The organism is Methylobacterium sp. Leaf104 (assembly GCF_001422885.1).
GTDB lineage: Bacteria > Pseudomonadota > Alphaproteobacteria > Rhizobiales > Beijerinckiaceae > Methylobacterium.
Genome location: NZ_LMMZ01000009.1, coordinates 1 through 51,972, shown reverse-complemented (window position 1 = coordinate 51,972; position 51,972 = coordinate 1). Strand labels below are relative to the sequence as shown.

Sequence of the window (51,972 nt, the reverse complement as noted above, 5' to 3'; positions counted from 1 at the left end):
CAACCAGCTTTGGCAGACGGACTTCACCTACCTGAAGGTCGTTGGCTGGGGCTGGTACTACCTGTCGACGGTCCTGGACGACTTCTCACGCTACATCGTTGCCCGGAAGCTGTGCGCGACGATGCAGGCCAGCGACGTCACCGCCACGCTCGACCTGGCGCTGGGTGCGGCTGGGCTCGATCAGGCGCGGGTGATGCCGTGGCCACGCCTGCTCTCGGACAATGGGCCGAGCTACGTCGCCAGCGACCTGGCCGACTGGCTCGGCAGCCGGGGCATGACCCACATCCGCGGTGCGCCATGCCATCCATAAACGCAGGGCAAGATCGAGCGTTGGCATCAGACGCTCAAGAATCGCATCCTGCTCGAACACGCCTACTTGCCCGGCGAGTTGGAGACGCAGGTTGCCGACTTCGTCGAATACTACAACCATGCCCGAGCCCATGAGAGCCTGAGCAACCTCACGCCCGCCGACGTCTACTTCGGACGCGGCGAAGGGATCCTGGTCGAGCGGGAACGCATCAAGCGCCAGACCCTGATGGATCGCCGCTTGCGACACCACGCGCAGGCCGCCTAACCTCTCACCCCAGATGGACCAGAGCCTGCGCTCCTGAACACCGCTGACTGTCCCAAATCATCTGACGACGGACACTCTCAATCAGCCCGGTCCAAAGCCGGCCGGTCGGGCCAGTGACGGCCGGTAGAGATCTCAAACAGGCTCGAAGGCGAGGATCGGCCGCCAGGTCTTGCCCCAGGCGGCCAAGGACGTGGCGTCGCCACGGAACGTCAGATCTAGGAAGGCCATCGCTCCTTCCGCAGTCGCCTGCTTCACCTGCGGATTGAGTGTCACGCCGCCCGTCAATGGGCGGTCGGTGAAGATACTGTGTGATCCACCTCTGAAGACCGCGAGCGCTTTCTTCGAAGTTCCGATGGCCTCGTAGACGTCGAGGCGGTCCTGCACCGGTGAGCGTCGCCCGGGCAATTCGATGACATCTTCGGTCGCGGTCACGTGGAAGGTCGGCATGCTGACCGATGCGAGCACGGCATGCAGGTCGCGCTCGCCGTAGAAGGGCGGCGCCGAGATGACGATCCCGGCCTTGAAGCGGGCATCCCTCCGGTCGAGCGGCCTGCCGTTGCGGATGACCCGCGCCCCGCCGACGATCAAGGTCGTGTTCGCCCCGTAGGAATGTCCGGCGGCGGCGATACGCTTCCGGTCGATGAAGGTGGCGAAGGCGCTCGTGGACCCATCGAGTATGCGGTCCAACGCGAAGCTCAGGTCGGCTGCTCGAGCGATGGCTTCCCGCTCGGCGGCGGCATCGTTGACCCGATCGAGAATCTCGAACGGATTCCCAGCCCACACGGAGTTATCGCTCCCAATGTGCTGAACGTGGAGGCTTGCATACCCGTTGGCGGCCCAGTGACGCCCAAGATAGCTGTAGCCCGTCCGCGACTGACCGAGACCGTGCGAAAACACGATCAGCGGAACGGGCCGCGTCGGCATTCCCGCGGAAGGCCAGTACAGGCGCGTCGGGACGCGCCGGTTACGCACGGAATCGCTCCAGTCGAAATCGGCGACCCGAACATCCTCGGCCGCTGCCCTTGCCGGGATGATAGCCTGCGGCGATGCGCTCGCCGCTAGAGTGCCCACGACCATCGCGCCGAAGCGTCTCCGGCTGATGCCGGCAGGTGGTGTTGCTTCATCCTTCACGAGGTCATCCCCTTTCGAAATGGTGGTCACGTCGACGTCTCGCGGGGCTTCCCGCGAAGGCTCGAGGCCGGGGCGTTTCGGCGGTCGAAAGGTGACGGGCCGTGCAAGGTCCGCACGGCCCGCCGGCCGGGAGCTCGCCGAGGAGCGCAGGACGTGGTCCTGGCGTTCGCAAAGCTCACGCGAAGAGATCCGCGACGTAACGGCCGGTCTCGCGCTCGACCTCCTCGGCCCAGGCCTCGGCCGCCTCCTGCGTCACGCCCTTGGCCTCCCGGTAGATGCGCACGCAGGTCTCCCGCACGGCAGGGGCCATGCGCTCGCCGTCACCGCAGACGAACACCGTCGCGCCCCTGCGGAACAGGTCGGCGACGTCGGCCCGGTCCTGCCAGACCCGGTGCTGGACGTACGTCACCTCGCCCTCGGGGGCCTTCGAGAAAGTCGGGCGGACCGAGACGACGCCCTCCTTCTCCCAGGCGGCCAGTTCGTCCCGATAGAGGTAGTCCACCTCCGGGTGGGTGACGCCGAGGAAGAGCAGTGCCGGCCCGACCTCGCGACCGTTGGTCTTCTGGAGTGCCCGCTCCTGCAGGAAGCCGTGGAACGGGGCGATGCCGCTGCCGGCGCAGATCATGACGATCGGTACGGATGGGTCCTGCGGCGGGTGGAAGGCGGCTTGCGAGGGCCGCACCGCTACCGAGAGGCGTGCCCCCTCCTGCAACCCCGCAAGGTACGTCGACGCGACCCCAAGGTGCCGGCGGCCGCCGGCCAGCGCCGGCGCATCGAGGACCGACACCGTGAGCGAGCATTGTCCCGGGTCGCGCAGGGGCGAGGACGAGATCGAGTATTGCCGCGCCCGCATCGGCGGCAGCGTCGCGAGGAACGCCCCGAGCGTGAAGTCGCAGGCCGGGAAGCGCTCCAGCAGGTCGAGCACGCTGACGCGCCTGGCCAGCACCTCGGCGGCATAGGTTTCCGGCTGCGCGAGGGCCTCGAGGGCCGTCCGGTCCGGCGGGCAGCGCGTGGCCCCGGCGAGTTGCCCGACCTGCGCCCGTGTGGCCGGCTGGCCGAGTTCGACGTAATCCTCCAGCACCTCGGCGATGGAGACCGGATGGTTGTCCGGCAGGGCCGAGGACGCTTCGGCCCCCTTGTGGATGACGACCTGCGTGTCCCCGGCGAGGCCGAAGCGGCGCAGGGCGCGCTCGACGTCCGGGCGCGGGTTGCGCGGCAGGACGGTGAGGTAGTCCCCGGTTCGGTAGTTCATGCCCTCGGGCAGCGCGATCTCGATGTGGCGCTTCGAGCGACCGAGCGGCGAACTCATGTCGACGAGTTCGCGGTTCTCCAGGACGCGGCCCTGGTCGAGATCGGTCAGGCGCAGCGCGGTCTCGCGGCCCGAGCGGACGATCTCGACGTCGAGGCTCGCCGCGGACGGGTCGCCCGCCTCCTTGCCGAGCGCTCGGCCGAGATCCTGCCAGAGCCCGGCGTACCACTCGTCGAAACCGCCGAAGAAGTCGCCGTCGGCGTCGGTCTCGCCGCGGTCCCGGAAGCGGGTCGCGCCGGCCTTCTCCAGCGCCGCGTCGGTGCGCTTGGGGATGGCCTGGTAAGTCCGCGCCCATTGCCGGTTGCCGCAGCCGAACACGGCGAACCGCACGCCCTCGAGAGCGCCAGGACCAAGGTCCTCGATCCAGGCCAGGAAGCGCCGGGCGTTGTCGGGCGGGTGGCCCTCGTAGGAGGCGGTGACGACGACGATCGCGCCGTCGGTCGGCAGGCGCTCGACGTAGTCGTCCAGCGGCGCGGCGCTCGCGGCGTAGCCGTGGCCGCTCGCCTCATCGGCGATGCGCCCGGCGAAGGCCTCGCAGGAGCCGGTGTTGCTGCCGTAGAGCACGAGGAGCGGTGTCGTCGCCTCCGGTGCGGGACCGTTTCCGACCTTGGGGGCGAGGCTGCGCTGCGGAGCCGAGGGTACGGCGCTGCGCGGGCGGGCGGCGACCTCGCCGCGCCGACGGGCGAGAACGCGGAACCCGTGCGGCTTCAGCGTCAGGGTCTCGGCGATCTCCAGCTTGTAGCCCGGGTCGGCCATGGTCAGGTCGAAGCGCTGCAGGATCATGGAGAGCACGAGCTGCGCCTCCTGGAGTGCGAAGCCGCGGCCGATGCAGGAGCGCATGCCGTTTCCGAACGGCTTCCAGGCGTTCGGCGGCAAATTCTCGGCGACCTCGGGGGCGAACCGCTCGGGCCGGAACGCCTCCGGATCGTCCCAGACCTTCGGATCGCGGTGCAGGGTCGGGATCAGGACCAGCAGGGTGTCTTCGGTCCCGACCGGATAGCGGCCGCCGATCACCGTCGGCTCCTTGGGCGCGACCGCGAAGGCCGGGGCGGTCGGCCACAGGCGCAGCGTCTCCTGAAGGACCTGCTCGACGTAGCGCAGCTTGGTCAGGTCCTCGACTTGAGGGCGCTCGTCCCCGAGCACCTCGTCGACGAGATCGCGGGCCCGGGCAAGCACGGTCGGGTTCCTGAGCAGAAAATAGAGGGCGAACGAGAGCAGGCCGCTCGTGGTCTCGTGCCCCGCGATCAGGAAGGTCACCATCTGGTAGCGGATGTTTTCGTCCGAGAGCCCCTCGCCGGTCTCCGGGTCGCGTCCCTCCAGCATCAGGTTCAGGAGGTCGTGGCGCGAGGCGGCGTCCGGGTCGCGCCTGCGCTCGGCGATCAAGGTGTCGGCGACCCGGCTCATCAGCGCGACGTCGGCCTCGTAGCGGCGCTTGGTGCGCAGCAGCAGGTTCGTCGCCACATCGGGCCGGCGAGCCCGCGAGCCGGCTTCGTCCAACGCCCCCACCATGGCGGCGACGAAGGGGTGCATCTCGTTCTGGTAGAAGCTGTTGAAGCGGTAGTCGAAGGCGCAGAGCGCGATGGTGTCGAGGGTGAGCCGCGTCATGTTGTCGGCGACATCGATGGCGGCTTCGGGACCGAACCGCTCCCAGCGCAGCAGCATCTGATCGGCGATGTCCTCCATCTTGTCGAACATCGAGCGGATGCCGAGCGGTCCGAAGGCCGGCATCAGCAGGCGGTGCGCCTTGGCCCAGTTCGGCTCGTCGCTGCGGGCGGTGAACAGGCCGTCGCCGGCGAAGTCGCGGACCATCTCCAGGGCACGGCTGAGTTTCTTCCCGAAGCGAGCCTCGTCGCAGACCTCGTTCACCAGGTCGTGCGAACTGACGAGGGTGAGGGTCCGCCCGCCGAGCGACAACCGATAGATCGGCCCGTGCGCCCGAGCGAGGCGCATCAAGCTCTGGACGGGCGCCTTCGCGTCGATGTCCGGCAGGTTGCCGATGACGGGCAGGGGGCGGGGCTGCGGGATGGTCGCGGTGCTGGTCATGAGGACGCTCCTTGCGGCTTCGTGCAAAGCGTGAGGTGAGCGGGGGGAGGCGACCCGACGGGCGCGTCAGTCCAGCCAGGCAGGATCGGTCAGCGTGAGGGTGGCGTGTTCGCCTGCCGCGCCTCGTAGTCGCCGATGCTCGCCGAGCAGCCGTCGGACAGGTTGGCGCGGTTGCGCTGGAAGCAGGCGCGCACCTCGGGACCGCCGGGGCTCATGCCGGCGCAGAACCGCAGGTAGTCCATCCGGCAATTGGCCCGGATCGCGGCCATCTCGTCGGCATTCTGGGCCGAGGCCTTGCCGCTGAGGGCGACGACGAGGGCACTGGTCGCGGCAACGCCGAGCGTGAGAAGGGGCGTGGAGAACATCGCAGTCCTGTTCGTTCCGAAGGAGAGGAAGAGCTGATCGCTCGGCGGTGGCGGATGCGCCCGGCTCGGGCTTCGACGGGCGTGAACAGGACTTGCTTCACACGCGCGGCAAACGAGGGGTCGTTTCGCTGCGTGTCCGAGGCGAGGCGCGGACACAGGGTCAGTGCATAGGCGCGGCCGGTTCCGCGCCTCGTCGAGGGCGCTGAGGCTTTCGAGCGCCTTCGCCTCCATGCCGCTGAACGCGCACGGGGCGAACGGGTAGGCATTCACCGCGGAACATCGAAGAATGACGCGTGATGAACCCTGGCGCGCCATGCCGAGGGACACTTTTACAATGCGTTGCCCGGGATGGGGGCCCCTTGGTCCGTCCAGTCCGGCGGGAGCCCGATCCTACGGCCGGCCAGACCCTTCAATCCCGGCGGTGATCCGTAAGCCCGGCACGCCTCGACGCCCGGGCCAATGCCAAGCGCATGCGCCATTTCCTTGAATGGCAGCCGAGGCTCTCCGTTGAAAGGACTCTCACCTGTTACGAGTAGGCTCGCGAAGTCCGCGCCAAAGATGCCAGCGAGGTCGTAGGCATCACCGTCGGTTGAGACGCGTGGCGAGCTCGTGATGATGTCCGCAGTGCGCTCCCACATCATAGCGGCTGCCCGTCGCCCGCGCCGGTCCCGTGCGTCCGCCTGAACGGACAGGCTGCCCAAGCCAATCGGCAGCCGTGGCACATACACGGGTGTGCCCGGGAGCAGGAGCGGAACGGCCAGGGAGGCCGCTTGAGAAAGACCGGCCGCAGCCGTGTTTGTCGGCGTCGCGCGGGTCACGGTCGCGCGCACGGTGATGTCGGCACCGTCGCCCGCGACAATCTGCAGGCGTTCACCAAGAGCCATACACAGAGCCCGATCGACGGCGTTTGCCACGAGGGCGTGCTGGCCGGTCCCCATGCCGGTGTCCCCGATGGTCGACGAGAACTGGGTTGGCACGATGCGAACCGTGCGTGCGGAGAGGACGGTCTCCCTGCTCACGTTGAGCAGAGATTTCGTCAGCAGGCCGTCCGAGCGCACCAAACCGTCGGTTCTCACGGAGTTTGTTTCTTCCGTGGCCGCCGTTACGCAGCCAGCACTCAGGAACAGCGGCGCCACGATACCGAGAATGTGTGCGAGCCTCGCCGAACCGAGGCGGTTCGCACATACCCGACGCGCAGAAGATGGAAGGTTGCAAGAGTTCATTCTGTTGCCTCGATCTGAGCCGTTCCGCACGACGGAGCTGGGTAAGCGCAGCCGATTACGGATGGCCACGCATTGGATCAATTATCGGCAAGCAATAATCTTCTTATTTTTAGTCAGAAATACATCGGGAATAATTTCAATACTGCCCTAGCTGACAGCCCTCCAAATCGCGTCAAATCCCGCCGCGCAATGTCTGTCGGCGTTGGCTGGGTCTTGGATCATGAAATCAACTGTCGCATTGGCGACAGCAATAATAACGCTCGTGACGAAAGACATTGACGTAGCGCGCATCGGACCTTGCCGATGAGTCCGCTCCAACATTTGGGTGATACCGGCCATCGCCAATTGCCCGATCTCTCGGCTTTCTGGCGTAACTTCATTGGATACGATGAGATACGCGAGCACTCTGTGTTTTTCAGGAGACGAGAAAGCCCAGTGCAGTCGCTGTGACCAGAGCTGCCGCATTTGCTCCATGGGCTCGCCGTCAGCGCATAGACCTTTATAGGAAGCTGCCGCCATTTCCTCTTTCAGCTCTATATAGACCTGATTGAGTAAAGCGGCCTTCGTGTCGAAATATGTGAACAAAGAGCCGTTAGAGATTCCGGCCTCCCTCGCGATCGCTGCCGTCGAGGCCTCAAGTCCATGCGCAGCGACCACACGGATCGCTGCAGAGAGAATTGCACTTCGACGATCATCGCTTCTCGGCCGAGCCATCGCCTCCTCCGTCCTTCATATCAGTTTTTAAGAGAGCGACCAGTCGCTCATTCGTCGTTGGTCCGAATGGTGTGCGCTCAAGCACATTGGGTCAAAAAGATTTTCGCTGAATGTCTGCACGTCGATCACCGGCAGACGATGGGGATGCCGCTGACCGCAGCGCCCATCTCGGCCATCGCGGCCATCGCGGCCATCGCGGCCATCAAGGATGACGGGTTGGTTGCGGTAAGCGGCAAACGCATTCTGGACCACCTCGCGTGGCTCGCGGAAGGTGATTCTGACCCAGAAAACTGCTCCACCACGATCCTGGTCACCGTTCGAGGGTGGGCGTCGCGCCCTCCACGGTGCCGGCGAGGCCACCGTCGAGGGCCGTGCCGAGGCAGAGGTCGATAGGCCGGAGGGTCGGATCCCGGTTCGGCGGGCAGGAGGGGAAAAAGCAGGAAGGCCGGGGCGAGGCCAAGGGCTGGAAGCAGCCCGAAAAGCGGGACGTGCCGCACGTCGGACGCGGCGGCGAACCGGATCGCCCGCCTCGGGACGCCGCACGATCTCCCGCATCGGCGGCCCGGTTGATGGCTTCAGGGGCGCCGGATCGCGTCGGTGGCACCATTTCAGGGCTCGCCCGTCCGCTTCGGCGGCATCGCAGCGCCGGCGCTCCGCCGCCATGGCCCGGCCGCGCGCCGAGTCCGTGGCCTCTTCCCCGCCCAATGGTTGCAGTCCCGCAGCCGCCTCACGTAGGCTTGGACGTCGTCGGGCAGCGTTGGCTCGGCCCGGACGGCCGGCGGGACGACGAGTGGGGTGGCAAGCCGCGTGGCGAGAACGGTCCGCATGGCACTCCGCCCTTCCGGCCGGCGTCGTCCCCCATAGCGGACGATCGGACGGCGGTGGAGCCGCCGATCCCGTGAGCCCCTCCCGTCATCGAACCGTCACGCCAAGCCCGCATCCGGGGCAGCCGCATTCGAGGAACCACCGCATGATCTCACGCCGCCACGCCCTCGCCACCGTCCTGATGGTGCTGTCCGTCCCCGCGCGGGCCGAGCCGACCATCGGCCTCGCCGAGCGCCGGGCGATCGCGGCCTACCGCCAGGACCGCTACCCCGCCCTCGAGAAGGCGATCCAGGAGGCGGCGGGCTTTCCCGTGCCGGTGGAGGTGGCGTGGGACCAACTCACGATTCCAGGTGACGCGAAGTATTATTCGGACCCGGGCTTCTTCGAGAAGACCATCTTCGAGCCCATCGCCGCCGGTCTGAAGGAGGTGGCCAAGGACACCATGGGCCGCGAGGCCCTGGCCCAGAAGCTCAAGACCATCCGCGTCCGCTTCGACGAGAAGACCGCTCCCGCCTCGAACTACCCCAATGGCCTCACGTTCACCGGCGGGGTCCTCGACGTGAACTGGCGGCCGTTCGCCAACGTCGCCGACTTCAAGGACCGGGTCGAGGCCGTGGTGAAGGTGCTGGAGAAGGGCCTCTGACGGTTCGGGGGACGGCCCTCGGCATCGCCGTCCTGCTGGCCGCGGGCGGAGCGGCGGCCGAACCGGTGGCGCGGTCCGGCAGCTACGACAGTCTGGCCCTAGCGGTCTCCGGGGATGCGGTGGCGGGGGTCTTCGCCGAGCAGCGGGGGGCGGCCGATGCCGGCGCGCCGCAATTCAGCTGCCTCTTCCTCCTGCGCGGGACCGTCGCGGGTGGCCGCGCCAAGGTCGAGACGTGGTTTCCGGGCGAGCCGGAGCGCATCCCGGGCGACCTCGTCTTCACCCCTGACGGCGCCAGCCTGACCCTCGCGGAGGATCACGGGGGGTGCGCGATGACCACGGGCACCATGGTGGGCACGCCCTACACCCTGTCGCGGAGCACGGGGGGTCCCTCGGCCGACTGGATCGGCGTCGGCCTGGTGACGGCCAGGCGCACGGCCTTCCGGCCGGAACCCGGCCCGGCTCCGGCGCGGGCGCCCTACCTCGTCCGATTCGATCCCGTCGCGGTGCTGGAGACGCGGGACGCCTGGGTCCGCGTGCGCTACCGGGGTGAGAAGGCCCCAGTCATCGGCTGGCTGCCGGCGGCCGACCTCGCCGTGGTGACGCCCTGACCCCAGGATCACTCGAACGGACCGGAGGCCAGGCCCCGATCAGGAGGATACCCGATGCGCCGATCCCTCGTTCTCAACGCCGTCCTATCCGTTCTGGTCCTCGCGGCCGGGCCCACCTTCGCCCAAGCGCCCGCCGCGCCGCCGCGCCCGGCCACGACCTGGGTGCCGGTGGAGGAGCCGATGAGCGCGCTCCTCAACGGCGGCCACCGCATCGTCTCCGCCTCCGGTCCGAGCTTCACCCTGGAGCGGGGCGGCAAATACGTGGTCTGCGAGGTGAGAACGGCGGGCGGGATGCGCGGCACGGCCGAGACCACTTCGACCTGCCACCGCCTGAACTGAGGCCGGCGGAATGGAAGCCGGGGACGCGTCCCTCCACGCGCGGTTCGACGCCTTGTGGACACGCGCCATCGCCGCGCCAGGCGCGGCGGCGTGGCGTGCCCTCGACACGGGATACGGCGCGGCGGACCGGCACTATCACGGCTGGCCCCACGTCGCGGCACTGCTCGCGGGGCACGATTCCGTCCGGGCGCATCCCGATTTCGCGGGTCTCGACGGCGACGCCATCGACCTCGCCATCGTCTTCCACGACGCCATCTACGACACCGCCCGCGCCGACAACGAGGCCCGCAGTGCCGATCTGCTCCTTGCGGAGGCGGGACCGGCCTCCGGGGATGCGTGCGTCCGATCGGCGGCCGCGATGATCCGGGCGACGGCGGCGCACGGCCCGAGCGCGGACCCGGCGACCCGGCTTCTCCTCGACCTCGATCTCGCCGTGCTCGGTGCGCCACCCGCCGCCTACGCGGCCTATGCGGCGGCGATCCGCCGGGAATACGCCGCCGTTCCCGAAACGGGGTGGCGGCTCGGGCGCGCCCAGGTCCTCGACCGCTTCCTTGCCCGGCCGCGGCTCTACCAGACCGATCTCTTCCACGATCTTTTGGAGGCGGCCGCCCGCGCCAACCTCGCGACGGAAGCGGCCGGGCTCCGCGCAGGACCCACGGACTAGGGACGTCCCGCATGCGTCCCTCGCGTCTCGCCGCCCTCCTCGGCCTGTCACCGGTGCGCGCGGCCTTCGCGGCGGCGGCCGGTTCGGCACCACGCGGTACCGCCTCGCTGGGACCGACGACGTCGTGCCCCACGCCCACGAATTTTCCCGAAACGTCCACCTGCCCGGGCTCGATGCGCTGCCGGGGCCCGATCGCGTGCCGGCCTACGTCCTGGCGCGGCTCGCCGCCTGGAAGCGGTCGGCGCCGGCCCGGGAGGAAGCGCCCTGATCCGCCGCGACCCGGTCGACTGGGGCGCCTGCACGAGGGTCGACCCCCGAACATGGCGGCCGGGCCCGCCCTCGTGGCCGGCGCCGGGGCGGGTGACATCTCCGCGCCGGACGCCCATGTTCACCCGACGATGCAAGGAATCCGAAACGTGCTGGCGATCCTGGGGCGCTCGGACTCCCGATCCGCTGCGCCGGCGCCCGCGACGGGCCGGCTCACGCCCGAGCACGCGGCGGCGATCGCCGCGCGCGCCGCGGCGGGAACGGGCGCCGCCACCACCGGCGTGGCCGTGCCGACCCGGACGGACACCGGCCCCGTCTGGGACGTCTGCGAGGTCGCCTATGGCGGCTGGCGCGTGTGGGTGGACGACGCCACCGGCGAGCCCGGCCCGGCCGGGCGCTGGGGCCTCCGGTGAGCTGGGGGACACGGGGACGTGCCCTCGGTGTGCTCGTCCTCCTCGGTCTGGCGGCCGGCCTCGTGCCGCAGGCCGTGCGGGCGGGCGACGCGGGCGCCTACCCGCTCGCCTGCCGCAACGTCCACGCGGATTTCGCCCGGTTGGAGCACTGCGCCCGGCGCGCGGGGGAATTCGTCCGCATCGACCCCGCCCGCCTCGCGCGCATGCCGTTCCGGGGCGGGGTGACGGAGATCGTCGTCGACGGGATCGGTGCGCTCTGGGCGCGCCGCGATGGGCTGGCGCTGCCGGTGTTCCCCCTCGACAACGGGCCGGACCCCTTCGCGCAGGGATTGGTGCGAAGCTGGCACGCCGGCAAAGTCGCTTTCCACGACCGGCGCCTGCGCCGGGTCCTCGCCACGGATTTCGACTGGTCGTTTCCGTTCAACGCCCGCGGCGAGGCCCTGGTCTGCCGTGGCTGCCGCTCGGATGGGCGCCAGCCGGCCTCCATGGTCGGCGGCCGATGGGGGCTGATCGACCGGCGCGGGCGGCTGGCGAGGCCTTTGGAGGATGGCCAGGACGCCGCCCGGCGCTACTTCGCCTGGGACCGATGAGCGGCAGACGCCGAACCTCCCGGCCGACACGGCACGACCTGTGCTGGCAGGCAGGGTCGCCGGGTATCGTCGGCACCAGGAGGCCGAGTTTCTTAGGGGCTCGCTGGCCGGATCGCCTTCCGGACGAGAGCGGATGACACGGCGCCTCGATCGGGCTCGACATCGGTCCGCGCTCCTCCCGCTGGCTTACGCAACCACCAGGTTCAGCGCGCGGTCGGCCGGCCCGAGTTCGACCCGGCGGCCCCATTCGAAGGCGATGAAGTCCTGCTCGATCCCATCGGCGAAGACCACGCCGCCCTCGTTCATGCGTGAGGTGACCGCGAGGACCGTCCCGGCGAGCTTGCCTGCCCGAAGGGTCGTGCCGGTGGCGACGCTCGGGAACGGCTCTCGCACCCAGTAGCCGACGGCGGGCTCCTCGGTCCCGATGCCGAGGGTGAGATGCGTCGCCTCCGCGATCGAGCGGGCCCAGCCGGTGAGGCCGGTCCCCGTCGCGACGATGAGGCCGCTTGACGAGTGGTCCTCCGCGTCACCGTCCGCCTCGATCCGGTAGCGCGCGGATTGATGGCTGCGATGGCCGACGAAGATCTCGTTGAGCGCCAGCAGCTGCTCGCCGGTGTCGAGAACGGCCTTTACCATGGTGCGCCGTTCTACTTCGGCTGCTCTGGCGAGGCTGGCCGGGAACAGAGCGCCCAAGCGCTCCACCGCGATCCGGGCCAGCGCGCCGTCGTAGAGGTCGGGGGCTGGATTGACGCCGATCACGGGCTGATCGCGCAAGTACTTCGCCACGTTGGCGACGAGGCCGTCCTGGCCCACCGTCACGACGATGTCCTCGGGGGCGAACAGGAAGCGGTCGAGGTCGGCGCGCCGCGCCAGAGCCTGCCGCCAGTCCGCCGGCACTGCGGCCCGTGCCTGCCCGAGCACGGCCTGGAAGCGGGCGTGACGGTCCTCGACGTCGGCGAGACTCTGGCCTCGAGTTTCCAGGAAGAAACGGGCCTGGCCGCGGGTGGCGTGCCGGGCGAGCAGGACCTCGTAATCGGTCTCGCGAACGACGAACACAGCGCGCGGGGTGATGACCGACACGGGGGGGTGTCCTCAACGCGGCATGGAGGGTGGCGCAACCGGCGAGGGAGCCACCCCGCGGAAAGCGCCGAGGGCACTCGCCAGCAGATCCGGCGTGACGTTGACGTGCTCGATGGTCTCGAGCTTGCCCGCGAGTTCGCGGGCGGCCAGCCCGAGGAGGACGGCCGGCGGCAGGTCGCGGTAGATGGCGGCGCGCCGCTGCTCGGCCTCGGCCCGGGCGCCCTCGACGAGGCGGATGCGCTCCGCTTCCGCCGCCGCCTCCAAACCCTGCGCCTCGGCGAGCCCCGCCGCACGGTCGCGGGCGTTCTCCGCTTCCCGCGCGATGAGCACCGCTTCACGCCGGGCGAGTTCCGTGCGCGTCTCCAGCTCGTTCTCCGCGATGGCCCGCTCCTTCTCCACGGCCAGGGCACGTCGCGCGAAGGTCGCGGCATCGGCCTTCTGCTGCAGGGCCTCGAAGGTCGGCGTCTGGAGCGCGCGTTCCAACTCGCTCGACGGCGCGAGGTTGGTGAGCCGGACCGAGACCACCGCGATTCCGATCTCCGCCAGCGCCGGGGCCGCGCCCAGAACGGTCTCGAGGGCCACGCGCAGGGGCTCGGGCCCTGCATCGAGGAGCGCGCCCACCGGATCGTCGCCGATCGCCTGCAGGACCGCCTGACCGGCGATGCCGCCGAGACGCGCTTCGATCCGCTCGATCGGCTGGCCCTGTGGCTTGCCGGTGCGAAGCCCGAGGGAGAAGTCGACCCGGCTCGCCAGCAGTTCCGGATCGACGACGCGCCAGCCGATCGTCCCCTGCACCACCACGGCTTGGAAATCCCGGCTGCGGCCGCGCACGAACAGCGTCATCTCGCGATCGTCCATGGGCAGCTCGCTGATGCTCGCGGTTTCCGGCCGGAACCAGAAGACGAGGCCGCGCCCGCTCTGCCGGATCCGCCCGTTGCGGTAGCGGATGACGTGGCTGCTCGCCTCGCTCCTGAGCTGAGCGACCGGACCGATGGTGCGGATCGTAGCCATGGAATCCTCCTTCTGGGGTACGCCGGAATCAGGGCATTTCCTGGAAACGGTAGAGCTCGGCGGGACGGAACGAGGTGCCGCCCTCCCGCGAGCCCGTCGGTGCGAGCCAGCCCCGGTCGAGCATCCGGCGGCGGAAGGCGGGCTTGTTCAGGGACGTACCCAGGATCGCCTGGTGCACGTCCTGCAGCTGCCGGAGGGTGAAGACCTCCGGCAGAAGGGCGAAGGCGACGTCGGAATAGTCGAGCTTTCCCCGCAGGCGCAGGATCGCCACGGCGAGAATCTCGGCATGGTCGAAGGCGAAGCTCAGCGGTGTCGCGCGGTCGCGGTCGCCGAGCGAGAAGGCCTCGACGATGCCGCCCGTCGTGCCGTCCCAGGGCACGACGAGGATCGCCGCCGAGAGCCGCGCGTCGCTCTCCAGCGCCTTCATGAAGGCGGCCTCCGGCATGAGCGCGAGATAGGCGACGGTGACGATGCGCATGCGCGGGTCCCGGTCCACTGCACCGAAGGTGTAGAGCTGCTCCAGGCGCGTGCGGGCCGCTTCGACCGGGGAGAAGCCGGCCTTCTCTCTCAGGACGCGACCGGCCGCACCGTCCAGCGTCTCGTCGAGGCCCACGAAGCTGCCGGGCAGCGCCCAGCGACCGGCATGCGGGTGCTCCTTGCGCTCGATCAGGAGTACCGCCGGACGGCCCTCGCGCAACCCCATCAGGACGAGATCGACGGTCAGTGCCGGTCGCGCGAATGCGGCGGGATCATAGGCTTCGAGAAAGGCCTCTTCGGTCACGGCAGCACCATATATCTGTTCTGCATATAACTAAGATGCCGAAAAGATATAAGTCAAGTGGTCTCACGCTCGGTCATGACGTCGCGATCCCCGAGTGCCCGTTCCGAAGAGGCGCGACGAGAAATTTGCAGGTGTCCGATCGATGGACCGCGAAAACGGCTCTGGCCCACCCATGAGAGCCGTGAGGGCGGCCGACGCCGCTCGATGATGGAGACGTCAGATGCGCATGATCGCGATCCTCACCCTTGCCGGCCTGCTGGGCGGCGTCGGCTCCGTGGAGGCGCAGGAGCCGGGCCGGGCCACGGGGGGCAACCCCGAATTCCTCGGCGTCGATCTCGACAACGGCGGGGTCTACTACGACGGCCGCAACTCCGGACGGTACTGCCTCTATCGCACAGTCGACGTGTTCAACCGGTACACCGGCTACGTCGAGGCGCGCCGGGTGCGCCGCTGCGGCCGCGGCCTCTACCTGCCGTAGGGCCGGCGCGATGCTGACGGTCCTCTCGCCGATCCACCTCGCCGTGCTCAGCCTCGTCGTCGGGCTGCTTGTCGGGTGAGTGCCCGGCACGCCATGGTCCGGCCGGATTCCTTCGCAAGGTCCGGCCGGGTAGAGCCCCAGCCTACGCCCCCATTATGGCGCAGGGAGACGAGCGCATGAGGCCAGAAGCCCCCGTACCGGCGAGACAGCGGCGCTTCCGCCGCCTTCTCATCGCCATCCTGGCGCAGGTCGCTCCCTGGCTCGTCGCTCCCGGCCCGGTCCGGGCCGCGCCCGACCCGGCCGTCTTCTCCGACAACGCGGATTCCGTCGCGGTCGTGATCGGCAACCGCAGCTACAAGCAGACGGTACCGGTGGATTACGCCCACAACGATGCCGAGGCCATGCGCGCCTACCTCGTCCAGCGGCTCGGCTATCGCGAGAGCAACGTCTTCGTCCTGAAGGACGCCACCCTCAACGAGTTCAATCAGGTCTTCGGGACCGAGCGGAACCCGCAATCGGGCCGCCTCTGGCGTAGCGTCCGCGAGGGTCGCTCGAACGTCTTCGTCTATTATTCGGGACACGGGGTGCCGGATTTGGCCACCCGCCAGCCGTTCCTGCTTCCGGAGGACGGCAACCCCAACCAGGGCGAGAGCGGCTACAGCCTGGAGACCCTCTACCGCAACCTCGACCTCGTGAAGCGCAAGATCGGATCCGAGCGACAGCTCGTCGTGATGGTGGATGCCTGCTTCACCGGCGAGACCGGCCGCAAGGGCGAGAGCCTGCTGGCGGTTTCCGCGCCCGGCTTCGCGCCCGCCCGTCCCAAGTCCGAGAGCGGGATCGTGCGGCTGGTGGCCACCTCCGGCGCGACGCCGGCCAACTGGGACGTGACGAACCGGCTCGGCCTCCTCACCAGCCGCTTCCTGATGGGCGTGTCCGGCCTCGCCGACGGGACGGACCAGCAGGGAGACGGCGACGGACAGGTCGCGTGGCCCGAACTGCAGCGCTACCTGCGGCGCGAGGTGGAGGAGGCCGCACGGCGCACCTCCGGGCGCGAGCAGGTCCCGGAGATCGACGACGCCCCGATCGTGCTGAAGGCGGCGCTGCCCGTGGAGGCGATCGCCAAGGGAGTGGCCTCGGTCCGTGACGAGGCGGCTTGGCGCCGGGCCGAAGGCCTCGGCACCCGCGAGGCCTTTGAGGGCTATGTCGGCACCTGCGGCGAGGTCTGCGCCTATCGCGAACGGGCGATGGAACGGCTGTTCACCGACCGTCGCCGGGATGCGGCGACCCGGGACCAGGAGAACTGGGCCCGCCTCGGCCCGGCCAAGCGCTACCGCGACTACCTCGAGATCTGCGCTGAGGTCTGTGCCTATCGCGGCCTCGCGGAAGGATATCTCGGGGGCACCGGAGCCGGTGCGGCTTCGGGAGACCCGAACGTGCGCCGCTGCGACGAGCTCGCCGCCGGCACCGACGATCCCGACCGGCCGCCGGGCGTGACGGGGGTGAAGCTCGGCCGGATCGAAGCCTCGGCCGCCACCGAGGCGTGCCGGGCGGCCAGCGCGGCCCATCCCGACCTGCGCCGCCTCGCCTATCAGCTCGGCCGCACCCACGATCGCGCCGACCGCTACAAGGACGCCTTCGCCGCCTATGAGCGCGCGGCCAAGGCGGGCAGCATCTCGGCGATGAACAACCTCGCCACCCTCTACGAGAACGGACAGGGCGTGAAGCGCTCGCAGGCCGAGGCGTTCCGCCTCTATCGGCAGGCCGGCGAGGGGGGCAACATGATCGCGCTCGCCAACGCCGCTCGCATGCTGGAATACGGCAACGGCATCCCGAAGAACGAGGCTGCGGCCGTGGCGCTCTACAAGCGCGCCGTCGAGGGGGGCGACGTCGCTTCGATCTCGAAGCTCGTGCCGCATTACACCACCGGCGCCTACGGCTTCCCGAAGGACCTGCGCCAGGGCCTCGACCTGTTCCGGCAGGCCGCCGACAAGGGCGACCCCGTCGCCATGGCCACGATGGCGGCCCTGATCGACAACGGCTTCGGCCGCTACTTCCCGGGGGTCAGCGCCCCCGGCATGGTGCTGCGGGCCCTGAAGCGCGGGGAACTCGGCGCGGCCTCGGTCTCGGCGACGGACACCGGCGCTCAGAAGCTGAAGCCCGAGACGATCCGCGCCGTCCAGCGCGCCATCAAGGAGGCCGATTACTATTCGGGCGCCCTCGACGGCCGCTTCAACCCGGTCTTCGTGCGCGCCCTCGACCTCTACGCCAAGGCGAACGAGACGGAATGAGCCCGGATCGGTTCGAGCGCGCGGCCCTGCCTGCGCCCTTTGCGCGAGCGGCGTCGCACGATCTTCCCCGCCCCGCGGAGGGGAAAGGGAAGGCCGCGCGGTTCGGCCGACCGCTCGCACTTCTGGGCGCCTTCCTGCTTCTCTCGACCCCCGTCCGTGCCGATCCCGGCACCGCTGCCCTGGCGCCCTTCCTCGACGCCGTGGCGGCCTGCGCCGGCCGGTCCGGCCTCACCCTGGCGGTGGTCGGCGTCGAGCCCGGCCAGACCGTCCTGTCGCGGGAACAGGCCGAGGAGGTCCGCCTCGCGGCCGAGACCCGGCTCCAGGCCACGGGACGGGTGCGCCTCGCGGCGGCCGCCGACGTGGTCCGGATCAAGGCCCTGCGCGAAGGCACGACCGGTCTCTCCGGCGCCGAGGCCGAGGCTCAGATCCGCGACGCCTTCGCGGGCGATGCCAGCGTGTTCCTGGTGGAGCCCCGGCGGGCCGGCGGGACCGTGGCGTTCCGCCTCCAGGCGATCACCCGGAGCGCGGCCTGCAAGGCGACGAGCGAACCCGTCATCGTCCCGGTCCGGATCGGCCCGGGCGTCGCCGATGTCGACGCGGTCATGGAGCAGGCGGTGCGCGCCTTCGCCCAGGCCGCGCCGCAGGCCGGCGCCGTCGAGATCTGCCCCTTCGTGGCCGAGGGCGGCCACTCGACCTGCGCGGGCGTGCTCACCGACCGGCTCGCGATCGCGCTGGACGCCGAGGCACGCAGCGCCAACCGCGTGCTGAAGGGCGCGCGCCTCGATATCCGCCGAAGGCCCCCGGGAACCGCCTGCGAAGGGCCGGTGACGGCCCGGGGGCGCTTCCTGCAGGACCGCGACGCGGGGGGCGCCCCCCGGGCCTGGATGGAGTTGGAGTTCCGGCGCGACGGCGCGATCCTGGCGCCCACCGGGCGCCGGCGCATCGGCGTCGAGGGACTCGGCTGCGATCCGACCCCGCGTCCCTTCCTCGACCACCTGGCGGCGACCGCCCGCACGGACGGGGGGCGCCTCGCGGTCTCGGCGACCGCCACACCCTATACGGCCGGACAGCGCCTGGAGATGCGCATCGATTCCAAGGCGCGGCAGAACCTGTATTGCTGGGTCGTCGCCCCGGACGAGACGGCCTACGTCGTCCTGCCGGTGCGCGGCAACGCCGCTTCCGCCGCCCCGCTGACCGCGGGTGACGTCCGGCGCTACCCGCGCGGCTACGGCCTCGACGAGATCGTCGCGGGCGAGCCTTTCGAGAATCTCTTCACCTGCTTCGGAGTCGAAGGGGGTCTGCCGCCGGAACTCGCCGCGCGCTGGCTCGCCGCCGCGCCGGGTACGGATTCCGACGCGACGCTGCTGTCGCCCACCGACGTGCTCGACCTCGTGGACCGGATCCGGGCCACACCCGGCGTGACGGAGGCCGCAGCCCGGATCGTGGTGCGGTGAGGCGCGACGCCGTCGTCGCGGGCGACACAGACTGGAATTCTCCCATGCGTATCCTCCTCTTCGCCCTCCTGTGCCTGGTAGCCGTGAAGGCCCAGGCCGAGGGTTTCGCGGTCCGCGACCTCTCCACCGTGGCCGACGAGGCCAGGGCGGCGCTCGGCACCGGCTTCCTGGCGCGGGCCGAACCCCGGCGGCTCATCCTGTCCTGCCCGGACTGCAAGGGCGCACCGATGATCGACCTGCAACTCGGCCGCCAGACCGACGGGACGGAGGAACGGGTGCGCTCGGGGCAGACGTCCCTCGACCAACTCGAAGGCCTGTGCCGGGCGAGAAACCCGGCCTGCCGCCTGTCCGGCCTGTCCCTGGCACCGGCCCTCGGCTGGGTCACCAGCTATCCCATGGGAACCGGCTCGGGGGCCACTGCCGTGATCCTGCGCGACGGCGACCTCCTGACGATCCGCGCCCTCGCGGGCAGCGGGGAGGTGGCCGCGGGCCATGTCGCGGCGCTGGTGCGGGCTGTCGCACCGCGCATCATCGGCCGCTGAACATTGTTCGCCGAGGCGGGTACCGGTTCGGCAGAGACGATGAGGCACGAACCAGCAGCGGGGCCGGGTCGCGCGATGCAATTCCGGCCGGATCGGTCCGGGGTGACGCTTGTCCCTGCAGGCGCTAACCATAACCCCGTCCGGAACAGCGCGAAGAGGATCGGGCGGACACATGACCGGCGGATACGACGAGCGCTGCGCGGCCGATCTCGCCGCCGTCTGCGAGGGACGCGACCTGTCCCGGGAGGACCGAGCCTGGCTCGCGCGGGTGGTCACCGGCGCCGTGCGGCCGAACCGCGACAAGCCGCTCTGGGACCTCGGCCACGCGCTGGCGGCCCTCGCCCGTCTCACCGGCGCGACGAAGGGGCGCGACCTCGTCTCCCTGGCGCTCGATCCCGGCCTGGCGAGGCCGGCACTGATCGCGGCGCGCCTCGGCGCGGCGCGGGCGGAGGGAGCGGCCCTCGACGCGCGCGGCCTGGTGCTGACGGGCGATGCCGGCTGGCGCACCACCTGGGCCGGGCTCTCGCGCCTGCTGGCGCTCGCCGAGTTCCTGCTGACGGCCGAGGATCTCGGCCAGTTCGCCACCGTCTCCGGCTGGTTCGGGGACCTGGCCGCCGCGCCCGACGGCGAGGCGGCAGCCTTCCTGGGCAAGCGCCTCGCGCGCCACCTCGCCGCCTACCGCAACGAACACCTGCCCCTGGCAACGCTGGAGCGGCGCTTCCGCGCCCTGTTCGGCCACCTGCGCGGGCGCACCGATTTCGAGGACGACGACATCCTGGCCTTCTGGTGCGCCGAGATGGAGGGGGGCGAGCGGCCGGGCTTCCGGACGATCGCCGAGCACTTCGTCACCTTCGAAGCTGCTGCGAGCCTGCGCGGAGGCCTCGACGGCCTCACCGGGGCCGAGTCCCTGGAGGCGCATGCGGGTTGGGAGGAGCGCCTCGACGCTTCGCTCGCCGACCTCGTGGCGGACGAGCCCGCCGAGGCCCTGGTCGACCTCCTCGCTGGATTGGTGGACGGCCCCAAGATCCTGACCGGCGCCGAGCGCGACGATCTCGGAGATTTCCTGCGCCTGGAACCCTTCCACCGCAGCCGGCCTCTCACGACCCTCCGGGCGACCAGCTTCGGGCGAGTCCAGTCCGGTCTCGCCAACCGCCTTCGCCGGGGGGGCGGCGGCCCCGACATCGCCGAGCGGGTCGCCTGCGCCGAGGCCGAGACCTATCCGGCCCTGGCCGAGCGGGTCGGATCACTCGCGGCCCATCTCGACCGGATGCTGCGCATCGCGGCGGCCCTGCGGGTGCCGGCGGATGCTGAAGGCCTCGGCCCGGAGGTGCGCGATGCCCTCGCCGCCGCCGTGGCCGATATCCGCAGAGTGCGGCGCGCCGGCTTCGACGATCCAGACCTGCTGACGGCGGGTTTCGCCCGCGCGGACGCCGCGCTCCTGCGCCTCGCCGAGGAGGTCGCACGCCTGCAGCGAGCCGTGGCGACGCTCGCCCGGCAGCGTCCGCTGGCACCGGCCTTCGCGTCTGACCGGGACGTCTTCGCGCGCACCTTTGCCCGCGCCTATGCGCCGGAGGCCGCGGCATGAGCCCCGAAGGTGAGCCCGTGAGCGACGAGGCGGCCCGGCTCCTCGCCGAGATCCACGCAGCGCGCGGCTTGCTGCGCACGGCCTCGGATGCCGTCCGCCCGAGTGCCGCCGCCCTCTGGACCCATGTCCTGCGCGAGCCGGGCGCCCCGGTCGACCTGGCGTTGGTCCGGGCGATCCGGACCGATCCGGAGACGGCGCGGCGCTATCGCGCCCTGCTGGCCGGTCAGGCTCTGGCGCACGCCCCCCTCGCGATCGCCGCCGCACACGGACCGGTCTCGTCGCGCCGCATCGGACCCTTCGCCCTGCAGATCCTCGCCGGGACGGAGGATGCGCCGCCGCTGCTGATCGTGCAGACCGTCGGCATCCGGCCGCCCCGCCTCATCGAGGCGATCCTCGGCGACGAGACCCGGCGCCTGGCGCTGCCGCCCCCCGTCAACGGCGTGATCCTCCTCGCCCTCGATCCGGCCGTGCCGGAGGCGTCCCGCCTCGGGGACATGCTCCAGGATCCGGCCTGCGCGGTCTTCCTGCTGTGACGGCGCGCCCGGCATGAGGCCGGCCTCGATCCTGGTGGTGGTCCCGACGACGGGCGGCCCGCTGATCCTACAAACCCTGAAGGCCCGGCCCGGCTTGCCGATGTCCGCGGCCTTCGCGGCGGGCGATTACCGACCCTTGCCCTGGTCGGGCGACTACGCGCGACTCTCGGCCGAGGGCGGACCGCTGTCGCGTCTGGCCGGGCTGGATTCCGGCCCCTACGAACTGCGGCTCAGCGGCTCCTTCGAGGCCGGACGCTCCTGGGAAGCGCCGGTCTGCCTCGCACACGGGCTCCTGGCACGGGGGCACGCGCTGACCCCCGACCCCGCCGAGGCCGAGATCGTGGTCTGGGCGACCGGCGCGGTCGATCTCGACCTCGCCATCCTCCCCGGCGCCTACGCCCTTGTCGACAAGATCGAGCGCTCCCGCGATCTCCTGGCGCGGGCGGGGCGGGCCGAGCTCGTCGTCCTGCTCCCGGCCGGCCCGGAGGCGGCGGAGGCCGAGCGGACCCTGCGCGAACTCGGGCGCTCACGTCCGCCCGTGATCCTGCCTTCCGGGTCCGTGATCGCGGCCCTCGCCGCCCTCGCGCCTCCGGCGGTGTCGGCCCCGGTCGGACGGCGCGTTCACCGCCGGGCGCTCGCCGCCGGCCTCGCGGGGCTTGCCGCCCTCGTCGCCGTCGGGCTCGCCCTCGCGCCCCTGGCTGTTCCGCGCGGGGCGGAGACGTCGTCGGCCGTCACCATGAACGCCAACGTGGCCCCGCCCGCCATCCTGGCGGAGGAACTCGTCGCGCCGGCGGGCTCGTCCTGCCGGCGGGTCGCCTTCGGAGCGGATCCGCCGGAGCGGCGCCCCATTCCGGCCGAAGCGCTCGGAAAGCTGCGCGCGAGCCGCCTCGCGCCGGACCTGTGCGGCCTCGCCTTCCGCCCCGGGCGCACCGGTGCGCGCCTCGCGGTCGACCCTACCCTGGCCGCCGCCACGCTGCCACCGACCCGGCTGCCCGATGGAGCCCAGGCCTACTTTCTGCGCGAGGGCGCGCGCCAGAACCTCGTCTACGCGGTCCAGGCCATTCCAGATGCGGGCGCCGCCGGGTCGTCGGAACGATATGAGCACGCCCTGGTGCGGTGAGCTTTGGCCTCCGATTGGAACGGCTGCTTTTTGACGCAGCGCCGAGCGCCGGGCATAACCCCGGCGCCGAGAGGAGGACAGCGATGGCCGCACGCCACCGGATACGCCGCTCGAACCTGGGGGAAATCTGCCTGCGAGGAGCCTGCCTCGTCGTCGCCCTGTGTGCCGCCGACGGCGCTTGGGCGCAGAGCGTCGGGTTCGACCCCGCCGATTACGGCCGGGCCCAGTTGCCCCTGCGCCAGACCACCGGCGATGCCGCTGCCTACGTCGACCGCAACAAGGGCGCCTTCGAGCCGATCGCGGAGCTGGACCCGAAGGACGGGCTCGCGGCCCTGGCCCGACCCATCGGCCGGGTGGACATCGTCCTGCGCAACAATCGCAGCGGCCAGCAGGTTGGGGCCTCCTGCACGGGCACGCTCCTGCCCGGCGATTACGTGCTGACGAACCACCACTGCCTGCCGCAATCGGGCGACCTGACTCCGGTCAAGGCGTCGATCCTGATGGATTACCTGACTCTCGACGGCCAGGGCTCGCGGCGCTTCGAGATCGATCCGAAGCCGGTGGAGTTCGACGCACCCCTCGATTTCGCCCTCGCCCGCGCCGCCGGCAACCCGACAGCCACCTACGGCAGCGCCCGGCTCTCGGGCGAAGCGGTTCCGGGCAACCGGTCCATGCTCGTGATCCATCATCCCCTGGGCCGGCCCAAGGTGATGAGCCGCTTCCGCTGCTTCGCCGTGAAGGAGCAGGGCGCGGGCCCCGACCTGCGCCACCGCTGCGACACCCTCGGGGGCTCCTCCGGCTCGCTGATGTTCGACGCCTCCGTGGCGGGCGTCGCCCTGCACAAGGAGGGCGGCCTCGATCCGAAGGACCCGTCGAGCTTCAACAGCGCCACGCGCCTCACGGCGATTCTGGCCAAGAGCCGCATCCTGGCCGAGATCGCCGCCGCGCAGGGCCGTCCGACCGCCGCCGCGGCTGCCGCAGACCCGCCGCGCCCGTCGGCCTCCACTCCGGCGCCCGCTGCCGCCGTGGACGCCCCCCTCGATCCCGGCCGGATGAACGCGATCCTGCGCGGCCGCTGAAGCGATCCGAGAAAATCCATGCAACAGGCTGGGCCGGGCGACGAAAGTCGCTCTGGACCGTCCAGGGACAGGGTGTGGGGGCCGGAGCAAGGCCCGGAACGTCGAGGAGAACCGACCCATGCGGATCGACCAAGCGCGCGCGCGCGGCCCCGCGCCGTCAGACATCGCGCGGAGCACCGGGACCGTCGCCCTGGGGCGTGCCGCCCAGACCCGCATCGGTCGCTCAGGCCTCATCCTCGCCCTTGGACTCGCCGCCATGCTGGCCCAGGCGGCGCGCGCCAACCCCCTGACGGAGGTGCCGGGCGTCAGGCCGGAGGTACCGGTCTCGCGCGACGAGGCCACCGAGCGGTCGGAAGGGCAGGCGCGCAATCCCGATGCGACCGCGATCATCCGCTCCCTGGCTCCCTTCGCCGACGGCAATCCCGGCGCCCCGGCCCAGACCCTGGCGCCCGATGACGGCGGGCCGGCCCTGCGCGTCGTCGCGGCGCGCTCCGTCGATCTCACCGTCTTCTTCGCCTACGACAGCGCCCGGCTGACGCCCGAGGCCCGCATCCAGCTCGAACCCCTGGGGCAGGCGCTCCGCGCCCCCGATCTCGCCGGCCACGGCTTCCTCATCGCCGGCCATACCGACGCGGCGGGCGCCCCCCTGCACAATCGCCGCCTCTCCCTGGCCCGGGCCCGCGCGGTGAAGGCACACCTCGTCGAGACCTACGGCATCGCGCCGGAGCGCCTGCGGGTCCATGGCTGGGGCCCGAGCCGGCCGAGGAACCCGGCCGCCCCCCTGTCGCGGGTGAACCGCCGCGTCGAGGTGAGCCTGATCGCACCGGCCCGCACCGGCGCGCTGCGCTTCGTCGTGCCCGTGGCGGAGACGGCGTGCGGCGGTCCCCTCCCCGATCCGCGCCTGCGGGTCGACCTCGACCTCGATGATTTCGAGGCCGCGCCGACCGGGCTGCGCTGCGCCCCGTGATCCGCCATCCGCAATCCGGCTCGCCCGGTTCCAGACCTTCGCGTTTCAGGAGAGAGACGATGCCCTTTCGTGCCACGGTGCTCTGTACCGCCCTCGCCGCCGCGTTCCTGTCCGGCCTCCTCGTCCCTGCGCAAGCTCAGCCGAGGCCCAATGTCGTGGTGATGGGCGAGGATGCCGACGAGGATTCGGTGCCGCGCGGCAACCGCATCTTCCAGCGGGTGATCACCGAGCTCTCCGAGACGATGAACCTGCGCGGCTACAACGTCTACGACGAGACCGCCGTGGCGATGGGGTTCACGCAGCCCAACCGCGTGCGCCGCCGCGACGCAGAGCTGATCGAGGTCGCCCGCGCCGTGCAGAACCCGCCGCTCGACGTGGTGGCGGTGTTTCAGATCTACGCCTCGGCCGCGAAATCGGCCTATTCCGACATCGTGCGGCCCGAGGTGCGCATCCCGGGCCGCCTGCTCAACGTGCGCACCGGCCAGTCGCTCGGTGCCTTCGAGGTGGCCGGGGTCCAGTTGCCGCCCCTGCCCCAGGGCTGCGACCGCGAATGCCTCCTGGAGCGGGTCGGCGCCGAGGCGAAGGCGATCGCTGCCGACGTCGCCTCGGCGCTGACGGCGAAGCTCGACGGGGTCATCGCCACGCGCCGCGGCGCCGATGCGGGCGCGACCCTGCCGGGCGTCGCGTCCCCGGCGGGCGGCGCCGTCGCGGCTGGCCCCAGCGGGGAGGCCTGCGGCGGCCTGCCGACGGCCTACACGGTCAAGCTTACTGGCTTCTCGGCGCAGGAGGTCCAGGCGGCCGAGGAGTACATGGCGGCCTTCCGCTGCTACGAGCATCACCGCCCGGTCCGGGCCGGAAGCGCCAGCGCCGAGTACTGGTACGAAACCCGCGCGGATTCAGCCCGGCTCGGCCGCAACCTGCGCCTGATGCTCGACCACATGAGCGCGCCCGGCCAGGTCCAGTTCTCCGGCAACACCTTCGTGATCAACCGCGTCGCGACGCGCTGATGCGCTCGGAGGACCGTCCCATGACCTTGATGCGCTCCCGCCGCGCGGCCCTGCGCCTGTTGACGCTTCTGGGCCTCCTCGCAGTCCCAGCCCGGGCCGCCGAGCCGATCTTCCCGCCCGCCGGGGCGGTCGGCCTCGTACCGCCCCCCGGCATGGTGCTCGCCAAGACCTTCGCGGGCTTCGAGCATCGCTCAGGCGCGTCGATCGTCATCGTCGAGATGCCGGCCGAGGCCTACGGACAACTCGTGGCCACGTTCACGCCGGACGCCCTCCGCGCCAAGGGCTTTCGCGCCGAGGGCGGCAGCGAAGGGCTGCCCGTGGCGGGGGGCGAGGGCCAGGTCCTGCGTGGCAGCCAGGCGGCCAACGGGGTCACCTACGCCAAGTGGGTCGCGGTGGTCCGCGGTGGGGCCGGCACCGGCCTGGTCACCGTGCAGGTTCCGGAATCGGCACGCCGAGAGGTGCCGGACCGGGCGGTCGAGGCGGCCCTGGAGACAATCGCGTTTCGCTCGCCCGGCAGCGTCGACGACCAGATCGCGGCCTTGCCCTATACGGTCGGCGACCGCGCGGGCTTCCGTCCCGTCCGCACGCTGATGGGCAATGCCCTCCTCCTCACCGACGGCCCCAAGGACGTCGATCCCGAGGGAACCCAGGCCCTGGTCATCGTCGCACCGGCCCTGGGGCAGGTTCCGGTCGCACCCGGACAGGAGAGCGCCTTCGCCCGCAAGGCGCTGGGCACCATCCGCGAGGTTCGGGACATCGTAGTCGCGGACGAGGACCGCGCGACCCGCGACGGAGCGGTCGTCATCCGCCTGCGTGGGACCGGCAAGGACGTGCGCTCGGGCCGGGAGGTCGGCGTCATCCAGACGATCCGGTTCGCGGAGGCTGGCTACCTGCGCGTCATCGGTCTTGCGGGCGCCGACCGGCCGGACATTCTCGCGCGGGCCGAGCGCATCGCCGCCTCGGTGGCGCCGCGCGGCGGGCAGGCGGGCGCACCATGAAGCGCCTGGGTCTCCTCCCGACCGCCGCCATGCCGGGGTGCGGAGCTCCGGGACAGTGCGGACCCGGACCGACGACCGGATCGCGCCGCGGACCCTTGCCGCTCGCCGCACCGGGTGCCTTCCGTTGCGTCACGCGATCAGCCCCGGCGCTCCTCTTCCTCTGTCCTGTCCCCCTCGCCGCTCCGGACGCCCAGGCCTGGCAGGCCGCCGACGCACCGCCTGCGCTTCTGCAGGACTGGGCGGCCCTCAATTCCGCCTGCCGGGGCGGGCGCGGCGACGATCCGCGTACGCAGGAGGCCTGCGAGCGGCGCTACGCCCTCGACCGAAGGCTCGTCGCAGGAGGCTGGTGCTACGGGCGACCTGGCGATGCCGGCTACCAGCGGGTCTGGCGACGCTGCGCGGACGGCCCGCGCGGCACGCGGTGACCCGGGCCGGAGCGATGCGCCGTGACGATGCGGAGATGGTCCCATGACGCACGGGGGCAAGCGCCCGCCGGGCGTCCCCGCCGGATCGGGAGCCTGGTCCGACTGCTCCGCTTCCTGGTCACCGTGGGATGGCTCACCGTCCCGCTCCTGCCCCTGTTCGCGCTGACCGGATTCGGCCGGATGGTCAGCGGTGCACGGGCGCTCCTCCGGGCCTGGTCGTCGTGAAGCGGACCGTCCCCGGCAGCGCAAGGCCCGCGCGGACGGTGCTCCGGGACTCCGCGATCGTCCCCGGGGCGATCCATCCGGCCTCCCACGACGCGGCCGGAGACGCCCGTGAGCCGCATGACCGACCACGGAGTACGCCATGATGCCCACGATCCGCCTCGTCTGCGCCCTTCTCTCGCTGTTTCCGATCGCGGCGCCGGCCCAGGATGTCGGCACGAACCTCCTCCAGGGCCTCCAGCAGCAGCAATTCCAGACCCTCGACGCGACGATCGGCGCCCAGTCGCTCGAGGATACCGCCCGGCCGCCGCCTGGGGATGCCGCAAGGCCGGCGGGGGCATCCAGCCTGTCGTTCGTCACCAGCGCGGACCTGCGCACCGCCACCGTCGCCCGCCAAATCCGCGAATTGCGCGCCACCAACCCCATCGCGGCGATGGAGGTGGCGCGGGAGATGGCCAAGTACGATTACGACGCGATCTTCCGCAGCCTCGTCGCCGACACCGGACTGCGGACGGACGATGCCGGCGACGTGCTCACCGCCTTCATCACCCTGCAATGGATGGTCGCCAACGACACCCAGGCCGAGCCGGGGCCGGCGGCCCTGCGGGCGATCCGGCGGAAGATGGTCGAGCCGATGGCCGGCAAGCCGCCGCTGTCGCGGCCGGCCACCCGCGCCGCCTTCGCCGAACAGGTGAAGCTGCGCACGGTCCTGCATCATGCGGGCTGGCAGGCCGCCCGGCGCCTCGGGATGATGCCCGACTTCCTGGCCGGGCTGTCCAAGGACTTCATCCCGGTGACGTCGCTGCGCGCCGTCGCGCTGACCGACGACGGGCTGGTTCCGAAAGGCCAGCGGACCGCGGCAGCGCCGAGCTCGATCCGCCCGGACCCGGCACCGGCCGATGCCAGGGTGGCGTCGCCCGGCCGCGACGTCGACCCGCCCGCCAGCCCGCCTGAGCCCCTCGGAGAACCACGCCACGCCGCCAACTGGTCTCAGGTCGAGGGCGTCTACTTCCGAGCCGCCACGGGCGTCGGGGTCGGCGGCATGGTCACCATCGCGTGGGAGCCGGTGATCCTCCTGCGCGACGGCACCAGCTACGAGATCGACGAGGCGGCGTTGGAGGATGTCGATCTCGCCGCCGAGCGGATCGCCAAGCCGCGCCGGTTCGGGCGCTGGACCCGCTCGGGCGACCGGTTCGTCCTGACGCGGGCCGGAGGCACGCCGCAGGACGAGACCCTCCAGGGCGGCTCGTTCTTCCAGGCCTTCCCGGCCGAGGCCGGCGAGCGGACGATCGTGGGCGCCTACCGGCGGCTGTCCGGCGGCGGCACCAGCGCGATGGGCGGCGACGTGACGGTGGCGGTCTCGAATCGCTACGAGTTTCGCGCGGATGGCACCTACGGCCGGGGCGGCTCGGTGGGGGCGATGAATTCGGGAGCGACCTCCGGGGCCGGCTCGACGGTGAGCCGCCGCCACGCTCCCGAGGGCGGACGCTATAGCCTCGACCGCCACACCCTGACCCTGATCGGCGATGACGGGCGCAGCCGCCGGCTCTTCTTCGCCTTCGGCTCGCAGAAGACTCCGCCCCGGCCCGCCCGCGCGATGGCCTTCATCGGCGGCAGCGTGTTTTCGCGGCCGGACTGATCCGGTGCGTGAGCGAAGCCGGGCTCGGCCCACCAGAGGGACCCGAACGGAGTTCACAGGATCCGGGCTTCGGGGCTCGCGCAGCCTGCGATCGGTTCGCGGATGGCGGCGACATCGCCGCGCACGCCCTGGCGGGCGATCCGGCCGCCACCATCGGAACCGTCGAGGCGGGCCGTCGAGCGGCCACGGCGCAGGATCGCGCGCAGGGCGAGGGGCGAGCCCGACCGGGACGAGGCCGCATTCTCGGAGTCCAAAGGCTCGGACTCTCCCACTTGGACGTCCATCGCCGCCAGGTCTGGCCCGCGCCGGTAGGAGGCGCCCGTCACACCGCGCGCCCGGGGCCGTGGGCCATCAGCGCCGCGAAGGCGGCGAGGGCCCCGAGCAGCAGCATCAGCACCGAGTAATACTGCATGGGGATCCAGAACAGCGTGTGCCGCGCGCGCAGGACGACGCGCTCTCCGGTGCGCGGATCGATCAACTCACGACCGGGCCGCCCGTTCAACCGTATGCCGAGGGTCCAGTTCGCGAAGGCCGCGGCCAGCCAGACGAGGACGACGCCCGTCGGTGTCGGCACCCCCAGCCGTGCCAGAGCGGGATCGAGGAGGACGCTGATCACCAGCGCGGCACCACCGATCAGCGCGGAGACCATACCCCAACCGGACCAGATGATCATGCGCGTATTCCCTTCGTGTCGGCTATGAATCCTAGGGCGGACCGCCGTCCGGTCGTTCCGGCCGTGGCGTCGCCCGAGGCGACAGTGGCACGGCCAGACGCAGTCTCGCCATCGCGCTCTCGGGATTTGGCTGGAAGCGGAACCGGCGACGATATGCGCCGGTGATGCGGTCGAGGGTTGCTCCCCCGCTCCCAGGGCGGGTAGAAATTCCTGCCGATCGAAAGCCCGCGGAGACGCGCGGGTGTCCGGAACCCGTCTCGTCGCCGCGAGGAGCCACGATGCCCAGATCCCCCGATCGCAGCGCCGTCCGCCCCGGAATGCCTGCATGAAGGTTGTCCGTTCGACGCGCCTCCACCTGCGGGCGGGTACCTCCGACAAGGTCTACGAGGTGGATCTCGTCGAGAACGACGCGGTCCCGGCGCCCGAGCGCTTCCTGGTCAATTTCCGTTACGGGCGCCGGGGCGCGGCCCTGCGGGAAGGATCGAAGACGGCGGAGCCCGTCGCGCGCGAGGCGGCCGAGCGCGTCTTCGACAGCGTCGTCGTCTCGAAGCTCAATGGCGGCTACAGCCGCGGCGACCAGCTCGCGGCACGGCCGGGAGTGGCGGCCGACGGAGAACCTGCCGAGGGCCGGGCCGGAATTCTCCTGGCGCGCCTTGCCGGCTGCCGGCGCTGGGCCTGGCCGGAGGCGGACCGGGAGCGCCTGCTCTGGCGCATCGGTCAGCTCCGGCTCGCTGCGGCGGGGCCCGACCTCGTCGCCCTGGCGGAGGAGCGCGGCCCGGCCGCGGCGAGTTACGCCCTGGTCTGGGCCCTCGCCCGCGCCGTCGGCGCTCCGGCGGTGGCCTTGCTCGAGGCCGTGGCTGCGGGCACGCCCAGCGTCGTGGTCCGGGATCTGGCCCGGTTCGCCCTCGCCTCCCCTCTCATGGGGGACCAGCGGCAGCCGGCGGACGAGGCGGCCGGTCTACCCGCCGAGATCGCCCGAGCCGCCGGCGCCGGGGACGGAGCCGGGCTCGCCACCGCGCTGACCACCCTCGCCGCACAGCGTCCGGCCGAGGTCGGGCCGGCGCTGGTGGCGCTGGGCCGCTGCGCGCAGGGCGATTCCGTGCTGCATGGCGGCCTCTGCGCCGCCCTCCCCGTCCTGCCTGCGCGGCCGCCCTTCCTCATCGGCCTGCGCCGCCTCCTGAAACACGCCGAGATGGCCGACGATGCCGGCCTCTTCGCGGCGGCAGGCCGCCGCTTCGAGACCGCGACGGCGATGTACCGGTCCGGAGACAGCCACGTGTACTGGGCCAAGCGGATGATTCCGATCCGCGAGGAGCGCGGCACGCCGCAGGCGCGGATCGGCCTGTCCTCGGCGACCCGGCTCTACCTGAAGCGCCGAATCTGGCGGGGCCTGCGCAAGCGCGGCGAGGTCGGCGATCCGCATTTCGCCGATATGGCCGCCGCCTTCCTGCTGGGTCTGCATCCCGGGGAAATGGGGCCGCGGACCCATGTCTATACTTGGACGCGCCAGCCCAACGGCAGCTGGGGCCGCGACCGGCGCCTGCGCGGACCGCTCTCGACCAACTGGACCGCGAGCCAACTTCTCTACCGGCACGCCGCGCAGGCCCGTCCGCGGCCCGGCACTCTGACGTTCTACCTCGCGGACGAACCCGATCCGGAGAGCCGCGACGAGGCGTTCCCGGACTTGTGGAGCGCGCGACCGGACCTGGCCCTGCGGCTCGCGGCCGAGGGGCTGATCGAGCCCGTATCGATGCTGGGCCTGCGGGTGCTGCGGGCCGATCCCGCGGCCCGCGCATCCCTGAGCGCCGCCGATCTCGGCCGCCTGCTCGGGGCGGCCTGGCCGGCGGTGCCGCGGCTGGCCCTGGAGATCGCGCGCGCGCGGCTCGCCGAGGGCGAGGCCGACCCGCACCTCCTGGGCGTCCTGGTTCGCGCGCCCGTCCCGGAGGCGCGGACGCTCGCCCTGCGGCGGATCGAGGCCGAGCCGGAGCTGCCGTGGTCGAGCCCGTCCCTGGCCTTCCTGCTGCTGACGAGCCCGGAGCCGGAGGTCGTGGAGGCGGTGGCGGTCCATGCCCGCGCGCGGCCACTCCCGCTGGCCAGTTCGGCCCCGCTCACCGACCGGCTGATCGCCTGGCTGCGGGCGATGCCGACGGACCTCGATGCCGACGCCGCCGCGGCGATCCGGGCCATGCGGGCCGGAATCCCGCTCCTCTGGCCAGACGGCGACATGCCGGTTTCCGAGGCGGACGCGGCCGCCCTGGTGGCGCACCCGGTGCCCGAGGTCGCCGCGGCGGGCATCGCGCTCCTGGCGCAATCGGGAGTCGATGCCGACGGTTTCCCGGCCGAACGCTGGGACGCCCTGATCGGATCGGACTCGGTGGACGTTCGCGAGGCGGCGCTCGGCCTGATGGCCAGGCTCGAGGATGCGGGCCTCGCCCGGCACGCCGAGCGCGTCCGTGCGCTGGCGATCGGATCGTCGCCGCCCCTGCGCAGGGCGGCACGGCCCCTCGTGCGACGGCTCGTCGAGGCCGATCCGGGCAGTGCCGGCGATCTGGCCCAGGCCGTCATCGCGGCCCTGTTCCGGACCGCGCCCGACGATGACTTCGCCGCCGACATGATCGCGCTGCTCCGGGAGGCGGCGCCGGGCGAGCTCGCGGGCCTGGATACCGGCACCCTGTGGCGTCTTCTGCAGGCGCGGGCCAAGGGAGCGCAGCGCCTCGGAGCGGCCCTGCTCGCCGAGCGGACCCCCGATCTCTTCAGCGTGCGCCAGATCGCGCGGCTCGGCGGCCATCCACACCTGTCGGTCCGGCAATGGGCGATGGGGGCTTACGCGGCCGCGCCCGCCCGTTTCCAGGCCGAGGCGGCCGACGCGGTGCTCCTCGTGGACGGCGACTGGCCCGACACGCTCGCTTTCGCTCGGGCTCACTTCGCGACCTGGCCGGACGAGGCCTGGACGCCGGCGGCCCTCGCCGCCGTCACCGACAGCGTCAAGCCGGAGGTGCTCGCCTTCGCCCGCCACCTCCTGCGCACCCGGCTCCGGCCCGGGGACGCGGATGCGCAGGTCCTGCGCCTCCTGGAGCATCCCTCGCCCTCCATGCATCTCCTGCTCACCGAGCTCCTGAGCGAGCAGGCGGTCGCGGGCGAGGACGCCTTCGCCCGGCTGGTGCCGCTCGCCCGCATCGTCATGCTGCAGGTGCTGACGGGGCGGACCGCCAAGGATCGGATGGCCGCTTTCCTGAAGGCGGAGGCCCTGCGGAGCCGGGCGCGGGCCGCGCGGCTCCTGCCACTCTTCGCCGACCTGTCGCTGAGCGGAACAGCCCGGGACCGCAGCGCCGCCATCCTGACCCTGCGCGACCTCGCCGCCGCCTATCCGGACCTCGGCACGCCGCTCGTGCGCCGGGCGCCGGCGGCGCGGCGGACGCCCGAACCCCGCGCGGAGGGCGCTCGATGAACGTCGTCCACCGCTATCTCGGCGAGAGCCAAGCCGTCACGGAGGCGGGGGCGACCCACCTCGGCTTCGTGCCCGATACCCTGCGCGAGCCGACCTACTTCACCGGACGGGTCGCGCGCCACCTGCCCTTCCGGGAGGCGATCTCGGCCCTGCACCACGTCGTGGTGTCGGACCTGCGCTTCAAGCCGAAGGACCGCACCGCCTACCTCGCCTGGCTGCAGGCCAACGAGCAGCAGCTCCTTGCGGAGGCGCTGACCGAGAGGGACACGATCCGCGCCGAGATCGAGGCCCTGCGCGGCGAGCTGCGAGACATCGACACCCGCTTCGGGGCGGTGATGGCCCCCTTCTACGGTGCGCGCCAGCGCTACTTCGACCGCCTCTACAAGGAGGACCTCGACGCCTGGATCGTGCTCGACCCGGTGATCACCGTGCATCCCGACGAGATCTTCTTCGAGTGCTTCAGCCTCGACGAATCGACCTACGGGCGCCTGTCCTGTGACCACGACGTGTTCGAGCGCATGGGCGCGATGGCCTTCGGCACCACCAACATCGACTACAGTCACGCCCTCTACGACGAGTTCCAGAAGATCCGCAGCGACCGGGACACCGACCTGTCGATCGATCCGGAGGGCTTCACCGTCGCGACCTCCGGAGAAGCGGAGTTCCGCGAGGACAAGATCGACCTGCCCGATTCCTGGGTGCGTGGCTTCCTCCAGGTCTCGAGCGCGATGGCCCAGCCGGCGCACATCGTCGACCTGCACCCGGTCGACATGCACGCGATCCTCACGCGCCTCGCCGCACGTCGAGAGCGGCACGGTCCACGCTCCCTGCGCTTCCTGCTCGAACCCGGCCAGCCGGTGAGCGTGCTGATCGAGCCCTGGAACGAGCGCCTGACCTTCCGCCGCTCGATCTATCGCGGCGCGACGGGGGCCGAGATCCGGCTCTGGGGCCGGCGCCGGCTGGCGATCCTCGGACGCGCCCTGCCGCTGGCCCGGTCCGTGCGCCTCCACCTCCTCGGCACCGGCTTGCCCGCGTTCGCGGTGGTGGATTTCGGGGGCCTGCGCTTCACCCTCGGCCTCTCCGGATGGACCGCCAACGACTGGTCGCGCGCGGGGCAGTTCGACCTCCTCGCCCCCCGCACCGATGTGGATGCGGGCACCGCCGCGGGAGTCTTCTCCGCACTGGGCCGCCACCACGTCGTCGATGCCGGCCGTCTCGCCGCCGAGACGGGGCTCGACAGGGGGATCGTGGAATCGGCGCTGGGAGGCTACGTGCAGGCCGGCCGCGCCATGTTCGACCTCGACAAGCGGGTGTACCGCCTGCGCGAACTGAGCCGCGAGCCGCTGGATGCCGGCGCCCTGCGCTTCGCCTCCGAGCAGGAGGCCAAGGCCGACCGCTTCCTCGCCGCCGGGCTCGTGAGCCTGGGTCCCATCGGGCACGCCGAAGGCCGTCGCAGACTCACCGGGACGGTGCTGGACGACGGCCGGTCGCTCGCCCCCGCGGTCGAGATCGACGCGGACGACCGCATGGTCGACGGCCGCTGCACCTGCGGCTTCTTCATCCGCAACAGGCTGGCGCGCGGCCCCTGCGAGCACATGCTGGCGCTGCGCCGGTCCTTCCACATGCAGGTCGAGGGCAAGCCCATGGGGAGGCAGGCATGAGCGGCCGGAAACGATTGCCGCCCGTGGTCGGATATCCTACAGTTTCGGCCCAGAGGGGCGTCGGCCGGAGCGGACCTTGCACCCTGGGCGGCGCTTCGCCGTCCCTGCACCCTGCCCGGCAAAGCGTCACTGGCCCGCTCTTCACTGGGCCGGCACTGACCTCCCCCGCGCGCTTTCGGTTTGGGTTCCTTGAACCCAAGCGCGCGGGGGAGGTCGTGCCGGCATCGAGTGGACCGGGCCAGTCCCGAGACTTGACGAAGGCTTTCCGGCCGGCGTCCCTCGCTCAGCCGGCCGCACGCCCATGACGGTCCGGCCCGGCTCGCTGACACGCCAACAGCTCTACGACCGCATCCGCGAGAGCTCGAAGGACGAGGTCGTCCTCGAGGAGATGATCCGCCTCGGCTACTGGCCGGACGGGGTCGACCAGCCGAATCTGCCCGACGACCTGATCCGCCGTCGGGGCGAGATCACGCGCGAGATCAGCGACCTGCACCGGCGCGAGGCCCTCTGGCGCGATCCGGAGGCGGCCCTCAAGGCGATGCACAAGCGCCGCAAGAAGGCGGCCCTGGTGCGGCGGGCGGAGACCCGCCTGCGCGGCGCCCGCGATCGGCACGAGCGGGCGCTCGCCTGGCACGAGCGGCGCAAGACCGAGATTCTCTACCTGGGCGAGGGCGTCTCGGCCGGTCTCTCCGCGCAGGAGGCAGCCCCCGTATCCCCGGCGAACGGCCTGCCGCCGCTCGCCAGCCCCGCGGCGCTGGCGCGGGCGATCGGGATCAGCCTCGGCGAGTTGCGCTTCCTCGCCTATGACCGGGCGTTGACGTCGGTGAGCCACTACCAGCGCTTCACGATTCCGAAGAAGACGGGCGGCGTGCGCGCTATCTCGGCGCCGATGCCGCGTCTGAAGCGTGCGCAGTACTGGGTGCTCGACGTGGTGCTCGCCCAGGTGCCGGTGCACGAGGCGGCCCACGGCTTCGTGCCCGGCCGCTCGATCCTGACCAATGCCGCTGCCCATGTGGGTCGCGACGTGGTGGTCAACCTCGACCTGAAGGACTTCTTTCCGAGCCTCGACTACCGCCGGATCAAGGGCAAGTTCCGCGGTCTCGGCTATGCCGAGCCGGTCGCCACCGTGCTCGCGCTCCTCTGCACCGAGCCGGACGTGGACGCGGTCGAGATCGACGGGCAGCAACTCTACGCGGCCCGCGGGCCGCGGCGGCTTCCGCAGGGTGCACCGACCAGCCCGGCCCTGACGAATCTCGTCTGCACCCGTCTCGACGCACGGCTCTCGGGCCTCGCCCGCTCATTGGGCTTCGCCTACACCCGCTACGCCGACGACATGACCTTCTCGGCTTCGGGCGAGGCGGCGGCCAAGGTCGGCCCCCTGCTGAAATACGTGCACGAGATCGTCGCGAAGGAAGGCTTCACCGTGCATCCCGACAAGACCCGGGTGATGCGGCGGGGCCGCCACCAGGAGGTCACCGGACTGACGGTCAACGAGCGGGTCGCGGTGCCGCGCGAGACCCTGCGCCGCTTTCGTGCGCTGCTGCACGGAATCGAGCGGCACGGGCCCATCGGTCGGCGCTGGGGCCGGAGCGCGGACGGGGCGGTGCTCGGCGCCGCCCTCGGCTTCGCGCGCTTCGTCCGGATGGTCACACCCGAGGTCGGCACGCCCCTGGTGGCACGAGCCCGAAGTCTCGCCGAACGGCACGGAACGCAGCCGGAGCAGGCACGGCCCCGGGTCGCCGCGTTCCGCGAGCGCTCCGCGCAGGGCGTGCCACCACGCGAGGGCGGGTGGGTTCCGGCGGAGCCGCCCGTCCCGCACCCCGATCCGCTGCTGGTCCAGGCGGAAGCGGCCCAGGCCGAAGCGGCTCGTCGCGCGGAGGGCGCGGCCGACAGGCGCGTCGTCCCGCCCATCGGTCGACAGCCCCCGGCGCCGCAACCGGTCTCCGGGCAGGCGACGGATGACGCCGACGCGGCCGGGATGCGGCCCTGGATGGTCGTCGTCGGCGTGTTCGTCCTGTTCCAGGCAGCCGCCCTCCTGCATCCCGGCCTCGGACTCTTCGTCCTCGCCGCCGCGCTGACGATCGGACTCCGGCGCTGGCTCCGCCGCCGTCGCGGCAAGTAACGGCCGGCTGTCCGGGAGGTCTGGGAAAGCGGGGAGCTGCGGTCGCTCCTGCCGCTCCCCGACCGGCCATGTCGGGGTGGCACGTCACCGACGGCCGATCACGACCTCACGCGAGGCCGTCCCGTCAGGAGCATGAGGAGACCGAAGTCCGCCAAGACGACCGGACGCGAGGTGATCGCCATGGATGGCGGGCCACCCCACCATCCAGACAGCACCGAGACGAGCAACGCGCCGCTCTGCGGAACCGGTTGGTCGAGAAGGACGGCATCGGCCCCCTGCGATGTCGTCATGACGGAACGATCGATCGACATCTCCGAGACGATCGCCGACACCTGAAGCTGATCGATTCCGACAAGACGACCATCGGCCGGATCCAACCGTCCGACATACGAGTTCCAAGGCCCGGCCTCTCCGGGCTTGGAAGCCCGCGAACACCGCCCGGTCCGGCGTCAACCCTTCTTCTTGTAGGCCTGGATCGCGTTCTGGCAGCCCGGCGAGAGCTTCGACATGTTCTTCTGGAAGCAGGCCTGCGTCTCGGGGCCATCCTCGGGCGGCAGGCCGGCGCAGAAGGTCGTGAAGTCGCCGGCGCATTGCTGTTGCAGGGCGGCCTTGTCCTCGTCGCTCATCGGTGCCGCCATGGCAGCGCTGGCCGCGGCGGCCGCGAGGACGAAGCTCAACCCAAAACGTACCAGCATGATCTGCTCCCATGGCCCTCGGATGTTGGGGGCCGCGACCAGGAACGTCGGCGCAGGCTTAACCGTTGCACCCTCAGGCGCGATGTCCTCGGCGCGTTACATCGGAGATGATCATGACCGAGAAGAAGGGTCACGGCAGCGAGACGGCCAAGAAGGCGAATGCGAAGGCCAGCCACGAAGGCAAGTCGAACCCGCGCACCTCCTCGTCCGCCCAGGCCGAGCTCGGCAAGAAGGGCGGCAAGAGCAAGTAAGGGGTCGCGCCCGCTCATCGCCTGCACGCGCTCCATCATGGCCGCATCGGTCGCGCGATCCGGATGGAGCACGCTCAGCACGCGCCGCGGCCCGGGACGTGGAGCCGGTCGGGATCGAGGTTCCGTGCAGCGGACGCCTTCCGTCGCAAGCGGGGCATCGGCCCGAGCCGACATCGCCACGAGCACCAGAGCTTGTACCCGCGCGGGCGCAAGACGCGCGGTCTCGCGGGCGACGTCGTACGCCATCGAAAACCCGCCCTGAGCGAACCGCGCGAACGACGGGCTCTGCCTTCTGCTCGATGCTCGCCTCCCCGGTGAGGTCACCATGCGCGCCTTCACCCAATTCCCACAGGTCGGCGACACGGTGATCCCGCAGCGAGGCATCGTCATGAAGACCGGGATCAGGAGGATGTTCAGGCCTGAACAGTCGCCGTCATCGTTTGCGGGCGCATCGCGTCCGACGGGACCGATATCACGGACCGAGCCGATCGAGAGGCTCCCGCGTCGGGGCAGCCATCGGTCGCCGGAGGCGAGATCCGAGACGGTGGAGGGCACGGGCGGCAGTAGGGCCTCCGGGCTCTCGCGCCCCCGGCTGCGCCGAACGCGCCTCTCGCACGCCGCCTCCCTGCAACGCTGCGGCGGCGCCGCGAATCGGCGCATCCTCAAAGGATGAGTAATGCCGATGCGATCGGCGATCCCCTCTCGTTTGCACCTCACCGCGACGACGGAGACGCCCGACCGATGGTTCGGGCTGGACACGGGATGCCTCCCGACGACCGTCACGTCGCTGCGGTCGACCGCCCATCCAGACCATAGCCCTGACATTCGCCACTGATCGGGTCACGGAATGCGATTTCGCGGGTCGAAGCCTGCCGGCCCAAAGGTTCGCGCGGCCAAGTACGTAGTGTTCAAAAGTCGACCTCCGGATCCCGCGATCACAGCATGAGGTAGTTTTCCTACTTTTCGAAAAAATCCACAGCTATGAATGTTGGTTTTGTAACATTTGAATATTCATCTCGAATGAAATGATGATAAATCGATGGAAATCGGTAACTTCCGTTAAGTTCCGAATTCAGTGGCGTCAGCAGTCCGGCAGATATGGCAAATCATCTCATCCAGAAGCTCGAAAGCCGTTTTGCGCTCACCGACAGCGATAAGACTGCGCTCGTCAGCCTGACATCCAACACACGCACCATCGAACCGCGCGCGACCCTGATCCTCGAGGCGTCTGTTTCGGAAAACGTTCACATCATTCAGAGAGGCATCGCCTGCCGCTATAAGATCCTCCCCGACGGCACGCGGGCGATCTTCGCCTATCTGATCCCGGGCGACATCTGCGACCTCAACATGCCGCTGTTCGGCGGCATCGATCATTCCATCAGCACGTTCGGTGCGTGCGAGGTCGCGATCGTTCGCCGGGAAATCCTCGACGATTGCATCGCGACCCATCCGACCCTGGGTCGCGCCTTACGCTGGGCTGCATCCCTCGACGAAGCGATCCTGCGTGAATGGGTCGTACGCAAGCGTCGCCCCTCAGCAGAGAAGCAGGCCGCCCATCTCTTCTGTGAATTGCTGGTCCGCCTCGGCTTGGTCGGACTAACATCGAGAAACAGCTTCGACTGGCCAATCACGCAAGCGGATTTTGCGGATACACTTGGCCTGTCGGGAGTCCATGTAAATCGCACACTTCAGAAACTTCGCGGGACAGGCCTGATCGAGATCAGGAGCAAGCGAGTATCAATCCCAGATCCACAAGCTCTACAAACCTATGCAGGTTTCAATTCAAATTACTTAAATAGTTCATATTTTCGAGCCTAATGTAAGTCGATAAGACCATATACTTTCTTTGCAATGTAAATATATATCACACAAGAAAATCTGATTTGACAAATCCGCTCAATCCTGATTCATGGCAGGCTCCGAACGGTGATTTGAACACATCTTTAGATGTAAAAATTTAAGCTTCATGGGTCTGCAGAGTTGAATGCCTCGATTTTTCTTTGACATCACTGACACCATCTCGATGCGTGATGAAGAAGGAATGGACTTTCCCGGGCCATCGGAGGCCGTGGAAGAGGCCAAGAAGTTCCTGCCCCTCGTCGCCTCGGAAGAAGCGCCCGGGGGCGGCGATGTCCAACATTTCAGTTTGACGGTGCGCGACGAAACGGGCCGGGCGATCTACTCCGCGGTCGTCTCTTTCACCGGGACTTGGCTGGCCGCTTAGTCTTCCGCGCTGATCGCATGATGTGGAGGTGCGCGCTTCCGATTTGCTTCGGTGCGTCTCGGCAATCCAAGACAGTCGCTGGCACAGGCCGGCCGGAAGCGCGTCTCCAAACCTGGCCCTGCCCCACCCTCCATGCCGCGCGGGTCACGATCGCGTATCCCAATCCGACTCTTCGCGGCTTCGGGCATTCCGCGCCCGATCCCATCTCGGATCTGGCGTTCCGGCTATCCCATGGTCAGCGCCACGCAGCAGCCTTCCAATCGGCCCGGTCAAATCGCTGGCAACGGCAAGTCTTGATGAGACGGCACGATGGGAACGCGAACCCCATCGATCGCGCCGGCGGCCGGACGCCTGCCGGGAACCCGAGCCGCGGGACGGGGTGGGGGCATCCAGCCGTCGTCGCTCAGCCGCGCCCATTCCCACAGCGCACGCTCCAGGATCTGCAGGGTGACGCCGCAGCGGAGCGCGATGTCGCGGCAGAATCCGAGGTAGTGAAGGTAGAGGTCGAGGGGCAGGGACGCCTTCGCGCCGATCTGCAGGGGGCCGCAGCCGAGGGCCTTGAGGCCGCGGGGATCGATGACGGTGTAGTGCTCGGGCCGGATCGCCGCGAGGATCGCCGAGGCGACGGGCACCGCGACGCCGGAGAGCCCGGTCAGGACCGAGACGGCCACGCGCGGGGTCGCGGCAAGGAGCGCGATGCGCAGGGCGTCGGCGACCTCCTCGTCGCTGTTGCGTTGCGGGCGGCTCCGGCCGCGGTCGCTCACCTTCCACGTCAGGATCGGCGCGAGGTTTTCGCGGGTGCAGGCTCCGTTCCGGATGCGGGCACCGGCCGCGCAGGCCGCCCGTTCCTTCGCGTCGAGGCGGTAGCCCGACGCGAGACGCGCGATCTCCGAGGGCGGGAAGGGCAGGTGGAGGGGAGGCGCAGCGCCGCACCCCGGTCCGGCGGCCCGCCGGGCATTATGGTCGCGTCTCATCGGGTCGAGTCCCTGGTTCGTGCCACCCGTCCGGCCGGTCGCGACGCCCGCGTGACGCAAACTCGTAGAAAGATGTTATGACCCCATCAATATGACGCAAGCATCCGATACACCGTCTCTGCTCATCGACCTCGGCCTCGGCGGCACGATCACCGTCGGGTCGCACCGAGTCTCGGTCTCCGAGGCCGTGATCGTTCTCGAGGCGATCGCCGCAACCGGGTCGGTTCAGGGCATCGCCACCGCGCTCGGCCTGTCCTACCGGGCGGCTTGGGAGCGGCTTCGTGCCCTCGAGGCCGGGCTCGGACATCAGCTCGTCCAGAAGACGCGCGGGCACGGCAGCGCGTTGACGCCGACGGGCCAGGTCCTGCGCGAGGCCCTGGGGGCTGCCGCCGGCAGCCTCGCCGAGCCGATGGCGCGCGAGGCGCGTGCCCTGCGCGCGCGCCTGGGGCCGGTCCTGTCCGAGGACCAGTGCCCCCTGACGCTGGTCGCGAGCCACGACCTCCTCCTCATGGAGGTCGCCGCGGCCTGGCCCGGGATCACCCTGGCGGTCGCGGGCAGCGAGGATGCGGTGGCGCGCCTGACCGAGGCCCGCGCCGATGGGGCGGGGTTCCACTGCGGTGCCCTCGACTGGGCCGCCGCCGGACCGGCCTTCGCGGCGCTCGCGGCCGATCCGGGCTTCCGCGTCAGGCCGCTGTTCGAGCGCGAACAGGGACTGATGCTCGCGGCCGGCAATCCCCTCGCGATCACGGATGTGGCCGACCTCGCCACGCGCGACGCCCGCTACGTCAACCGGCAGAAGGGGTCGGGCACCCGGGTCTGGTTCGACCGTCTCCTGGCCGAGCACGAGATCCCGACCGAACGCATCCGCGGCTACGCCACCGAGGAGTTCACCCATCAGGCCGTCGCCGCCGTGATCGCCTACGGGGCCGCCGATGCCGGCCTCGGCGCCCGGGCAGCGGCCGACCGCTTCGGCCTCGACTTTCTCTCCGTGGGCTGGGAGCGCTACTACCTCGCCACGTCCAGTTCGCTCGCAGACGCGGCCTTCGATGCCCTCGCCGAGGCCCTGGCCGAGCGCGCGGGCCGGACCCCGGGCTACCGGCCCGCCGCCCCGAAGGACGCGGCCTGATCCGGCAGGATCGGCGCACAGACCGCGTGGGCGTGGCCCGGCAGCGGCACCACCGCGACGGCGACGCCGTAGATCCGCGCCAGGGTCGCCGAGGTGATCGTGGCGGCGGGCGTGCCGAGGGCGATCAAGCTGCCCTCGTGCAGCAGGGCCACGCGGTCGGCGCAGAGGAAGGCGTGGTCCGGGTCGTGGGTCGAGAGGATGACCGCGATGCCGGCCCGCGACAGGCGCCGGATCTGGCCGAGCACGCGGGCCTGATTGCCGAAATCGAGGCTGGCGGTCGGTTCGTCCATCACGACGATCCGGGGCTCGCCGGCCAGCGCCCGGGCGATCAGCACCATCTGGCGCTCGCCGCCGCTGATCTCGGTGTAGGTCCGCTCCGCCAGGTGCCCGATCTCCAGGGTCGCGAGCACCCGCTCCGCCACGGCGTGGTCGGGCGGGCCGGGGCTCGCGAAGGTGCCGAGCCGGCTCGCGCGCCCCATCAGCACCACGTCGCGCACCCGGAACGGGAAGTACGCGCCTTGCGCCTGGGGCACGTAGCCGAGGCTGGCGGCGAGCCGGCGCCGGGGCCAGCGCGCGATCTCGGCGCCGTCGAGGCGAATGCGTCCACCCAGGGGCGGCAGCAGACCCAGCAGCGTCTTGAACAGCGTGGTCTTGCCGCCGCCATTCGGCCCCAGCAGGCACAGCACCTCGCCGGGCTCCACCGTGAAATCGAGGCCGGAGCCGACGAGGCGGCGTCCGTAGCCGAAGGCGAGGTTCTCGACGCGGAGCATCAGGCCCAGCCTCGCCGGCCGCTGGCGAGGAGCCAGAGGAAGAACGGTGCGCCGATGAGCGCGGTCAGGATGCCCAGCGGCACCTCGATGGGGGCGATGGTGCGGGCCACGAGGTCGACGGCGAGGAGGTAGCCGGCGCCCAGAACGAGGGAAGCCGGCAGCAGGCGCCGGAAATCCGGGCCCACCAGGAGCCGGGCCACGTGCGGCACCAGGAGGCCGATCCAGCCGATCACCCCCGTCACCGAGACCGAGGCGGCGGTGACCAGGGTCGCGGCGGCGATCAGGACCGGGCGCAGGACGCGGGTCTCCACCCCGAGGGCGCGGGCCTCTTCCTCGCCGAGGCTCATCAGGTTCATGCGCCAGCGCAGGAGCACCAGGGGCACGAGGCCGAGGCCGATCGCCGGCAGGATCGCGCCGAGATCCGCCAGGGTCGTCGAGGCGAGGCTGCCGAGGAGCCAGTAGGTGATGGCGGGCAGCTGATTGTAGGGGTCCGCCAGAACCTTCAGGAGCGAGATCGCCGAGCCGAGCACCGCCCCGATGGCGACCCCGGCCAGCACCAGGGTCAGGACCGGATCGTGCCGGCGCACCGCCGCGCCGACGGCATAGACGGCCGCGACCGCGCCGAGGCCGCCGGCGAAGGCCAGCCCCTGGATCGCCGCCACCGGCAGGGACAGGAAGATACCGAGCACGGCGCCGAGGCTCGCCCCGGCGGAGACCCCGAGGATGTCCGGCGAGACCAGGGGATTGCGGAAGAGGCCCTGGTAGGTCGCCCCGGCGGCGGCGAGGCTCGCCCCCACCACCAGGGCGGCGAGGACGCGCGGCAGGCGGACCTGGAGGATGACGGTCTGCATCGCCGGGTCGGCCCGCACGGGCAGGCCGAGAAGCCGGGCGCCGAGGATCTCGACCACGTCGCCAAGCGGAACGGCGAAGCGCCCGGTGGCCAGCGCCAGCACCACCAGGGCGAGCAGCCCCAGCCCCGGCAGGAGGATAGGCCAGATCCGCGCCCATGGCCGGCGGCGTACGGCCTGCGGCGGGGCGAGGGCCTCGGTCCCGGGGGTCAAGGCTTCGGACCGGCCGCCGCGCCGGAGAGGAGCGTCGCGACCTGCCCATCATCGAGCTCGACATGGTAGAAGCGCCGGTAGAAGTCCCGCGTCGCCGCCTCCAGGCCGGTCGGGAACAGGTCCGGGTAGAGCACCTGCGCCAGCCAGCGGATTCCGATCAGGCGATTGGCGCCGGGCGGGGCATCGAACCAGCCGAAGGGCAGCGCCGGCACCTGGTAGACCCGTCCCGCCCGCACGGCCCGGAGGCCGGACCAGAGCGGATCCTGGCCGATCCCCTGTCGGAAGCCGGCGTCCTGGGTGAGGATCACGTCCGGGTCCCAGGCCAGCACCTGCTCCGGCGAGACGGTGGCGATCCCACCGGGGCCGGCCGCGGCCGCGACGTTGCGGGCCCCGACCACGCCGAGGAGCTCGACGTTGATCGATCCGCCGAGGCCGGTCTCGAGCCCCTTCGGCCCGCGGGCATAATAGACGCGCGGGCGCCGCTCGTCCGGCACGGTCGCGACCACCCGCGCCACGTCCGCCACCGCGGCCTCGGCCACGCCCGCGAGATCTACGGCCGTCGCCTCCAGGCCGAGGAGAGCGCCGAGGCGCCGGTAGGTCTCCGCCGTCCGCTCGAAATGCCCGTCGAGGAGCACGTAGGGAATGCCGGTCTGGGTCTGGACCCGGTCGGCCAGCGAGACGTAGGTCGGTGCGATGCTGCCGACATCGATGATCAGGTCCGGCCTGAGGCCGAGGACCGCCTCGACATTGGCGGTCCCGCCGCGCCCCGTGAGACGTCCCGTGGCGGGCAGGTCCCGGGCCGCGGGGGCGAGATAGGCCTTCTCCGCCGGAGTCGGGCTGCGGATCCAGCCGATCATCCGGTCCGGTGCCAGGGTGTAGAGCAGGACGGAGGCCGGCGGCCCGGCGGCCAGGATGCGGGTCGGGCGCTCGGGCACCTCGACGGTGCGGCCGGCGGCGTCGGTGAAGGACCGCGCCGCGGCGGGCAGGGCGAGCACCAGCCCCAAGGGCAGGACCAGGGCGACGCGGCGGAGGATGGATCGGAGCCGAAGGCCGCGGCGCGGGAACGATGCCGTGTTCACAGTCAAAGAGCGATCCCCAGCCGAGCCGGCCCCGACGCGCGTGCCACGCGAGGCCAGTGTAAACGGTCCGGCCCAGCACGCCTATGGATTGGTGGGTCCGAGCCACCGGGTTGGCGCGGTCACGGCGACGCGCTTCGGGTCGCGGACACGGTGTCCGGAATGCGGCGCGGCCGGTGGCCGAGCGTCACCGAGGGCACCGGCCGCCGGACTCCTTCCGGAGCCCCAGGCCGACCGAGCTGCGCCTTGATCGTCCGGCCCGCCTTGAACGAGACGATGCGCTTCTCGCCGACCTGCACCACCTCCCCCGACGACAGGTTCCGCCCGGGGCGCGGCGCCCGGGACACGGCCGAGAACACCCCGAGCCCCCGAAGCTCGACCCGGTCGTTCACCGCCAGGGCGTCGCCGATCCGCGTCAGGATGGCGTTCACCACGGCGTCCACCTCCGCGACGTCTAGATGGGGATGCAGCTCCGAGACGCGGGCGATCAGTCCGGACTTGATCATGCTCAAAACTCGCGGGGATCCGAAGGATGTGCTGTCAGGGTTTGGTCGTGACGGAGACGATGCGACGTGGATCGCGTGGGACGGCGCGCGGCGCCGCGCCCGGCAGGCTGTCCACGCGGCGTCATGGGACGCCCGCCCGGCGGGCCTCGACCGCGCAGGCGCTCGCCATCGGCGCGGTCTCGTCGCCCCCGAGGGTCCGGGCCACCTGGCGGCCGATGCCCACCAGGGCGGCCACCATCGGGGTCGCGGGCTCGCGCTGCGGCACGACGAGGCCGATCGTGTGCCGGATGTCGGGCTCGACGATGGGGATGGCCCGCAGGCCCGGCATCGGCCCCAGGGCGTCGGCCAAGACGGCCGGCATGATGCTGGCCCAGTGCAGCGTGCGGACATGGCTCATCAGCACGATCATCGAGTTCGACTCGAGGGTCGGCGCGGGTTCGCTTCCCGAGGCCCGGAGCTGCTGGTCGATGATGCGCCGGTTCTGCATGTCGGGCGTCAGCAGGCAGAGCGGCGTCCGGCTCACCTCGGCCCAGGTGATGCTGGCGCGGTCATCGTGGCGGCCGCCGATCGCCGTCAGTAGCTGGTAGCGCTCCTGGAACAGCGGAATCGCGGTGACCCGGCTGAGGGGCTCGTTGTCCAGGTAGGTGAGGCCCGCATCCGCCTCCAGGTTCTCGATGAGGTCGAGGAGGCTCGCCGAGGTCGCCGACAGGACGCTGAGGCGGACGTCCGGGTAGCGGAGGTGATAGGGCGTGGTCAGCGCCGCGACCATCGGCAGAACGGTCGGGATCGCGGCGATCCGCAGATGCCCCGCCGGCCCCCGCCGCAGGGTCGCGACGTCCTCGCGCATCGCGCGGGTGTCGGCGACGATCCGCCGTGCCCAGGTCAGCACCCGCTCGCCCTCGGGGGTGAAGCCCTGAAATCGGGAGCCGCGCTGCACCAGCCTGGTCCCGAGCTGGTTCTCCAGGCTCTTCACGCCGGCCGACAGGGTCTGCTGCGTCACCCCGCACGCCTCCGCGGCGCGTCCGAAGTGCTGCTCGCGCGACAGGGCGAGGAGTAGATCCAGCTTGTCGATCACGGCCTCGGACGGGGAAGCGCGGCGCCCTCAGGCGCCGAAGCCACCGGTGGTATACATCCGATCAGATCGCTTCAATAAGAAGAAGACCTCCAATGGTCAGGAGGCATGGGCGAGCGCCCACGCAACCGGACCTGGCCGGTCGCCTTCGCGTCCCGGGGGCTTCGCTCCCGCGTGTGGACCGTCTTCTCGGAACCCGAGATCGTGCGTCGCGGATGCTCCACAGGGTGTCCGGCCGCACCGTGGAGTCGTGCAAATCCCGAAGAAGCGGGGCGCGTCTCCTCCCGGGTAGTGACGTCCTCGACGTCGGATCAGCGCGCGCAGGAACGGTTCGTGCGGGTCGAGCTTCGCGCGGGCGTGCCGGCCCCTGGGGACGAAGGGCCACCGTCCCGCTCGTCGCGAGGGCGGCCCTTCGGTGGATCGGCGCGGCGAGCCCTGCCCAAAGCGCGCGGCCGTTTGCAGACGCGAGGTCGCCCCGGCCGCGTCCACGATCCGCTCACGTGGAAGATCTCGGCGAGCCGCCGCTCGTCGCGCGGGCAAGGCATCACCAGGATGGCTCGGAACGATCGGGGCGACGTGCCGGTGGACCCGTCAGGCAACGAGGGGAATGGCGTCCGGGGGCACGGTGCTCTGGGCAAGTTCGATCTCGAGCGGCGGACTTGGCCGTAAGATCTCGGCACCGTCCACGCCCATCACCGCATAGCAGGTCCGGTTCCGCCCCCCTGCCTTGGCCGCGTAGAGAGCGGCGTCGGCCAGTCGGAAGAGATCGGCCGGGCTCCCGCCCAGGCGAGGCAGGGCGTAGGCGAGCCCGATGCTGACCGTGATCCGGCCGACATCGGTGCCGTTCGCCGCGACGACCAGGCGGGCGACGGCCCCGTGCACCTGCTCGGCGAGGTGAGCCGCATCCTCGGGATCGATGTCGGCGAGGAGATGGGTGAACTCCTCGCCGCCGACCCGGGCGACGAGGTCGCCCGGCCGTTGGACGCAGGCGGAGAACGCGCCGGCGAGCGCCTGGAGCACGCGGTCGCCGCCGGCATGACCGTGCCGGTCGTTGTAGCGCTTGAAATGGTCGGCATCGAGGACGAGCAGCGCGAGAGAAACGCGACGCCGGCGTGCCTCGGACCAGGCGCGCTCGAACGCCTCCTCGAAGGCGCGCCGGTTGGGCAGGCCGGTCAGGGCATCGGTGCGCGACTCGCCCGCCAGTTCGGCCTCGGCCGCGTTGCGCCGCTTGAGCTCCCAGGCGACGAGGAGCGAGAGCCCGACCGTGATCCCGCACAGGGCGAGCACGAGTGTGCCGATCACCAGGGCTCTGGACCGCCACTCCGCCTCGATTTCGCGGGTCGAGAGCGCGACGTTGAGGATGAGCGGCAGATTGCCGACCCTGGTGAAGCTGTAGAGGCGCTCGATGCCGTCGGATTGGGTCGCGGCGACGAAGCTGCCGCGGCCCTCGCGCTGGAAGCGCAGGAAGTTCGGCGCGTTCGCGAAGTTGGGCGCGGGTCCGAGATCGGGCTCGGGATAGCGCACGATCCGGGTGCCGTCGCCGAGGAAGAGATTGATCGTGCCGGCTTGCCCGAGCTCGAGATGCGCGAACAGGCGATCGAAGTAGGACAGGGACAGGCTGCCGAGGACGATCCCGCTGAACGAGCCCCCGGGCAGGCCCGTGCGGCGGCTGAGGACGATGACCGGCTTTCCCACCGACCGGGACATCATGGGTGGACTGATGCCAAGCCCGAGGTCCGGATTGGCCTGATGCGCCTTGAAGTAGGCACGATCGGCGTTGTTGAACGATCGGGCCGGCCAGCCCGCTGCGTCGTAGATGCAATTGCCGTACTGGTCGAGGACCAGCAACGCGTTGAGATCCCTGGCATTGATGGCGCCGTCGAACAGGATGCGCTGACGGAACTTCGGGCTGAGTTCTTCGAGGTCGTACATCTTGAGGTTCTCGACGAGGCTTTCCAGTGCCCGGTCGATGATCTCGACGTTGCGGTCGATGTCGCGCTCGATCACCGTGAGCAAGTTCTTCGCGGTCTGCTCGGCCTTGTCCCAGGCATCCTGGCGCAGTTGCAGCAGCATCATCGAGCAGACCGCGACCAGGCCGACCGGTACGAGAATGCCGAGCCCGATCCAGGTGCGGGGCGAGCGGAGCCAGCGGTGAAAAAGACGCGCGAACACGCTCATGCATCCTGCGGGAAGCGCGGGATGAAGGCGGCGGCGACCGGCCGGAAGGCATCGACGACGGTGGCGTCGAGCCGCCCCGTCATGCTCTCCAGGATCGCGAAGGCCTTCCCGCTCGCCATCGGCGCCTTGTAGGGCCGCCGCTCGATCAGCGCCGCATAGATGTCGCAGACGGTCAGCACCCGCACGAGGTCGGGGATCTCGGCCGCCTTGAGCTTGTCGGGGTAGCCCGAGCCGTCGAGCATCTCGTGATGGGAGCGCACGACCTGCAGCATCTCCGGCTGGAAGCTCTGGCCGGCCAGCATGGCGTGGCCCATCTCCGGATGACGCTTCATCACCGCCATCTCGTTGGCGTCGAGCTTGCCCGGCTTGTTCAGGATCGCGGTGGGGACGTGGATCTTGCCGACGTCGTGAAGGAGGGCGGCCCTGGTCAGGCGGTGGCATTCCTGTTCGCCGAGACCGAGGGCCTGTCCGAATGCGGCGGCGAGGCCGGCGACCAGCAGGCAGTGCTGGTGGGTGATGTCGTCGAAGCGGCGCACAGCCCGGATCCAATCGCGGATGCCGGTGTCCTGGATCGCCTGCTCGATGAAGGCGCTGCCGGTGTCGACGACGGCCGGGGTGAGCGGTCGGTCCGGCACGAACACGGTCGTGAGGAAATTGCGCGCCTGGGAGGCCACCTGGAGGGCGCACCAGGGTACGGGTTCGGCGTCCGGAACGACCGCGGGCCGTGCCAGGGAGGCGCGCAGGCGGGGAATGTCGAAGGGCGGGCACAGGGTCCGGGTCGCCCCGAGCGCCAGGGCCAGCATGCGCCCGCGCGGATCGTCCTTGTGCAGCAGGACGACCAGGGGCGCGCCGCGCGGCGTCCGCGTGAGAACATGGCGGAGGCGGGCAGCCGTGTCCGGGCGCAGATCGAGGACATCCACGAGGAGGGTGGAGGCGGGTTCGGACGGGATCGACGGGTCGTAGAGGTCGACCAGCGCGATCGGCGCACCGGCGGCCAGGTCCTGCGCCAGACCGGCACTGCGTCCGGTATCGTCCGTGATCACGAGCATGCAGCCCATCTGCATGACCACCTATGCGGCCTCAGCCGAACATCGCGTCGACGGCATCCTGCGAGACGGCCGCCGTACCCGGAAGGGCGGGTCCGTTCAGGAGTCCGTCCTCCGCGTCGCGCCGATGTCTATCGGCTTCCGACGCGGCCGGCCGCTTCGCGACGGACTTGGCGACCGCGGGCGTCTCGGCCGAACCGGCCCACAGGTGCAGCATCTCGGCCACGCGCTCCTCGACCAGCACGACGGTGCGCACCACCTTGGAGATGCGCTGGCCGGTCAGATCCTGGAAGTTGCAGGCCTCGAAGACGGTCTGCATCTGCGCCTGGATCGCCTCGGCATCCGCCCGCGTCGCCGCGTCCTCCGTTCGACCGGCGATGCCGCGGGCGAGCGTGTCGACGGTCTCCGCTGCGGTCAGGATGGTGTCGGTGGCCTGCTCGGTGCTCTGGACGACCGCGTGAAGCTCGTCGCGGGTGCGGCCAGCCTCCTGCTCCTGACGCAGGTCGGCGATCTCCCGGCGCGTCTTCACGATCGCCTCCGAGATCGAGACCAGATGCTGCTGCAGGAGAGCGGTCTGCTCCTCGAAGAGAGCGGGCATGGCCGGACCTTTGGGCATGATGGGTATCGCTGATCGGCGTTATTCACTCGGTCAGGCTAACCCGGATACATTAAACAAATCAGAATTTGAAAGTGTCGATCGAAAAGGGTTAACTCCTTTCGATCCGATGGCTATTGCACCAATAGAAAATTTGCGCGCGCTGTTGCACTGTGCGGCGGCTCATCCCGCTCACCCAAAATAATCACGGCGCAGCTCAATTCGAGCCGCCGAGAGATCGTCATTCAGACGAAAGGAGATCGGAATTCCACAGCGTGGTTCGGCGTTTTAGAAAAGATCTAAGAAATACATTTAGAGATGAAGCCGGCTCCGCACCGCAGGATCACCGTTGTCGAGCGGCGCCATTGCAGAGGCCCAGGCAAGCCCACCGAAGCCGAAGCTTGCAGCGATGAAGAGAGATTGCCGTCAACCGCCGAAGTGCGGCCCGAGCATCAAACGACCGAGCCGCAACGGCTTCCAAGTCATTGAGTTGTTTGGTGGGTGCACAAGGGTTCGAACCTTGGACCCGCTGATTAAGAGGCCTCTGAAAGCCCAACAGTCTCAAAGACCATTTCGACAAATTCCCTCTTCGTTCCTGCATTGTAGGAAAAGGGAAATTTGGCTTTGTCGAAACGATTTTACCCCGCCCACCCCACTGGTGAAAACAAGAACGCCGTCACGGGGGTGAAGGCCCGCAACGGCGCTGATGAGAAGCCCTCGGGGAAGAACTTCGGCGCAAAGAATACGGCTCAGCGCCCTCCCCTGGCAAGCCGCCTGGTCGCCCTGATCGGACGGGATGGCACGGTCACCGCGCTCTTCAACCGGCCCGACGAGATGCGTGCCTTCCTGCAGGGGGGCCAAGCATGAGCGACCTCCGCACCATCGCCACCGTCCGCAAGAACAACTCGGAGGAGATCCGGGTCTCCTGAGGCGCTCGAAGCTGCCGGTCTCCCCTGCAATCTTATAGAGGCGACCGACCCAGCGAGCATCCTGGGCGCAAAGCTGATGCTGGCCCTTCGGCAGACCCAGCAGGAGATGCACGGCCCGGGAACGGGGAGAGGCTACGTTGTTGGGGGCTTCATCCAGCATACGCACTTGCAGCGAGGGCGCGCCGACAGCCGCATTATCTACCGCTGGCCGGATGAAATCGGGCGCGCGATCGACCCTTCTCAGGATCCCATCGTCGAAGTCGGCTCACCCGATCAGGCTGAGGCGGCAGCATGAGGATTGCCGCCTCTCACCGAGGTCACTCTGCGGCAGCGGCCTTGCGCGGCCGTCCAGCGCGCTTCGGCTTCGCTTCCGCGGACGCCTCCGAGACCGTCTCCTCCGGTACTGCGGCCTTAGCCGCCGCCTTAGTCTGACCCTTCCGGCTGTTGCCCAGACCCAGAGCGCGGGCCAGCTCAGAGCGTTGCGCAGAGTAGCTGGCAGCTGTCATCGGGTAGTCGGCAGAAAGGCCGTGCTTCGCTCGATATGCCTCGGTGTCCGTCGTCAGATGATTTGGGACATTCAGCGGTGTTCAGGAGCGGAGGCTCTGGTCCATCTGGGGTGAGAGGTTAGGCGGCCTGCGCGTGGTGGCG

At 70.6% G+C, this 51,972-nt stretch carries 51 protein-coding genes and 1 pseudogene; 31 read left to right on the top strand and 21 right to left on the bottom strand.

The window, feature by feature from the left end:
* Window positions 1–574: pseudogene (locus ASF49_RS08955) on the top strand (transposase); the annotation flags it as partial.
* Between the two features lie 132 nt (window positions 575–706).
* On the opposite strand, the gene ASF49_RS08950 reads toward ASF49_RS08955, so the two are convergent.
* The 5 genes from ASF49_RS08950 to ASF49_RS23025 form a co-directional block, all read right to left on the bottom strand.
* A complete protein-coding gene (locus tag ASF49_RS08950; protein ID WP_279292714.1) occupies window positions 707–1,651 on the bottom strand; it encodes an alpha/beta hydrolase in 945 nt (314 codons plus the stop codon).
* A gap of 229 nt (window positions 1,652–1,880) precedes the next feature.
* Window positions 1,881–5,057: a bifunctional cytochrome P450/NADPH--P450 reductase gene (locus tag ASF49_RS08945; protein WP_056470936.1), complete on the bottom strand. Its 3,177-nt coding sequence runs from the start codon at window positions 5,055–5,057 to the stop codon at window positions 1,881–1,883.
* An 89-nt stretch (window positions 5,058–5,146) separates the two neighbouring features.
* Window positions 5,147–5,422: a hypothetical protein gene (locus tag ASF49_RS08940; protein WP_056470933.1), complete on the bottom strand. Its 276-nt coding sequence runs from the start codon at window positions 5,420–5,422 to the stop codon at window positions 5,147–5,149.
* Window positions 5,423–5,751: 329 nt separating this feature from the next.
* Window positions 5,752–6,558, bottom strand: coding sequence for a DUF3313 family protein (locus ASF49_RS08935; RefSeq protein ID WP_243214772.1), 807 nt, complete (start codon window positions 6,556–6,558; stop codon window positions 5,752–5,754).
* Window positions 6,559–6,792: 234 nt separating this feature from the next.
* On the bottom strand, window positions 6,793–7,359 hold the full coding sequence (locus ASF49_RS23025; RefSeq protein ID WP_082511047.1) for a TetR/AcrR family transcriptional regulator: 567 nt from the start codon (window positions 7,357–7,359) through the stop codon (window positions 6,793–6,795).
* A 970-nt stretch (window positions 7,360–8,329) separates the two neighbouring features.
* Here ASF49_RS23025 and ASF49_RS08930 point away from each other — a divergent pair.
* From ASF49_RS08930 to ASF49_RS08905, 7 genes are all read left to right on the top strand, one after another.
* The gene (locus ASF49_RS08930) at window positions 8,330–8,827 is read left to right on the top strand and encodes a hypothetical protein (protein WP_056470925.1); all 498 of its coding nucleotides are present in this window, start codon (window positions 8,330–8,332) and stop codon (window positions 8,825–8,827) included.
* Between the two features lie 65 nt (window positions 8,828–8,892).
* Window positions 8,893–9,435 (top strand): hypothetical protein, encoded by a 543-nt coding sequence (locus tag ASF49_RS23015; protein WP_243214770.1) that lies wholly within the window; start codon window positions 8,893–8,895, stop codon window positions 9,433–9,435.
* A 54-nt stretch (window positions 9,436–9,489) separates the two neighbouring features.
* Window positions 9,490–9,774 (top strand): hypothetical protein, encoded by a 285-nt coding sequence (locus tag ASF49_RS08920; protein ID WP_056470917.1) that lies wholly within the window; start codon window positions 9,490–9,492, stop codon window positions 9,772–9,774.
* Between the two features lie 10 nt (window positions 9,775–9,784).
* Window positions 9,785–10,438, top strand: a complete 654-nt coding sequence (locus ASF49_RS08915) for an HD domain-containing protein (protein ID WP_056470914.1) — start codon at window positions 9,785–9,787, stop codon at window positions 10,436–10,438.
* A 124-nt stretch (window positions 10,439–10,562) separates the two neighbouring features.
* Entirely contained in the window at window positions 10,563–10,706 is a 144-nt protein-coding gene (locus ASF49_RS23585) for a hypothetical protein (protein ID WP_156652947.1), read from the top strand.
* Window positions 10,707–10,854: 148 nt separating this feature from the next.
* Window positions 10,855–11,118: a hypothetical protein gene (locus ASF49_RS08910; protein WP_156652946.1), complete on the top strand. Its 264-nt coding sequence runs from the start codon at window positions 10,855–10,857 to the stop codon at window positions 11,116–11,118.
* A 29-nt stretch (window positions 11,119–11,147) separates the two neighbouring features.
* Entirely contained in the window at window positions 11,148–11,708 is a 561-nt protein-coding gene (locus ASF49_RS08905) for a hypothetical protein (protein WP_243214768.1), read from the top strand.
* Window positions 11,709–11,894: 186 nt separating this feature from the next.
* Here the strand turns inward: ASF49_RS08905 and ASF49_RS08900 are convergent, their stop codons facing one another.
* Genes ASF49_RS08900 through ASF49_RS08890 form a run of 3 tightly spaced genes read right to left on the bottom strand, consistent with a single transcriptional unit; the run spans window position 11,895 to window position 14,580 of the window.
* Window positions 11,895–12,788 carry an NAD(+)/NADH kinase gene (locus ASF49_RS08900; RefSeq protein WP_056470905.1) on the bottom strand — a complete coding sequence of 298 codons (894 nt, stop codon included), beginning with the start codon at window positions 12,786–12,788 and terminating at the stop codon, window positions 11,895–11,897.
* Window positions 12,789–12,800: 12 nt separating this feature from the next.
* Window positions 12,801–13,799: an SPFH domain-containing protein gene (locus tag ASF49_RS08895; RefSeq protein ID WP_056470902.1), complete on the bottom strand. Its 999-nt coding sequence runs from the start codon at window positions 13,797–13,799 to the stop codon at window positions 12,801–12,803.
* 28 nt (window positions 13,800–13,827) lie between these two features.
* Window positions 13,828–14,580, bottom strand: coding sequence for an NUDIX hydrolase (locus ASF49_RS08890; protein ID WP_056470899.1), 753 nt, complete (start codon window positions 14,578–14,580; stop codon window positions 13,828–13,830).
* A 220-nt stretch (window positions 14,581–14,800) separates the two neighbouring features.
* On the opposite strand from ASF49_RS08890, the gene ASF49_RS08885 reads away from it, so the two are divergent.
* From ASF49_RS08885 to ASF49_RS08825, 13 genes are all read left to right on the top strand, one after another.
* Complete coding sequence (locus ASF49_RS08885) at window positions 14,801–15,058, top strand: hypothetical protein (protein WP_056470896.1); 258 nt, start codon at window positions 14,801–14,803, stop codon at window positions 15,056–15,058.
* Between the two features lie 176 nt (window positions 15,059–15,234).
* Window positions 15,235–17,346: a caspase family protein gene (locus tag ASF49_RS08880; RefSeq protein WP_056470893.1), complete on the top strand. Its 2,112-nt coding sequence runs from the start codon at window positions 15,235–15,237 to the stop codon at window positions 17,344–17,346.
* Complete coding sequence (locus tag ASF49_RS08875; RefSeq protein ID WP_243214766.1) at window positions 17,343–18,800, top strand: hypothetical protein; 1,458 nt, start codon at window positions 17,343–17,345, stop codon at window positions 18,798–18,800. The genes ASF49_RS08880 and ASF49_RS08875 overlap by 4 nt, the downstream gene beginning before the upstream one ends.
* Before the next feature lie 44 nt (window positions 18,801–18,844).
* Window positions 18,845–19,342 (top strand): hypothetical protein, encoded by a 498-nt coding sequence (locus ASF49_RS08870; protein WP_056470891.1) that lies wholly within the window; start codon window positions 18,845–18,847, stop codon window positions 19,340–19,342.
* A 172-nt stretch (window positions 19,343–19,514) separates the two neighbouring features.
* Window positions 19,515–20,927, top strand: a complete 1,413-nt coding sequence (locus tag ASF49_RS08865) for a hypothetical protein (protein ID WP_056470888.1) — start codon at window positions 19,515–19,517, stop codon at window positions 20,925–20,927.
* Window positions 20,924–21,460: a hypothetical protein gene (locus tag ASF49_RS08860; RefSeq protein WP_056470879.1), complete on the top strand. Its 537-nt coding sequence runs from the start codon at window positions 20,924–20,926 to the stop codon at window positions 21,458–21,460. Before ASF49_RS08865 ends, ASF49_RS08860 begins: the two co-directional genes overlap by 4 nt.
* Window positions 21,461–21,473: 13 nt before the next feature.
* Window positions 21,474–22,580, top strand: a complete 1,107-nt coding sequence (locus ASF49_RS08855; protein WP_056470876.1) for a hypothetical protein — start codon at window positions 21,474–21,476, stop codon at window positions 22,578–22,580.
* 83 nt (window positions 22,581–22,663) lie between these two features.
* Window positions 22,664–23,659 carry a trypsin-like serine peptidase gene (locus ASF49_RS08850; protein ID WP_056470872.1) on the top strand — a complete coding sequence of 332 codons (996 nt, stop codon included), beginning with the start codon at window positions 22,664–22,666 and terminating at the stop codon, window positions 23,657–23,659.
* Between the two features lie 118 nt (window positions 23,660–23,777).
* On the top strand, window positions 23,778–24,626 hold the full coding sequence (locus ASF49_RS08845) for an OmpA family protein (RefSeq protein ID WP_082511041.1): 849 nt from the start codon (window positions 23,778–23,780) through the stop codon (window positions 24,624–24,626).
* A gap of 59 nt (window positions 24,627–24,685) precedes the next feature.
* A complete protein-coding gene (locus ASF49_RS08840) occupies window positions 24,686–25,633 on the top strand; it encodes a hypothetical protein (protein WP_056470869.1) in 948 nt (315 codons plus the stop codon).
* 20 nt (window positions 25,634–25,653) lie between these two features.
* Window positions 25,654–26,631: a hypothetical protein gene (locus ASF49_RS08835; RefSeq protein ID WP_056470950.1), complete on the top strand. Its 978-nt coding sequence runs from the start codon at window positions 25,654–25,656 to the stop codon at window positions 26,629–26,631.
* Window positions 26,632–26,726: 95 nt separating this feature from the next.
* Window positions 26,727–27,056 (top strand): hypothetical protein, encoded by a 330-nt coding sequence (locus tag ASF49_RS23580; RefSeq protein ID WP_156652945.1) that lies wholly within the window; start codon window positions 26,727–26,729, stop codon window positions 27,054–27,056.
* Between the two features lie 364 nt (window positions 27,057–27,420).
* Window positions 27,421–28,917, top strand: a complete 1,497-nt coding sequence (locus ASF49_RS08825; RefSeq protein ID WP_243214765.1) for a hypothetical protein — start codon at window positions 27,421–27,423, stop codon at window positions 28,915–28,917.
* Window positions 28,918–28,970: 53 nt separating this feature from the next.
* Here the strand turns inward: ASF49_RS08825 and ASF49_RS08820 are convergent, their stop codons facing one another.
* A complete protein-coding gene (locus tag ASF49_RS08820; RefSeq protein WP_056470863.1) occupies window positions 28,971–29,171 on the bottom strand; it encodes a hypothetical protein in 201 nt (66 codons plus the stop codon).
* A 68-nt stretch (window positions 29,172–29,239) separates the two neighbouring features.
* The gene (locus ASF49_RS08815; RefSeq protein WP_056470860.1) at window positions 29,240–29,590 is read right to left on the bottom strand and encodes a hypothetical protein; all 351 of its coding nucleotides are present in this window, start codon (window positions 29,588–29,590) and stop codon (window positions 29,240–29,242) included.
* 325 nt (window positions 29,591–29,915) lie between these two features.
* Here ASF49_RS08815 and ASF49_RS08810 point away from each other — a divergent pair, with 325 nt between their 5' ends.
* The 3 genes from ASF49_RS08810 (at window position 29,916) to ASF49_RS08800 (ending at window position 36,821) form a co-directional block, all read left to right on the top strand.
* Window positions 29,916–33,038, top strand: a complete 3,123-nt coding sequence (locus ASF49_RS08810; RefSeq protein WP_056470855.1) for a hypothetical protein — start codon at window positions 29,916–29,918, stop codon at window positions 33,036–33,038.
* Window positions 33,035–34,699, top strand: a complete 1,665-nt coding sequence (locus ASF49_RS08805; RefSeq protein WP_056470852.1) for an SWIM zinc finger family protein — start codon at window positions 33,035–33,037, stop codon at window positions 34,697–34,699. The genes ASF49_RS08810 and ASF49_RS08805 overlap by 4 nt, the downstream gene beginning before the upstream one ends.
* 301 nt (window positions 34,700–35,000) lie before the next feature.
* The gene (locus ASF49_RS08800) at window positions 35,001–36,821 is read left to right on the top strand and encodes a reverse transcriptase family protein (protein WP_056470849.1); all 1,821 of its coding nucleotides are present in this window, start codon (window positions 35,001–35,003) and stop codon (window positions 36,819–36,821) included.
* Window positions 36,822–37,270: 449 nt separating this feature from the next.
* On the opposite strand, the gene ASF49_RS08790 is transcribed toward ASF49_RS08800, so the two are convergent.
* Window positions 37,271–37,516: a hypothetical protein gene (locus tag ASF49_RS08790; protein ID WP_056470843.1), complete on the bottom strand. Its 246-nt coding sequence runs from the start codon at window positions 37,514–37,516 to the stop codon at window positions 37,271–37,273.
* Between the two features lie 113 nt (window positions 37,517–37,629).
* Here ASF49_RS08790 and ASF49_RS24180 point away from each other — a divergent pair, with 113 nt between their 5' ends.
* The 3 genes from ASF49_RS24180 to ASF49_RS08785 all read left to right on the top strand — a co-directional run bounded on the left by ASF49_RS24180 (window position 37,630) and on the right by ASF49_RS08785 (window position 39,991).
* Window positions 37,630–37,767, top strand: coding sequence for a hypothetical protein (locus ASF49_RS24180; RefSeq protein WP_191970712.1), 138 nt, complete (start codon window positions 37,630–37,632; stop codon window positions 37,765–37,767).
* A gap of 1,098 nt (window positions 37,768–38,865) precedes the next feature.
* Window positions 38,866–39,585 carry a Crp/Fnr family transcriptional regulator gene (locus ASF49_RS23010; RefSeq protein WP_082511039.1) on the top strand — a complete coding sequence of 240 codons (720 nt, stop codon included), beginning with the start codon at window positions 38,866–38,868 and terminating at the stop codon, window positions 39,583–39,585.
* 166 nt (window positions 39,586–39,751) lie between these two features.
* Window positions 39,752–39,991: a DUF6894 family protein gene (locus tag ASF49_RS08785; protein ID WP_431739907.1), complete on the top strand. Its 240-nt coding sequence runs from the start codon at window positions 39,752–39,754 to the stop codon at window positions 39,989–39,991.
* 269 nt (window positions 39,992–40,260) lie between these two features.
* Here the strand turns inward: ASF49_RS08785 and ASF49_RS08780 are convergent, their stop codons facing one another.
* Window positions 40,261–40,965 (bottom strand): hypothetical protein, encoded by a 705-nt coding sequence (locus ASF49_RS08780; protein ID WP_056470835.1) that lies wholly within the window; start codon window positions 40,963–40,965, stop codon window positions 40,261–40,263.
* Between the two features lie 91 nt (window positions 40,966–41,056).
* Between ASF49_RS08780 and ASF49_RS08775 the strand changes: the two genes are divergently transcribed.
* Window positions 41,057–42,091 carry a substrate-binding domain-containing protein gene (locus tag ASF49_RS08775; protein ID WP_056470831.1) on the top strand — a complete coding sequence of 345 codons (1,035 nt, stop codon included), beginning with the start codon at window positions 41,057–41,059 and terminating at the stop codon, window positions 42,089–42,091.
* Here ASF49_RS08775 and ASF49_RS08770 read toward each other — a convergent pair.
* From ASF49_RS08770 to ASF49_RS08735, 8 genes are all read right to left on the bottom strand, one after another.
* A complete protein-coding gene (locus ASF49_RS08770; protein WP_056470945.1) occupies window positions 42,058–42,864 on the bottom strand; it encodes an ABC transporter ATP-binding protein in 807 nt (268 codons plus the stop codon). The genes ASF49_RS08775 and ASF49_RS08770 overlap by 34 nt on opposite strands.
* Complete coding sequence (locus ASF49_RS08765; RefSeq protein WP_243214780.1) at window positions 42,861–43,859, bottom strand: FecCD family ABC transporter permease; 999 nt, start codon at window positions 43,857–43,859, stop codon at window positions 42,861–42,863. Before ASF49_RS08765 ends, ASF49_RS08770 begins: the two co-directional genes overlap by 4 nt.
* A gap of 59 nt (window positions 43,860–43,918) precedes the next feature.
* Window positions 43,919–44,956 carry an iron ABC transporter substrate-binding protein gene (locus tag ASF49_RS08760; RefSeq protein WP_056470942.1) on the bottom strand — a complete coding sequence of 346 codons (1,038 nt, stop codon included), beginning with the start codon at window positions 44,954–44,956 and terminating at the stop codon, window positions 43,919–43,921.
* 164 nt (window positions 44,957–45,120) lie between these two features.
* A complete protein-coding gene (locus tag ASF49_RS08755) occupies window positions 45,121–45,504 on the bottom strand; it encodes an HU family DNA-binding protein (protein WP_082511037.1) in 384 nt (127 codons plus the stop codon).
* A gap of 121 nt (window positions 45,505–45,625) precedes the next feature.
* Complete coding sequence (locus ASF49_RS08750; RefSeq protein ID WP_056470826.1) at window positions 45,626–46,579, bottom strand: LysR family transcriptional regulator; 954 nt, start codon at window positions 46,577–46,579, stop codon at window positions 45,626–45,628.
* 588 nt (window positions 46,580–47,167) lie between these two features.
* Window positions 47,168–48,754 carry a sensor domain-containing diguanylate cyclase gene (locus tag ASF49_RS08745; protein WP_082511035.1) on the bottom strand — a complete coding sequence of 529 codons (1,587 nt, stop codon included), beginning with the start codon at window positions 48,752–48,754 and terminating at the stop codon, window positions 47,168–47,170.
* A complete protein-coding gene (locus ASF49_RS08740) occupies window positions 48,751–49,803 on the bottom strand; it encodes an HD-GYP domain-containing protein (RefSeq protein WP_243214763.1) in 1,053 nt (350 codons plus the stop codon). Before ASF49_RS08740 ends, ASF49_RS08745 begins: the two co-directional genes overlap by 4 nt.
* A 31-nt stretch (window positions 49,804–49,834) precedes the next feature.
* Window positions 49,835–50,416: a protein phosphatase CheZ gene (locus tag ASF49_RS08735; protein ID WP_056470823.1), complete on the bottom strand. Its 582-nt coding sequence runs from the start codon at window positions 50,414–50,416 to the stop codon at window positions 49,835–49,837.
* Between ASF49_RS08735 and ASF49_RS23575 the strand changes: the two genes are divergently transcribed.
* The 3 genes from ASF49_RS23575 to ASF49_RS08725 all read left to right on the top strand — a co-directional run bounded on the left by ASF49_RS23575 (window position 50,415) and on the right by ASF49_RS08725 (window position 51,619).
* Window positions 50,415–50,600: a hypothetical protein gene (locus ASF49_RS23575; protein ID WP_156652943.1), complete on the top strand. Its 186-nt coding sequence runs from the start codon at window positions 50,415–50,417 to the stop codon at window positions 50,598–50,600. The two genes, ASF49_RS08735 and ASF49_RS23575, sit on opposite strands and share 2 nt — an antisense overlap.
* Window positions 50,601–51,013: 413 nt before the next feature.
* Window positions 51,014–51,262, top strand: a complete 249-nt coding sequence (locus tag ASF49_RS08730) for a hypothetical protein (RefSeq protein WP_162240962.1) — start codon at window positions 51,014–51,016, stop codon at window positions 51,260–51,262.
* A gap of 138 nt (window positions 51,263–51,400) precedes the next feature.
* The gene (locus ASF49_RS08725; RefSeq protein WP_056470817.1) at window positions 51,401–51,619 is read left to right on the top strand and encodes a hypothetical protein; all 219 of its coding nucleotides are present in this window, start codon (window positions 51,401–51,403) and stop codon (window positions 51,617–51,619) included.
* A 22-nt stretch (window positions 51,620–51,641) separates the two neighbouring features.
* Here the strand turns inward: ASF49_RS08725 and ASF49_RS23005 are convergent, their stop codons facing one another.
* Window positions 51,642–51,887, bottom strand: a complete 246-nt coding sequence (locus ASF49_RS23005; RefSeq protein ID WP_335338458.1) for a MucR family transcriptional regulator — start codon at window positions 51,885–51,887, stop codon at window positions 51,642–51,644.
* Window positions 51,888–51,972: the final 85 nt, after the last annotated feature.

Coding starts and splice junctions, on each gene's coding strand:
- ASF49_RS08815 (WP_056470860.1), bottom strand. CDS start 29,590: ATGATCATCTGGTCCGGTTGGGGTATGGTCTCCGCGCTGATCGGTGGT.
- ASF49_RS08740 (WP_243214763.1), bottom strand. CDS start 49,803: ATGCTCGTGATCACGGACGATACCGGACGCAGTGCCGGTCTGGCGCAG.
- ASF49_RS08860 (WP_056470879.1), top strand. CDS start 20,924: ATGAGCCCCGAAGGTGAGCCCGTGAGCGACGAGGCGGCCCGGCTCCTC.
- ASF49_RS08885 (WP_056470896.1), top strand. CDS start 14,801: ATGCGCATGATCGCGATCCTCACCCTTGCCGGCCTGCTGGGCGGCGTC.
- ASF49_RS08845 (WP_082511041.1), top strand. CDS start 23,778: ATGCGGATCGACCAAGCGCGCGCGCGCGGCCCCGCGCCGTCAGACATC.
- ASF49_RS08895 (WP_056470902.1), bottom strand. CDS start 13,799: ATGGCTACGATCCGCACCATCGGTCCGGTCGCTCAGCTCAGGAGCGAG.
- ASF49_RS08805 (WP_056470852.1), top strand. CDS start 33,035: ATGAACGTCGTCCACCGCTATCTCGGCGAGAGCCAAGCCGTCACGGAG.
- ASF49_RS08855 (WP_056470876.1), top strand. CDS start 21,474: ATGAGGCCGGCCTCGATCCTGGTGGTGGTCCCGACGACGGGCGGCCCG.
- ASF49_RS08920 (WP_056470917.1), top strand. CDS start 9,490: ATGCGCCGATCCCTCGTTCTCAACGCCGTCCTATCCGTTCTGGTCCTC.
- ASF49_RS08775 (WP_056470831.1), top strand. CDS start 41,057: ATGACGCAAGCATCCGATACACCGTCTCTGCTCATCGACCTCGGCCTC.
- ASF49_RS08810 (WP_056470855.1), top strand. CDS start 29,916: ATGAAGGTTGTCCGTTCGACGCGCCTCCACCTGCGGGCGGGTACCTCC.
- ASF49_RS08880 (WP_056470893.1), top strand. CDS start 15,235: ATGAGGCCAGAAGCCCCCGTACCGGCGAGACAGCGGCGCTTCCGCCGC.
- ASF49_RS08870 (WP_056470891.1), top strand. CDS start 18,845: ATGCGTATCCTCCTCTTCGCCCTCCTGTGCCTGGTAGCCGTGAAGGCC.
- ASF49_RS24180 (WP_191970712.1), top strand. CDS start 37,630: ATGACCGAGAAGAAGGGTCACGGCAGCGAGACGGCCAAGAAGGCGAAT.
- ASF49_RS08835 (WP_056470950.1), top strand. CDS start 25,654: ATGACCTTGATGCGCTCCCGCCGCGCGGCCCTGCGCCTGTTGACGCTT.
- ASF49_RS23010 (WP_082511039.1), top strand. CDS start 38,866: ATGGCAAATCATCTCATCCAGAAGCTCGAAAGCCGTTTTGCGCTCACC.
- ASF49_RS08875 (WP_243214766.1), top strand. CDS start 17,343: ATGAGCCCGGATCGGTTCGAGCGCGCGGCCCTGCCTGCGCCCTTTGCG.
- ASF49_RS08790 (WP_056470843.1), bottom strand. CDS start 37,516: ATGCTGGTACGTTTTGGGTTGAGCTTCGTCCTCGCGGCCGCCGCGGCC.
- ASF49_RS08755 (WP_082511037.1), bottom strand. CDS start 45,504: ATGATCAAGTCCGGACTGATCGCCCGCGTCTCGGAGCTGCATCCCCAT.
- ASF49_RS23025 (WP_082511047.1), bottom strand. CDS start 7,359: ATGGCTCGGCCGAGAAGCGATGATCGTCGAAGTGCAATTCTCTCTGCA.
- ASF49_RS08940 (WP_056470933.1), bottom strand. CDS start 5,422: ATGTTCTCCACGCCCCTTCTCACGCTCGGCGTTGCCGCGACCAGTGCC.
- ASF49_RS23575 (WP_156652943.1), top strand. CDS start 50,415: ATGATGGGTATCGCTGATCGGCGTTATTCACTCGGTCAGGCTAACCCG.
- ASF49_RS08915 (WP_056470914.1), top strand. CDS start 9,785: ATGGAAGCCGGGGACGCGTCCCTCCACGCGCGGTTCGACGCCTTGTGG.
- ASF49_RS08735 (WP_056470823.1), bottom strand. CDS start 50,416: ATGCCCAAAGGTCCGGCCATGCCCGCTCTCTTCGAGGAGCAGACCGCT.
- ASF49_RS08785 (WP_431739907.1), top strand. CDS start 39,752: ATGCCTCGATTTTTCTTTGACATCACTGACACCATCTCGATGCGTGAT.
- ASF49_RS08800 (WP_056470849.1), top strand. CDS start 35,001: ATGACGGTCCGGCCCGGCTCGCTGACACGCCAACAGCTCTACGACCGC.
- ASF49_RS08725 (WP_056470817.1), top strand. CDS start 51,401: ATGCTGGCCCTTCGGCAGACCCAGCAGGAGATGCACGGCCCGGGAACG.
- ASF49_RS08930 (WP_056470925.1), top strand. CDS start 8,330: ATGATCTCACGCCGCCACGCCCTCGCCACCGTCCTGATGGTGCTGTCC.
- ASF49_RS08950 (WP_279292714.1), bottom strand. CDS start 1,651: ATGGTCGTGGGCACTCTAGCGGCGAGCGCATCGCCGCAGGCTATCATC.
- ASF49_RS08780 (WP_056470835.1), bottom strand. CDS start 40,965: ATGAGACGCGACCATAATGCCCGGCGGGCCGCCGGACCGGGGTGCGGC.
- ASF49_RS08840 (WP_056470869.1), top strand. CDS start 24,686: ATGCCCTTTCGTGCCACGGTGCTCTGTACCGCCCTCGCCGCCGCGTTC.
- ASF49_RS08825 (WP_243214765.1), top strand. CDS start 27,421: ATGATGCCCACGATCCGCCTCGTCTGCGCCCTTCTCTCGCTGTTTCCG.
- ASF49_RS08945 (WP_056470936.1), bottom strand. CDS start 5,057: ATGACCAGCACCGCGACCATCCCGCAGCCCCGCCCCCTGCCCGTCATC.
- ASF49_RS08865 (WP_056470888.1), top strand. CDS start 19,515: ATGACCGGCGGATACGACGAGCGCTGCGCGGCCGATCTCGCCGCCGTC.
- ASF49_RS08745 (WP_082511035.1), bottom strand. CDS start 48,754: ATGAGCGTGTTCGCGCGTCTTTTTCACCGCTGGCTCCGCTCGCCCCGC.
- ASF49_RS08850 (WP_056470872.1), top strand. CDS start 22,664: ATGGCCGCACGCCACCGGATACGCCGCTCGAACCTGGGGGAAATCTGC.